Annotated in this window: 45 protein-coding genes; 14 read left to right on the top strand and 31 right to left on the bottom strand. The window is 47.8% G+C overall.

The genetic code is table 11. The features are described from left to right. Positions 1–1,664 (bottom strand): DNA topoisomerase 3 (locus EPO18_RS19655; protein ID WP_292436418.1); only part of this gene is annotated, 1,664 nt, incomplete at its 3' end. Between EPO18_RS19655 and EPO18_RS19650 the strand changes: the two genes are divergently transcribed. Next, positions 1,663–1,953, top strand: a complete 291-nt coding sequence (locus EPO18_RS19650) for a hypothetical protein (RefSeq protein ID WP_292436416.1) — start codon at positions 1,663–1,665, stop codon at positions 1,951–1,953. The two genes, EPO18_RS19655 and EPO18_RS19650, sit on opposite strands and share 2 nt — an antisense overlap. Here the strand turns inward: EPO18_RS19650 and ppnN are convergent, their stop codons facing one another. Next, positions 1,954–3,324, bottom strand: coding sequence for a nucleotide 5'-monophosphate nucleosidase PpnN (ppnN, locus tag EPO18_RS19645; RefSeq protein WP_292436414.1), 1,371 nt, complete (start codon positions 3,322–3,324; stop codon positions 1,954–1,956). Positions 3,325–3,472: 148 nt separating this feature from the next. On the opposite strand from ppnN, the gene EPO18_RS19640 reads away from it, so the two are divergent. The 3 genes from EPO18_RS19640 (at position 3,473) to EPO18_RS19630 (ending at position 4,670) form a co-directional block, all read left to right on the top strand. Continuing rightward, positions 3,473–3,946 carry a hypothetical protein gene (locus EPO18_RS19640; protein WP_292436413.1) on the top strand — a complete coding sequence of 158 codons (474 nt, stop codon included), beginning with the start codon at positions 3,473–3,475 and terminating at the stop codon, positions 3,944–3,946. Between the two features lie 142 nt (positions 3,947–4,088). Next, entirely contained in the window at positions 4,089–4,295 is a 207-nt protein-coding gene (locus EPO18_RS19635) for a cold-shock protein (protein WP_292436411.1), read from the top strand. Between the two features lie 108 nt (positions 4,296–4,403). Beyond that, positions 4,404–4,670, top strand: coding sequence for an RNA recognition motif domain-containing protein (locus tag EPO18_RS19630; RefSeq protein ID WP_292436410.1), 267 nt, complete (start codon positions 4,404–4,406; stop codon positions 4,668–4,670). Between the two features lie 631 nt (positions 4,671–5,301). Here the strand turns inward: EPO18_RS19630 and EPO18_RS19625 are convergent. From EPO18_RS19625 to EPO18_RS19520, 22 genes are all read right to left on the bottom strand, one after another. Then, positions 5,302–5,664, bottom strand: coding sequence for a hypothetical protein (locus EPO18_RS19625; RefSeq protein WP_292436408.1), 363 nt, complete (start codon positions 5,662–5,664; stop codon positions 5,302–5,304). Between the two features lie 26 nt (positions 5,665–5,690). Further along, positions 5,691–6,920 (bottom strand): beta-ketoacyl-ACP synthase, encoded by a 1,230-nt coding sequence (locus EPO18_RS19620; RefSeq protein WP_292436406.1) that lies wholly within the window; start codon positions 6,918–6,920, stop codon positions 5,691–5,693. Next, positions 6,914–7,639, bottom strand: a complete 726-nt coding sequence (gene fabG, locus EPO18_RS19615; RefSeq protein WP_292436404.1) for a 3-oxoacyl-ACP reductase FabG — start codon at positions 7,637–7,639, stop codon at positions 6,914–6,916. Before fabG ends, EPO18_RS19620 begins: the two co-directional genes overlap by 7 nt. A 7-nt stretch (positions 7,640–7,646) precedes the next feature. After that, complete coding sequence (locus EPO18_RS19610; protein ID WP_292436402.1) at positions 7,647–8,186, bottom strand: hotdog family protein; 540 nt, start codon at positions 8,184–8,186, stop codon at positions 7,647–7,649. After that, complete coding sequence (locus EPO18_RS19605) at positions 8,183–9,466, bottom strand: beta-ketoacyl-ACP synthase (RefSeq protein ID WP_292436401.1); 1,284 nt, start codon at positions 9,464–9,466, stop codon at positions 8,183–8,185. The genes EPO18_RS19610 and EPO18_RS19605 overlap by 4 nt, the downstream gene beginning before the upstream one ends. After that, complete coding sequence (locus EPO18_RS19600; RefSeq protein WP_292436399.1) at positions 9,447–10,226, bottom strand: DUF3261 domain-containing protein; 780 nt, start codon at positions 10,224–10,226, stop codon at positions 9,447–9,449. The genes EPO18_RS19605 and EPO18_RS19600 overlap by 20 nt, the downstream gene beginning before the upstream one ends. Then, complete coding sequence (locus tag EPO18_RS19595) at positions 10,214–11,446, bottom strand: NAD(P)/FAD-dependent oxidoreductase (protein WP_292436396.1); 1,233 nt, start codon at positions 11,444–11,446, stop codon at positions 10,214–10,216. Before EPO18_RS19595 ends, EPO18_RS19600 begins: the two co-directional genes overlap by 13 nt. 145 nt (positions 11,447–11,591) lie before the next feature. Continuing rightward, the gene (locus tag EPO18_RS19590; protein ID WP_292436393.1) at positions 11,592–13,943 is read right to left on the bottom strand and encodes an MMPL family transporter; all 2,352 of its coding nucleotides are present in this window, start codon (positions 13,941–13,943) and stop codon (positions 11,592–11,594) included. Beyond that, a complete protein-coding gene (locus EPO18_RS19585; RefSeq protein WP_292436391.1) occupies positions 13,924–14,565 on the bottom strand; it encodes a LolA family protein in 642 nt (213 codons plus the stop codon). Before EPO18_RS19585 ends, EPO18_RS19590 begins: the two co-directional genes overlap by 20 nt. Beyond that, a complete protein-coding gene (gene vapC, locus EPO18_RS19580; RefSeq protein WP_292436389.1) occupies positions 14,558–14,944 on the bottom strand; it encodes a type II toxin-antitoxin system VapC family toxin in 387 nt (128 codons plus the stop codon). The genes EPO18_RS19585 and vapC overlap by 8 nt, the downstream gene beginning before the upstream one ends. After that, a complete protein-coding gene (locus EPO18_RS19575) occupies positions 14,941–15,147 on the bottom strand; it encodes a type II toxin-antitoxin system VapB family antitoxin (protein WP_292436387.1) in 207 nt (68 codons plus the stop codon). The genes vapC and EPO18_RS19575 overlap by 4 nt, the downstream gene beginning before the upstream one ends. Positions 15,148–15,292: 145 nt before the next feature. Then, positions 15,293–15,715 (bottom strand): acyl-CoA thioesterase, encoded by a 423-nt coding sequence (locus tag EPO18_RS19570; RefSeq protein ID WP_292436385.1) that lies wholly within the window; start codon positions 15,713–15,715, stop codon positions 15,293–15,295. Then, a complete protein-coding gene (locus EPO18_RS19565) occupies positions 15,708–17,240 on the bottom strand; it encodes an HAL/PAL/TAL family ammonia-lyase (RefSeq protein ID WP_292436383.1) in 1,533 nt (510 codons plus the stop codon). The genes EPO18_RS19570 and EPO18_RS19565 overlap by 8 nt, the downstream gene beginning before the upstream one ends. Further along, the gene (locus EPO18_RS19560) at positions 17,230–18,162 is read right to left on the bottom strand and encodes an LpxL/LpxP family acyltransferase (protein WP_292436381.1); all 933 of its coding nucleotides are present in this window, start codon (positions 18,160–18,162) and stop codon (positions 17,230–17,232) included. Before EPO18_RS19560 ends, EPO18_RS19565 begins: the two co-directional genes overlap by 11 nt. Continuing rightward, a complete protein-coding gene (locus EPO18_RS19555) occupies positions 18,159–18,893 on the bottom strand; it encodes a glycosyltransferase family 2 protein (RefSeq protein WP_292436379.1) in 735 nt (244 codons plus the stop codon). The genes EPO18_RS19560 and EPO18_RS19555 overlap by 4 nt, the downstream gene beginning before the upstream one ends. After that, positions 18,890–20,932 carry an ApeI family dehydratase gene (locus EPO18_RS19550; protein WP_292436377.1) on the bottom strand — a complete coding sequence of 681 codons (2,043 nt, stop codon included), beginning with the start codon at positions 20,930–20,932 and terminating at the stop codon, positions 18,890–18,892. Before EPO18_RS19550 ends, EPO18_RS19555 begins: the two co-directional genes overlap by 4 nt. Beyond that, positions 20,922–21,473: a COG4648 family protein gene (locus EPO18_RS19545; protein WP_292436374.1), complete on the bottom strand. Its 552-nt coding sequence runs from the start codon at positions 21,471–21,473 to the stop codon at positions 20,922–20,924. Before EPO18_RS19545 ends, EPO18_RS19550 begins: the two co-directional genes overlap by 11 nt. Before the next feature lie 76 nt (positions 21,474–21,549). Further along, a complete protein-coding gene (locus tag EPO18_RS19540) occupies positions 21,550–21,798 on the bottom strand; it encodes an acyl carrier protein (protein ID WP_292436425.1) in 249 nt (82 codons plus the stop codon). A 10-nt stretch (positions 21,799–21,808) separates the two neighbouring features. Further along, positions 21,809–22,057: a phosphopantetheine-binding protein gene (locus EPO18_RS19535; protein WP_363331531.1), complete on the bottom strand. Its 249-nt coding sequence runs from the start codon at positions 22,055–22,057 to the stop codon at positions 21,809–21,811. After that, positions 22,047–22,796, bottom strand: coding sequence for a lysophospholipid acyltransferase family protein (locus EPO18_RS19530; protein WP_363331530.1), 750 nt, complete (start codon positions 22,794–22,796; stop codon positions 22,047–22,049). The genes EPO18_RS19535 and EPO18_RS19530 overlap by 11 nt, the downstream gene beginning before the upstream one ends. A gap of 29 nt (positions 22,797–22,825) precedes the next feature. Beyond that, entirely contained in the window at positions 22,826–23,557 is a 732-nt protein-coding gene (locus EPO18_RS19525) for a beta-ketoacyl synthase chain length factor (RefSeq protein WP_292436370.1), read from the bottom strand. Positions 23,558–23,668: 111 nt separating this feature from the next. Continuing rightward, positions 23,669–24,487 (bottom strand): TOBE domain-containing protein, encoded by an 819-nt coding sequence (locus EPO18_RS19520; RefSeq protein ID WP_292436368.1) that lies wholly within the window; start codon positions 24,485–24,487, stop codon positions 23,669–23,671. A gap of 377 nt (positions 24,488–24,864) precedes the next feature. Here EPO18_RS19520 and EPO18_RS19515 point away from each other — a divergent pair, with 377 nt between their 5' ends. From EPO18_RS19515 to EPO18_RS19475, 9 genes are all read left to right on the top strand, one after another. Next, on the top strand, positions 24,865–26,478 hold the full coding sequence (locus tag EPO18_RS19515; RefSeq protein ID WP_292436365.1) for an alginate export family protein: 1,614 nt from the start codon (positions 24,865–24,867) through the stop codon (positions 26,476–26,478). 242 nt (positions 26,479–26,720) lie between these two features. Next, entirely contained in the window at positions 26,721–27,485 is a 765-nt protein-coding gene (gene modA / locus EPO18_RS19510; protein WP_292436364.1) for a molybdate ABC transporter substrate-binding protein, read from the top strand. Positions 27,486–27,498: 13 nt separating this feature from the next. Further along, positions 27,499–28,185, top strand: coding sequence for a molybdate ABC transporter permease subunit (modB, locus tag EPO18_RS19505; RefSeq protein ID WP_292436363.1), 687 nt, complete (start codon positions 27,499–27,501; stop codon positions 28,183–28,185). 229 nt (positions 28,186–28,414) lie between these two features. After that, complete coding sequence (gene modC, locus EPO18_RS19500; protein ID WP_292436360.1) at positions 28,415–29,491, top strand: molybdenum ABC transporter ATP-binding protein; 1,077 nt, start codon at positions 28,415–28,417, stop codon at positions 29,489–29,491. Between the two features lie 122 nt (positions 29,492–29,613). Next, on the top strand, positions 29,614–30,042 hold the full coding sequence (locus EPO18_RS19495; RefSeq protein WP_292436359.1) for a TOBE domain-containing protein: 429 nt from the start codon (positions 29,614–29,616) through the stop codon (positions 30,040–30,042). 318 nt (positions 30,043–30,360) lie between these two features. Next, positions 30,361–31,368, top strand: coding sequence for a phytanoyl-CoA dioxygenase family protein (locus tag EPO18_RS19490; RefSeq protein WP_292436357.1), 1,008 nt, complete (start codon positions 30,361–30,363; stop codon positions 31,366–31,368). A 111-nt stretch (positions 31,369–31,479) separates the two neighbouring features. After that, positions 31,480–32,370, top strand: a complete 891-nt coding sequence (locus EPO18_RS19485) for a carbohydrate kinase family protein (protein ID WP_292436355.1) — start codon at positions 31,480–31,482, stop codon at positions 32,368–32,370. Positions 32,371–32,530: 160 nt separating this feature from the next. After that, positions 32,531–33,220, top strand: a complete 690-nt coding sequence (locus EPO18_RS19480) for an O-methyltransferase (RefSeq protein WP_292436353.1) — start codon at positions 32,531–32,533, stop codon at positions 33,218–33,220. Positions 33,221–33,290: 70 nt separating this feature from the next. Then, a complete protein-coding gene (locus EPO18_RS19475) occupies positions 33,291–33,527 on the top strand; it encodes a TIGR02647 family protein (protein WP_292436351.1) in 237 nt (78 codons plus the stop codon). An 86-nt stretch (positions 33,528–33,613) separates the two neighbouring features. On the opposite strand, the gene rpoH is transcribed toward EPO18_RS19475, so the two are convergent. The 6 genes from rpoH to EPO18_RS19445 form a co-directional block, all read right to left on the bottom strand. Next, positions 33,614–34,471 (bottom strand): RNA polymerase sigma factor RpoH, encoded by an 858-nt coding sequence (rpoH, locus tag EPO18_RS19470; protein WP_292436350.1) that lies wholly within the window; start codon positions 34,469–34,471, stop codon positions 33,614–33,616. An 81-nt stretch (positions 34,472–34,552) separates the two neighbouring features. Continuing rightward, on the bottom strand, positions 34,553–35,551 hold the full coding sequence (gene ftsX / locus EPO18_RS19465) for a permease-like cell division protein FtsX (RefSeq protein WP_292436349.1): 999 nt from the start codon (positions 35,549–35,551) through the stop codon (positions 34,553–34,555). Continuing rightward, complete coding sequence (ftsE, locus tag EPO18_RS19460) at positions 35,552–36,208, bottom strand: cell division ATP-binding protein FtsE (protein ID WP_292436348.1); 657 nt, start codon at positions 36,206–36,208, stop codon at positions 35,552–35,554. Between the two features lie 8 nt (positions 36,209–36,216). Beyond that, a complete protein-coding gene (gene ftsY / locus EPO18_RS19455; protein WP_292436347.1) occupies positions 36,217–38,232 on the bottom strand; it encodes a signal recognition particle-docking protein FtsY in 2,016 nt (671 codons plus the stop codon). Positions 38,233–38,242: 10 nt separating this feature from the next. Then, a complete protein-coding gene (locus EPO18_RS19450; RefSeq protein WP_292436345.1) occupies positions 38,243–38,839 on the bottom strand; it encodes a hypothetical protein in 597 nt (198 codons plus the stop codon). Continuing rightward, positions 38,820–39,542, bottom strand: a complete 723-nt coding sequence (locus EPO18_RS19445) for an SURF1 family protein (RefSeq protein ID WP_292436344.1) — start codon at positions 39,540–39,542, stop codon at positions 38,820–38,822. Before EPO18_RS19445 ends, EPO18_RS19450 begins: the two co-directional genes overlap by 20 nt. Before the next feature lie 107 nt (positions 39,543–39,649). Here EPO18_RS19445 and EPO18_RS19440 point away from each other — a divergent pair, with 107 nt between their 5' ends. After that, positions 39,650–39,898, top strand: a complete 249-nt coding sequence (locus EPO18_RS19440; RefSeq protein ID WP_292436343.1) for a twin transmembrane helix small protein — start codon at positions 39,650–39,652, stop codon at positions 39,896–39,898. Between the two features lie 74 nt (positions 39,899–39,972). On the opposite strand, the gene EPO18_RS19435 is transcribed toward EPO18_RS19440, so the two are convergent. Beyond that, positions 39,973–40,836, bottom strand: a complete 864-nt coding sequence (locus tag EPO18_RS19435) for a cytochrome c oxidase subunit 3 (protein ID WP_292436420.1) — start codon at positions 40,834–40,836, stop codon at positions 39,973–39,975. Positions 40,837–40,848 lie beyond the last annotated feature (12 nt).

Genomic DNA, 40,848 nt, shown 5'->3' with positions numbered 1-40,848 from the left:
GTCATCGCCGCGGACTTTAAGTTGTCGTCGGCGATAATGGAGATAAGATGCCGTCCCGATTCGGTGCTGACCAGAGTCTTTTTTTGCCGCTGGATGTAGTTGCGCTTAATTAACACCTCAATAATCGAGGCTCGGGTTGCCGGCGTACCGAGACCTTTTTCTTTTAATGCTTCCTTAAGCTGTTCATCGTCGCAGGTTTTACCGGCCGATTCCATGATGCTCAACAAACTCGCTTCGTTAAAAGGCTTGGGCGGCGTAGTTTTGCCTTGATTGATCGACGGCTGTTGCGAACCGGTTTCGCCTTGCACAAAGTTAGGCAGGATTTTCAGTTCTTTATCGGCTTGCTTTAACGCGTCATTTTTATATAAGGCTTGCCAGCCGGGCGATTCGATAATCGTACCGATGGTTTTGAACTTTACTTCGGCTATCGGCGTTTCTGCATTAACGCTGCCCAGAACAGTAGTAATTTGTTTGATGCAAGGCGGATAAAACGCCGCAATAAACCGCTGGACTATCGCTTCGTAGACTTTGGCTTCCTGTCCCGACAAAGTACCGGGCAATGCGGTCGTGGGAATGATCGCATGGTGATCGCTTACTTTGGTGTCGTTGAATATGCGGCTGCTCAGCGCCAGTTTATCGAGATCCAATGGCTCAATCTGCTGCTCAAATTTAGAGCGCAATTTAGTCAACAAAGGCTTCATGTCCGGCTTCATATCATTGGTTAAATAGCGGCTATCGGTACGCGGATAAGTAACGTGCTTTTTCTCGTATAACTGCTGGGCGCAGCTTAAGGTTTGATCGGCAGTCAAGCCGTAGCGGATGCTCATGTCTTTTTGCAGATCGGTCAAATCGTACAATAACGGAGGACTGAGCGTTTCCCGCTTGCCTTTGACTTCGTTAATCCGAAAATCCCGCCCGGAAATTTGATTTAGCAGGGCTTCCGCATCGGCTTTGCTGTCGAACCGTCCGCCGACATATTGAAAATCGGCATCCCGATACAAGGTGTGCAATTCCCAAAAATCCTTGGCCACAAAGCTGCTAATCTCCGAATCTTTTTGCACGATGAGTGCCAATACCGGCGTTTGCACTCGGCCTATCGTCCATAAGCTGCCTTGCTGGCCGAACTTGAGGGTGTAAAGCCGCGTAGCATTCAAGCCGACTATCCAGTCCGATTCGCTACGGCATTTGGCTGCGCGGTAAAGTCCGTCATAGGCATGGCCTTCCTGCAACTCGGCAAAGCCTTTGCGTATCGAGTCGTCGGTTAAGGAGCTGATCCACAAGCGTTTGAACGGTTTATGCACACAGCCGGCCCAGGACAGGATGTACCTGAAAATCAGCTCCCCTTCTCTTCCCGCATCGGTTGCGCAGATGATTTCGTCGGCTGCCTTGAACAAGCGCTTGATGGTGTTTAGCTGTTTTTGCGCTGAGGCGTCGCCCCTCGCTTTTAAGCCGAATCGTTCGGGAATGATCGGCAGGGATTCCAAAGACCAGCGCTTCCAGGCTTGGTTATATTCATCCGGCTCTTTCAATTCAACCAGATGCCCGAACGCCCAGGTAATTTGATAGCCGTTGCCCTCAAAATAACCGTCATGCTTGCTGCTGATATTCAGGCATTTGGCTATGTCGCGGGCGACTGAGGGTTTTTCGGTCAGGATGACTTTCATGATGCCGGGTATACAGGTATCGTTCCCAAGCTCCGGCGCTCGTCGTTATATACAAGTCTGTTCAAGACCGTTATTTTGGTATGAGCGCTGGAATGGCTCGGATGTAGGCCGGAATAAGCCCGCCCGGCGACAGCAAGGGCGGGCGTTTCCGGCAATCGGAACGCCGGAAACGCCGGTCCTGCGCTTAACGCACGGACAGGCTTATTCCGGCCTACGTCGAGATGTGTATAACAACGAGCGCTCTGGCGTGAGAATGAAGCTAGAGACACTCCAGAATGGGAACGATTAATCATTTAATAATCTTATAGCACGGCGAATATTTCTTCCCCGGCAATTTCATACGATGTTGCGCAACAAATGAGTTCAATAACGAATCCATCAATGCCATGATGTTTTCATCCCCGTGAATTTCAAAATGTCCGTATTGCTCAATGGCACGAATACCTTCGTCTTTTACGTTACCTGCAACGATGCCGGAAAACGCACAGCGCAGATTGGCGGCCAGATTATGACTTTCCTGATCTTTATGCAAAGCTAGGCTTCTCATATTGTCATGGGTAGGTATAAACGGCTGTTGGAACACATGATCGATCTTAAGCAGCCAATTGAAATAGTACGCATCTCCTGTTTCTTTACGAAACTGGCGCACCTGTTGAATACCTGCCTGCATTTCCCGAGCGACTTGCACAGGATCATCAATAATAATTTTGTAACGCTGCTGTGCGGATTCACCCAAAGTTCCGGCAATGAACCGATCTATTTCCTTAAAGTAATTTTCCGAACAGTCCGGGCCGGAAAATACCAGTGGAAACGGCATGTCTTTATTTTCAGGATGCAACAGGATACCCAGTATATAAAGTATTTCCTCCGCCGTACCTACACCGCCCGGAAACACCACGATACCATGTCCGACACGGGCAAACGCTTCCAGGCGCTTTTCAATATCCGGCAGAATCACCAGATCGTTGACTATAGGATTAGGTGATTCTGCCGCAATAATACCGGGTTCGGTTATTCCTAAATACTGGCCGTGTTTTATCCGCTGCTTGGCATGACCGATGGTTGCACCTTTCATCGGGCCTTTCATCGCACCTGGCCCACAGCCGGTACAAATATCCAAGCCGCGCAGCCCCATCTCATGGCCGACTATCTTGCTGTAATCGTATTCCTTACGACTGATTGAATGTCCGCCCCAACACACCACCAGGTTTGGATTAGTCATCGGCCGTAGAATTTTGGCATTGCGCAAAATGTGAAATACCGCGCTACTAATACCGTCCGAGGTGTCCAGGTTAAACATCCGATTATTATTGATCTCGTCACTGACGTAGATAATATCTCGCAGCACCGCAAATAAATGCTCATTGATGCCTTTGATCATTTTGCCGTCAACGAAGGCATGGGCAGGGGCAGATTTAACGTCCAGTTTAATACCGCGCTGCTCTTGGACTACACGTATCTCAAAGTCGGGATAGCGTTCCAGCAGTTCCTTGCCGTTATCCATGTTATTGCCGGAATTTAATACAGCGAGCGAGCAATTGCGAAATAGCCGGTACAGTCCGCCTTGGCTGGTATCGAGCAGTTTCGTAACTTCGGTTTTGGACAGTACATCCAATCGTCCTTCAGGAGTAATGCGTGCGTCAACTACTTGATATTCCATAAGCTTCCTTTTAGTTATGTCAGAGTGGTACCAGTTAAACATAATATTTTCGATTCATTCAGCATTCAGCGATCCATAGGTATCTTTAGCACAGGTTAACTATCACGGGCTATGACAATGAATTCGAAAATAAAAGAAATGTTGTTCGTTGGCTTTGCGCTACTATCCACCGCTTGTGCACATTATCCGCAACAGTATTCATATTATCCTGATTACGGCGGTTACAGCAGTGGATATACCATTATGCACAGAAATTATTATGGCGAAAGGCCGAATCATTATGATCATGACTATGGTCATCATCATGGTAGAGCTTATTTTCCACATCATCGCCAACATGATCAATACAATGTCCAACGCCGCTGGGATAATGATTATTCAGCGCATCATCAACGCGGCAGAGATTATGATCATTCCTTTAACTATAGAAATGGTCGCCAACATAACGATAACCATGACAGTCATCGCAATAACTTCGACCATAGAAACCATGATTAATGGTTTACCGCCAATAAACATCTCCTGTAAATTTAAGGCCTTTATCTCTTATGAGAGACTATTTTCTAAATTTTCAATGGCTATACTGGGAATTAGCCCCTATAATGCAGTGCTAAGTAGGTAGCATTCCGCACAAACGCGAGGCTTGTACTTAAGTTTTGCATGTTATTCAGCACTTTTCAGAAATTCTACTCGCTTTTCTCCTTAAAATTGCCCGGCATGATTTGCAATCAAACTTTTTTCATTGATTTTTTATAGGTAATTTTATGGCAACAGGTACTGTTAAGTGGTTTAACGATTCTAAAGGTTTCGGTTTTATTTCACCTAGCGATGGCAGCGCGGACGTATTTGTACACTTTTCTGCAATCACAAGTGAAGGCGGCTTCCGTACATTGGCTGAAGGCCAAGCAGTTAAATACAATGTCGAATCAGGCCCTAAAGGCCCACAAGCGTCACAAGTAAGCGCCGCTTAAAACTGCTTTACTTTCCAACATCCAACCCCGCCTTAGATAATACGCGGGGTTGTGGCATATCCGGTTTACCCGGCCAATCAACTCACCCCCTAATTTAGGACATGTCTTTTGAAACGAATTTTTGTAGGAAACTTACCTAGCGAAGCCACTGAAGAAACTGTACAGGCTTTATTTTCTGAATACGGCAAAGTCCGTTCCATTCAACTTGTTTCCGATATATTTAGCGGAAAATGCCGTGGCTTCGGCTTTATTGGGATGGAAGGCCACGAAGCAAGAGCTGCGATAGCCGCGCTGGACGGCAATTTATACTGCGGAAAATCTTTAAAAGTTAAATTTGAAGAGACGACTCCCGGTAAAAATGGCAGACGCCATTGAAGCATTAACGATACAGCCTCTGCTCCACCTGATTAATCAACTGCCTTAGCGCATATGACAAGGGAATATAGCTGAGCTATCCGGGCGACCTGTTTACCGGTCGCCCCCTAATATCGAAACTGTAGTCATTCTTTTCTCCCCCAAAGAACATCAATGCCTTGTGCATTTGCCGGATATTTATGGAGCTCTATACAGAGTCTTTATCCGAATATCCACGCAAAAAGATGATAAATTCAACCGATTGGTTGAGTGATAAAAATCCGCTATATTTAAAAAAATAAAGCTTGACAGCAAACTTCAAATCCAGCCTTTTCCACAGGCATATACAATATACTTTTGTTTCAGCAGCATAGCCGCAAAACCTCACTATACCTATAGAAAAACTCCGCTAAAATCATCTTCTTACAACCTAAGTGATTGATATTCTATATTATATCCACACCGAGTCGTGCAGTGACTACAATCTAAACAATTTAACAAAAAAGCTTAAGAAGTGAATAGTTAGGACTTATGATTCCAGTTTACACACAGAGTTATCCACAGAAAATGTGGATAACCCTGGTCAAGAAAACGACCTCCCTATTTGTCGGTTCACGTTGTAAAAACCTGACTAATAGGTCATGCCAATATTTTATTCCTGCTTGTCATTTACCAAATCGTAGGTGATGTCCGAGTTAAATCCCATAGGCCAATAGATAGCGGCGGCGGGCGGCCAGAATATTGAAGCAGTGCGGAATTTTGTTCTCAATTTACCCTCTTTAATTACTTTTCCGCCTTTTTCCAAACGGTAAGGAATGCCTCCTTCCGGCGGTACTCCCGCAGCAGTCCAGAAGAACGGCTTGGTGGTTACCTTGCCATCGGCTTTGATGTCTACCGGCTCCGGCCTTTTGTAGACATACAGATCGGAGCCGGGCGGCACTTTGAATGTACCTGTCGTGGTACAGCCTGTGACCAAAATCAGCAAAGCCAAGGCTAAACACATTTTTCTTATCATTGTAGTTCTCCAGGTTTAACGGGACATCAACCATCCCAATGCTTAAAAATCAAAGAGGTATTGATACCGCCGAAAGCAAAATTGTTACTCATCACATAGTCGCAATCGAGCTGGCGGATATCCTCTTTAATATAGTCCAGCCGGGCACATTCAGGGTCAATGTTGTCAAGATTGGCCGTGGCATGAAACCAGCCTTCATTCATCATATTGACCGCCACCCAGGCCTCTAACGCCCCGCAAGCGCCCAGAGTGTGGCCGGTAAAGCTTTTCAGCGCACTGATCGGCGTTTTATCGCCGAATACCGCAGCGGTCGCATGGCTTTCGGCAACATCGCCGTGACTTGTCGCCGTGCCATGCGCACTGATGTAACCGATCGCGGATGCTTCAAGCTTGGCATCCTGCAAAGCCAAGCGCATCGCAACCTGCATACTGTCACTGTTAGGCTGGGTGACATGCAAACCATCCGAATTGGTGCCGAACCCCACCAATTCGGCATGAATATCAGCGCCACGCGCCAAAGCATGTTCCAGCTCTTCCAATATCAACGTTCCCGCGCCTTCACCGATGACCAGCCCGTCCCGGTCGCGATCGAAAGGCCTGGGGCTTTTCTCGGGCATATCATTGCGAAGACTGGTTGCAAACAACGTGTCGAAAACCGCGGACTGGATGGCCGATAGTTCTTCAGCACCGCCCGCCACCATCAGTTTTTGCTGACCGAACTTTATCGCTTCATAAGCATAACCTATGCCTTGACTACTTGAGGTGCAGGCGCTTGAGGTCGTGTAAATCCTTCCGTTTATGCCGAAGAACAGGCTGATATTGACCGGTGCTGTGTGACTCATCATTCTGATATACGAGGTGGCATTCAAACCGCCGGTTGCATGATTAAGGAGCATATTGCCGAACTCGGCGATGGCATCGGGGCTGCCGGATGAACTGCCGTAAGCAATGCCCATCTGCCCGCTTTTAAGGCAATCGTCATGCAACAAACCGGCATCGCTCAGCGCCAATTCGGTTGCGTAAGTCGACATTAAAGCGATACGTCCCATGCAGCGAATTTGCTTGCGCGAATAATGCTCAGGCTTGGTGAAATCGGCCGGCGCTCCCAAACGGGTATTCAAGCCTTGGTATTTGTCCCAGTCCTGCATTGTTTGAATACCGGTAGACTTACTTTTAAGGCGCTCGGCGACTTGCTGCCAATTATTGCCTATCGGCGAAATCCCCGCCATGCCGGTCACTACCACGCGTTTCAACATAAACCACCATTGACGGAAATGACCTGCCGGGTAACGTAGGCAGCATCTTCCGACATTAAAAAAGCCACGACTGCTGCGACTTCTTGGGGGCTTCCTACTCTACGCGCCGGAATCATTTTTTTGATTTCCTCCAGAGGCAATTCGCTGACCATTTCCGTCTCGATAAGCCCTGGCGCCACGCAATTGACGGTGATGTCGCGTTTTGCCAGTTCGAGCGCCAGTGCCTTGGTAGCACCGATAATACCGGCTTTTGCCGCACTGTAATTGACCTGGCCGCGATTGCCCATCAAGCCGGAAACCGAAGATAACGTTACGATGCGCCCAGGCTTGCGCCGCCTGACCATCGGCATCACCACCGGCTGCAAAACATTATAAAAACCGTCAAGATTGCTGTGAATCACGCTGTCCCATTGTTCGCCGGTCAGCGACGGAAAGGCGTTATCGGCCGTAATACCGGCATTGCACACCACTCCGTAATAAGCGCCGTGATTTTCAATATCCTGATCGATTTGTTCGCTACATTGTGCGCGGTCGGCAATGTCGAATTGTAAAATCCGGGCTTGTCGGCCTAGCCGCTCGATTTCAGCAACGACTTCCTCGGCCTGCAAACGTTGGCTGCGGCAATGGATGACCAAATCAAAACCCTGTTTAGCCAGATATAATGCTATGGCTTTACCGATGCCCCGACTGGAACCGGTCACTAAAACAGTTTTATTCATATTATGCTTATGTATTATTTAACGGAAGTTGAAAAACATTGAGGTTGGCCGTGACTTCTACGTCCATCCCCTGAATTAGGCAGTCAAAAACCCCTAGGCCGTCATCCTGCATGATTTTATTCACCCGTATCGTTAGCTTTGAGCCGGCCTTAAAAGCTGCAATATTACTGCTAAAACGCCTGGTTCCCAGCAAAAAACCCAGCCGTATCGGCTCATTAGCCTGTCTTGCCGTAATGCCTGCATACGCGGCTATCGTTTGAGCCATGTATTCAATACCGGCCCAGGCAGGAACGGATTCATTATCGCCTAGTAAACCATCGTCACGTACCACAAGTTCGGCTGTCAAACTCTGATCGTCATAGTTAATAATACGATCCAGCAACACCATGCTGCCGCTGTGCGGAATCAAATCGGTAACTGCTACTGTATCGTTTAATAGACCTACGGTTGCTGTTCTCGATTGCTGCTGCGAACGCGATTTTAACTCTCCCATCATTGTTGGGAGCTTATCTATTGTATCAATGCAGTCGTCGGCCACTTTGTTCATGCTCGCTCCACCACAATAGATAAGTTATTGCCGCCAAAAGCAAACGAGTTGCTTTGACAAGTATTAATTCTACGCCCCAACATGCCGCCTTTTTTTACCAGGTTTAACGCTGGCAATGTTGTATCCGGCTCATCATCGTTGATATTGGGAATCAACGCGCCTTGTTCATTGTCATGGGTCAGCAGCAACCAACAAAACGCCAGTTCCAATGCAGCGGCAGCGCCCAAAGTATGCCCGGTCATGCCCTTGGTGGAACTCGCAGCCACAGCCTGACCAAATAATGCATTAACGGCTTTGCTTTCCATTGCATCGTTCAATACCGTAGCCGTGCCATGCAAATTTAAATAATCAATCTCAGCCGGTGTTTTACCTGCATCGTCCAGCGCATTTTGCATGGCTCGGATTACATCGGTTGCATCCGGATCCGGCGCGGCAAAATGGTACGCATCGCTGGTTGCACCTATGCCTCGCAAGATGACCGGTCCCGGTTTTTTACTCAATACAAAAAGGCTGACTGCTTCGCCGATATTTATGCCGTCACGGTGCAAGCCGAACGGCTTGCACAAGCCGGTACTGATAGACTCCAGCGCCGCAAAGCCATTAACGGTCAAACCGCATAAACTATCTGCTCCGCCCACTATAACCGCATCGCATATGCCCTGCCTGATTAATCGCCGCGCCGATGCAAACGCCTTGCCACTGGAAGAACAGGCCGTAGAGATCGTATAAGCCGGGCCTTGAACGCCCAGAATATCCGCCAAAAAGTCCGCTCCGGCACCCATTTGCTGCTGCTTGTAATGAAACGCACCAGGCAATGCGCCGTGGTCTGCCCAATAAGCCAACGCAAGTTCGGTATTGCGTACCCCCGACGTGCTGGTGCCCAGCACAATGCCGATACGATCAGCGCCGAATCGGACTTTCATATCGCTAACCGTTTGCTCGATCTGGCTTAAGGCTGCTAACAGCAGGCGATTGTTGCGGCAATTGTAAATCCCCCCCTTACCCCCCTTTTTCAAAAGGGGGAGTGAGTGAGCAATTTTCTTCTCCGCACAAGGGAAACTCTCTTTTTTTACCAAGCAGGAATCTCCCCCCTTTGAAAAAGGGGGGCCGGGGGGGATTTCTGGAAGATCAGCATTAACGGCACCGACAAAACAGCGAGTCCCAAACTCATCGCTGGGCACCAATCCCGACCGATCGCCGGCCAGCAAGCGTTTTAATACTTCGGATTTACTAGTGCCTGCCGCACACAGTAAGCCTAAGTCATTCAGGTATAAGTTCATAACTTATGGTTTTAATATGCAGGGAGTAATTGTACTGAAAATTGATCAGTTCCACGGCTTTAGGCCATACAGGATCGGGGGATAAATAGTTAACTTCAACTTGTTTGTTATTCCTGACCGTTAAAATTCGCGTGTTCTGACCGGTTTCCAATCGCCACTCGGCCGGAAGTATTTTTTGCAGCTCGGCAATCGGCCAATACACCAATTGCAGATCGGAAATGATGAACTCCGGGCTGACCGACTCCGGCAATAACAGGCTTTTGTCGGATACAACATGCTTGCCGTCATAAGTTAAATTGAACAGGCTCAAGCCATCATTGCTGAGCCCGGCCATCGCGATATGCCGGGAATCCAACTCCAAAACTGCCAACAAGGATTCCTGCCGATCCCCCCACACGGCGTCAATTTGCTGCACTATCCGTCTGGCCGGGCCTAAAGGCTGCGCAATCGGCATCGATTCCGTTTTAGCGGTAACTTTCTCCGGCTGTATCAGTCCACAGCCGGACAACCATAGTAAAAACATCGCACTTATGACTTTTACGCTGTTTCCCAATTTCCAGCACGGCGTAGCGCATGAGAACGAGACGGTCTCGCCAATTGAAAACGTTGCGAGCCAGACCTTCCAGGTTTTAAAAACCTGGAAGGTCTCCATACCGGTATATTTCCTGCCTATCGCCAGATAAGGAACTATCGGAATAACGTACTTATGTATAACGATGAACACAGCGAGTGGAAACGAAAAAAAAATCAACCCCGGCATAACTCAACCAAAGTATCCAACCTCGACCGGGCATTTTTGACATAAGGATTATTTTCGTCCCAGGCATAACCGGCCAGTATTGAACTGATCATCGCCTTAACTTCGGGTTGCTGCTGCGGGTGAAAGATCACGTCCTGAAAACGGCCATCATACCAAGCATCGACAAATACCCGGAAAGTATTGACGCCGCGCTGCAAAGGCTCGGCGTAATCCTGCTGCCAGTCCACTGTTTCATTGTTAAATTGCCTGACCAGAATATCCGCGGCCAAGCTGGCCGATTTCATCGCAATCGTTACGCCGGATGAAAACACCGGATCCAAGAACTCACCGGCATTGCCCATCAACGCATAACCTTTGCCGTACAAGCTTTTTACATTGGCGGAATAACCGACGATGGTATTGATTTTTTCATCGAACACAGCATTTTGAAGCAATGCGGTCAGGCTGGGGTCCTGATTGATGATGTCCTGCAAGGCCTGGTCGTTATTGTCCCATGACTTAAAAAATTCCGGCTCCGCGACCACACCCACACTGCTGCGTCCGTTGCTGAACGGGATAAGCCAATACCAGACATCTTTATGCTCGGGATGCACGGTGATCCGGATTTTGTTTCTGTCGAACCGGCCCTCCCCGATCCGGTCTTCAATATGCCCGAACAAGGCTTGCCTGACCGGAAACCCGGACGGCGATTCCAAATCCAGCAACTTGGGCAAGATGCGCCCGAAACCGCTGGCGTCCAGCACAAAATCGGCACGGTAGATCATGACCTCGCCGCGGCTGTTACGCACAGTAAGCTCCGGCCGGTCGGAAGCGAAATCGGCCGCCATCACTTCCATTTGCCACTGTATGTCAACACCCATTCGCACCGCTTCATCGGCAAGCAGCTTGTCGAACCGGCCGCGCTGCACCTGAAACGTGGTGCCCATGCCGGGACTGAATTTGTCTTCAAAGGAAAACTCGGTATGCAGATCTCGATAGACAAAAGACGCGCCGTTTTTATACTGAAACCCGGCATCGACCAACGCATCCATCATCCCGGCCTGCTTGATGAATTCCATGCATTGCGGCAACAGGCTTTCTCCGATACTGAATCGTGGAAACAGCTGGCGTTCAAGGATGGTCACTTTAAAGCCCTGGTTTTGCAGCAATGCACCGGCGATACTCCCGGACGGCCCGGCGCCGATAATGATAATTTCGCCTTTATTATTCTTATTTGTCATGATGATTTGTCACTACTCAAATGTTAAAAAATAGAACGCAGATGCCAAAAGTAGGCGCCTCTAGGCGACGCTGATAAATATGATGAACACAGATAATTCAATAAAATCTTATTTAATCATAATTATCAGCGTCGCCTAGAGGCGCCTACTTTTGGCATCTGCGTTCCATTGTATTTGATGACTGAATATCCTTAAGCCCAATCAATGGCGCGCACAGCAGCGCCGTTACAATACCGGCAGTTACCGTAAAACCGAACGCATGCACGATCTCGGTAGAACTTGCCGCCAACAAGCCGAATGCCAGTAAGGTCGTTAATGCCGAAAGCGTAACCCCCAGCGAAGTGCTGGCGCGCCTGTCCCCTGCCATAAAAAAGAACAGCCCGTAATCGACACCGATGCCCAATACCAGTAACAACGCAAACAAGTTGAACAGGCTGAACAATTGGCCGAACCAGCCTGACATGGCTAACGAAACCGCCAACGCAACAACCGGCACCGACATGATGGTCATGCCATTGCGCCAACCGAACTTGTAACCCAAACCTAGCGAAGCCAGGCAAAAAGCAATCGCCAACAAGCCGCTGGCCCTGATCCGATAACGCGCAAACAACGACGATACCGACTCGACCTGATCCACCCAGATTACGCCAGACAAATCCTGTAGCGCCGTCAACGCACTAATATCGTTGATGCCGATTAACGCAACCGTGCTTTGGCAGTGCCCGAAATCACAGCCCAGCCACAACTGTTGCTTGGTTTGATCGGCAGCTGCCAGCCACTCCGGCAAGGTCAATGTGTTGCTTGCTGCCTCGGCAAACTGTTTGTACTCGGCTTTCACTGCCGCCTCGTCAAAGCCAAGATCGGCCATATAGCGTTCAAGCAAGCCTGAATCGTACAGCTTATGTTTTAACAACTGATAATTTTGTTGCTGCTGAGTCGCATCAGGCCAATAATTGCTCAAGCCTTCATAAGCGGTCAGGGCTTTTTGTTGTTTTAACGCTTCCAGGCGTTTAAGCAATTTTTGTTCATTTTGATGCCATTCAGTTTGATCTTTCCCCGACACCAAAAAAAACTGGTTGTCGGGACTCATCGGAAACAACTGACGGATTTTATCGGCGGTGCGGAGCAACTCGGCCGGTGGCGATTGCAGTAAGCGCACATCATCCTGCGGCGTCAGCAGCCACAGGCCGCCCGCGACAAAAACCGACAATATCAAGCCCAGCCAGCGCCGGTTGTTGCTTACCCAAAGCGGCCAGTGCTCCTCCCAATAGGTGGTCAGTTTAAGTATGCCGGGCTGATGGTCGAATCTGAACCCGGTTAACAGCAACGGAAACAGCAGCACCACCGTCAGCCATGCGACCAGCAGACCGACAGCGGAAAATAACGCAACTTCCTGCAAGCCCGGAAACGGCGAAAAGCCCAAGCCTGCATAACTTAGCAGATTGCTTGCTAGCCCTAAAGAAAGTCCCGGAAGAATAAACTTTAGGCCTTTCCGGGGATTCCAGTCCTTCTCGCCGAAGCTGTCGCATAAAAAATGTTGCGCATAGTCATCGGCAACGCCGATTAAACTGGCGCCAAAAACCAGCGTCAGGATATGTATCTTTCCGAAAAACAGTACAGAGATAACCAACGCAGCAATCAGGCCGCTGCCTATCGCGAGACTCGATAACAGCAAAGGCCGCATACTGCGAAAAGTCGCCCACAGCAACACGATAATGCCGAGACTCGAACCTATGCCGACCGTGGAAATTTCCTGTTTGGCCGACTCAGCTCCATGCGCGGTAAATAACGGCATGCCGGAAACCAACAACTCGCCGCCTACCGCTTTGACTTGTTCGGTGGCGCTGTTAACCAGACTCGACAAGGTTTCCAGTTTATCCAGCTGTAACTTCTCATCTTGCAAATCGGTCAATAGCAATGCCCAAAACCGATGCTGATCGGACAGCACGACGATGCCCTGTTCCAAATTCAGCTTGATCGGATTTTGCGCATTAAAATAACGGCTGAATATCAACGACGGATCTCGCTCAAGATCGGCCGCCTGCATCTGCCCGATGGGGCTATTGAGTATCTCCAGATTTTGCTTGATTAAATCCTCAGGATTAGTCGCCAAGATTGATTGGGATTGCGCATCCAACAGCCGATAGCGATAAGGAAACAGTTGCCGGTATTGCTGGATATATTGCTGTTGGGGAAACTCCAGCACCACCTTGCTAAACAGCCGGCTTTGCTCCAATTGCTGTTTAAGTTTTTGTGCATGATTGATGGCTTCTTGAGACGTTGTCGCGCCAGTCAGCCAGATCACTTTCCGGTTCAGCAGCTGATTATGTTGCAGGGTAGCTTTGGCGATTTCCGGCTGCTGTTCGCTGGTCGGCAATAACGCTAAAAAGCCGGTTTCCAGCCAGTCTCTAGTCAATACTTGGCCGCCGAGAATACAGATGGCCAGCATTCCGGCCAGCCAAACTCCTGCGGTCAACTTAGGGTGATAAACGTTCAAAATCGGCTTGTTGCTCGTCGTTTAATTTTGCAGGGTGCGTGATGTTATCGAAGCTAATGCGGGTTATGTTGCCGCCTGCTTCGCGTATTTCAAGATGACGCAGCTCGGTATCGCCTGACAACATCATCGTGCTGATGATTTTTTTCAGCATCTCCTCCTTGGGCGTTAACTCCAATTGCCAGGAAGTTTTTTGATCGGTTCCGGTCACGCTAAAGCCATCGGTCAGCGCCGCTAAATCAGCGCCCAACATGGCCTTGAAAACCTTGCCGAAAGCCGCAGGTACCGCTTGCTCCCCTTGCCCTGTCAACAGCCGCGATTCATTGACCAACAGTAACGAAACAACCGGCGTCAGAGTTTTCCAGATAACGCCTTTGCTTTGGTGATATGTAAACGTGCCCGAGGAAATTAAAGGCTTGTGTAAAGCTTTCAGGTATTTTTGCTGGTAAAAGTCGCCTTGAGTGATCGGCGTTTTTGCCAAGCGTGGGGTAATTTGAATTAACACATCGTCAGCGTAACTTTGACCTAACAACAAAAAAAACAGTAATAACGTTTTTAAGAAAGTAGCCGGAATATAGCAATAGCGTAATCCTGTACAATCTTGGAGCAAGGCAGTGCTAAACATGCAACTCAACCGCTAAATGGTGGAAATGTTTATCAATCGTCAATACTTTTGCCTGAAAACGTTGAGCGATAACAGCGATTAACGCATCTGTTAAAGGTAGGGTTATCCCTCGACTTCTTAGCTCTTGCAATAACAATCCGGCACTTACCCAATCAAACTCCTGCGTAGGAAAAGACGTCACAGAATTTATCAAAAGATTAATTTGTTGTTGCTGTTTTTCAGTTTTAGCGCCTTGCAGCAATTCGGCAATAATTACACCTGTTATAGCGACTTGATTATTTTCTATTAAAAAAGCCACTTGATTTCCTAACTTACCTTCCTGGTAACGTAAAAAATCAATCCACGCGCAAGTATCGACTAAAACCAAACCATCACTCATTTATTGATTTCCAAATCGCGCAATGCTTGCCAGTTATCTTCAATATCGACTTGTCCGCGCAACGCTAATAAATCCTGCTGCCGCTTTGCCTGCTGCAAATAGGTTTGAATAGCTTTATAAATAGCTTCGGATTCATTATTAGAATGGGTGTAAAGCATCAAGCTTTTTAACTGCTGATCATCAATAGTAATGGTTGTTTGCATGGTAAAATCCTAAAATTTATATTTAACTTGAGTGTTCTATACCTGATTTTTCTTAGCTCTGCAAATCCCACAGCATGAGTATTTTTGCCAATCGTACAGCAATTTGAGTCAACATTGCTTCATCTGCGGCACTTTGATTAAATAATTAAGAGACCTCTAGACCGAGTTTTTCAGACAACACAGCAGGCGATGCAAAGCACATTTCTTTAGTGATCAAGTCTACCGCCACTTGAACACTATGACCTTTGGTCAGCCTTAAGCCTGTACCTTTATCAGTGATCAGGTAGTTTATTTTCAGGCGATTTTCCCATTCAACGATTTGAGCTTTTACCGTAATTGTTTGCCCGAATACCGCCGGTTGCACATAACGAATACTCAGATCGATGACCGGCCAGGCATAGCCTGAATCACGCATTTGCGGATAGTTGTAATCTATCTTTTCCAACAAAGCACAGCGGGCGATTTCAAAATACTTGGCGTAATGGCCGTGCCAAACGACTTCCATCATGTCGACATCATGGAAGGGGATTTGCAGATCAATTGATATTTGATGAATAGTTTTAGTCATACAAATCCCAATGCCGCTTGCGAATTAGCTCCAGGCACAGCCGCAACTCTTGTTCCAACGCCCGGTCAGCACTCAAAAACGAACTATGCTCCCGCAATTGCCCAACAGTCTTTTTCAAAGCCGGGCTTAACGCCTCCACATTGCCCCGCAACTCAACACCCTGAATAACTGCAAACAACACCGCCACAGCAACCTGCTCGGTCAACTCCAAAATGCGGATGCAATCTCGTGCAGCTATCGTGCCCATGCTGACCTTGTCCTGATTGTGACATTCGGTGGAGCGGGAAAACACGCTGGCAGGCATCGTCAGTTTAAGGGCTTCCGCTGTCCAGGCGGATACGGCTATTTGCAAAGCTTTAAAGCCATGGCTCAACAAGGCTTGTTCGCCAATAGCGCCGGACAGATTGGCAGGCAGGCCATGATTGAATTTTGGGTCCATCAACTGCGCCATTTGCCGGTCCATTAAATCGGCCAGATTGGCTACGGCGGTTTTAAGAGAATCCATCGCAAAGGCAATATGTCCGCCGTAAAAATGGCCGCCGTGCAAGACGTGTTCGTCTTCAGCATCAATGATCGGGTTGTCGTTGGCGCTGTTTAATTCGTTTTCGATAAACTGCCTAAGCCAAGGCAATGAGTCTTCCAACACCCCGATGATATGCGGCGCGCAACGCAGGGAATAGCGATCCTGCAAGCGGGTATCGTGGCGCGGCGCGCTATGCTGCAACTGTAAATCCGAACGTATCCGCTCGGCGACGCGGTTTTGGCCGGGATGCGGCTTGACCGAAAACAGTTTCTCATCAAAGTGGTAGGCATTGCCGTTCAAGGCGACCGAAGCCAAGCTGGTGATGCGTGTGGTCAACCGGGATAAGTATTCGGCTCGCTGATAGGCCAGACAAGCGATGCCGGTCATGGCCGCCGTGCCGTTCATAATCGCCAAGCCTTCTTTAGGTTTTAAGGTCAACGGTTCGATATTGAGCCCGGCAAAAACCGTTTGCGTGGATTGGCGTTGTTTCTGATAAAGCACGTCCCGCTCACCGGCCAGCACGGCTGCAACATAAGACAAAGGTGTTAAATCGCCGCTGGCGCCGACCGAGCCTTCCTGCGGAATTATCGGCAGAATGTCCTGTTTTAACAATTCAGCCAACTGCTGTAATAGCTTGTAGCGGACACCCGAATAACCGCGAGCCAAGCTGGTCAAACGCACCGCCAGTATGGCTCTTGTTTGCTGGGCATCAAAATGATTGCCCAACCCGCAACCATGGAAAGTATAGAGCTGCTTAGGCAGTTGATCGACCAGATTCAGCGGAATGGAAACCGTGCAAGACTCACCGTAACCGGTAGTTACGCCATAAACAAAACCTTCTTCCTTTAATAAATCATCGATAAACCGGGCGCCTTTGTCTATGCGCTCAATAAATTCAGGTTGCCTGCCTAACTCAACCTGCGCTTGTTGGTTAGCTATCTGATAAACGTCTTCAATAGTCAACGACTGACCATCAAAAACCACGGTATTTTTACTGTTCATCCACCCGCCAAAAATCGAAAAAATTAAACCACTGTAACGGTTCCATTAAGCAATAATGCTCTAGTCGCTGGGCATAACGCTGAATTGTTTGCTGCATGGATTGCTCACGGTTTTTTCTGGGGAAAATCAACATATCGCTGAAATGCTCAAAATAGATCACCTGTTTGCCCAGTTGCTTCAAGCAAAACAAAGTATAAACCGGGCATTTAAGCAATGAAGCGAGGATAAACGGACCTTGCGGAAACGAAGCATCAGCACCCAGAAATCCGGCCCAGCTAACCCGCGGATTCTGATTTACCGACGTTCTGTCTGCGGTAATAATAATCAACTCGCCGTTATCGATTTTATCACTCAACAACATTGCCGTCGCGGCGCTAATGTCGGTAACCTGAATCAGGTTTAAGCTGCTATTCTCGTTGGTTTGCCTTAGCAAACGATTAAATTTTTCAGCATGTTTGGTGTATACCAATACGTTAATGCGAGGTGCATCGTCCATATCCGCAATCACGCGGCAGACTTCAAGATTACCCAAATGAGAACCTAGCAAGATTGCACCTTTATTCGCCTTGATTTGAGCCAGCAATTCGTCGCGTCCTCGATAACTTATGTCGGCACACGACAACGCGCCCGACCAGGCCGCCAATTTATCGATAATGGCATTGGCAAAGCTAATAAAGTGCCGATAGCTGTCCCAGAGATTTCCACTTAAAGTTGATTTAGGCAGCAGCTTCGCAACGCGCTTTAGATAGACCTGACTGGCTTCCCTGCCCGGCTTGTTCGCCAGCCAGTAATAACTCACGACGGGATATAAAAACCACTGCAACACAGTACGCCCGAACACCAGGTAAACGCGCAGCAAAAAGCGCATGCCCCAAATCATGCTCCATTCGCCTACGTCCGACCAATGCGAAGGTTTTTTCATGACTGATGTCTGCTCAGCAACTGCGGAATACGCAGCAACATGCCGAAAAACAGTTTGGCATGGGCTTTTGAAATCCTCATATTATCCTGCCACAACTTGAAATGCGACACGCCGTCATAAGGGTAATGGACAGCAGTCGGAATATTGATCATATCTACGCCTTGCCAATACAAGCGCACCAGAATGTCGATGTCGAAATCCATGCCTCTGGCTATGTGTGTCTCACCGGCTAACTCCGCGACCGCTGCCAGAGGATACAAACGAAAACCGCACATGCTGTCTGCAATCGCAAGCGACAAGGTGTTGATCCATACCCACAGATTGGCAATAATTCGGCCGTAAACCCGGCTCTTCGGCGCTGTTTTATCAAACAGCGGTTGACCTAAAATCAACGCGACAGGATGCTGTCTGCCCGCCTCAATAAATACAGGGATGTCATTAACATCGTGCTGTCCATCGGCATCAATCTGAATCGCATGGCTAAATCCCAAAGCCTGTGCAGTCTTAAAACCGTCCAGCACGGCAGCGCCTTTGCCGCCGTTTTCCGAACGCTTGATTAAGGTAAGCCAATCCGGTTCCCGTTCGACACAATCTGCCAAAATCTGGGAGCACAACGTCGAGCTGCCGTCGTTAACCAGTAAAGTAGGAAGGCCGAAGTTTTTTAATTTTGCAAGCACATGTGGAATAGCGGCTTCATGATTATAAACAGGAATGATGATGCAGATTTTCATCCGTTGCCCTCGTAAACCATACGCCCTGAGCTATGCGCACCGCGCACTGAACTGAAATTAAAATACAGTTTTCCCAGTACTGATTTCCAATCGAGAACCAAAGTTAATTCTTCTCCAGGCTGGATGATTTGCACAAATTTGATGACTTCCATATATGAAAACGGCTTATCAATGACAAAAAACAGTTTACCGAAATGCTCCACCCAAGCCAGCTGCACCACTCCCGGTAATATCGGGAAATCGGAAAAATGATCGGGAAAATAAACCAAATCTTCGGGCACTCTTAGACCAAGCCGGACGCTATCGGGAGCCGTTTCAAGATTAAGTACTTGCGGCAGTTTTCGATTATCAAAATCCAACAGGCTTGTTAACAGCTGCCGATCGATTTTGCCTTGGCTCGTTAACGGTATCGTGTTTACAAACAACCACTTTCGAGGCAGCACGACGGATTCGAACCATTGCCCAAGCGTTTCGCGCAGTTGCCTGATTAGCCGGTTTCTGCCTTGGGTTTTCAATTGTTCCAACCCTTGCCGGCTTAACATCACAACCGCCGCGACGACATCCCTGCTTTTGGTCATCACCAGTGCATGGGCATCATCTATCCACGGCTCTGCCATCAAGTGTTGTTCCAGTTCGACCAAAGATAGGCGTTTTTCTTCTATTTTGACTATGCGATCCGAACGTCCATTCAGCATGAAACGGCCATCGTCCAACAGGGTGATTTGATCGTCCAGTTGAATCCCCCCCCCTGCCCCCCCTTTTTCTAAGGGGGAGAGATATTTCCTTGGCAGCGGTGAGAATTCCTCCTTGCTAAAAATAGGTGATTCTTCTTTTTCCACAAAGGAAAATCGCTCATCTTCCCCCTTTGAAAAAGGGAGGGGAGATTTCCTTAGCAACGGTGAGGATTCCTCTTTGTTAAAAATAGGTGATTCTTCTTTTTCCACAAAGGAAGATCGCTCATCTCCCCCCTTTGAAAAAGGGAGGGGAGATTTCCTTGGCAGCGGTGAGGATTCCTCCTTGCTAAAAACGGGAGAATTCTCTTTTGCCACAACGGAAGGCTTCTCATCTCCCCCCTTTGAAAAAGGGGGGCTGGGGGGGATTTGCAAATAAGGCGAATGTAACAACCACTTGTCATCAATACAACTTAACCTCACCCCGGAAAATAACGTCCAAGCCTTTTCCTGCTGCCGCCAAGCAATACCGCCAGTTTCGGAACTGCCGTAGACTTCAATCACCGCTTGCCCACTGCTGCTAAATATCTGCTGGGCCGCGTTCTCCGGTAATGCGCCTCCGGAACTAAAAATCGCCTTTAAATCACTAATGCCGTCCCAAGGCGACTGCTGATCCAAGCGCTTTAAATGCGCAGGGCTGGCAACCCAGTAAGCCGATCCCTGTTGAATAGCATTAACCAGTATTTCAGGGTTGATATAAGCCTGACTATGAAAGCACCGCCCTGCCGATAACGGCCATAGCACACGAAACAGCAAACCATAAATATGCTGATGACTGACCGTTGCCAATGCCTCCGCATCGCCCAGCTGTTCGCCCCAATGTTCTTCCAGCGTGGCGATTTCAAGCTGAAACTGATTTAAGCATTTGGCTATCGGCTTGGCTTGGCCCGTGGAGCCGGAAGTAAAAATAACCAACTGCTTGCCCAAAGGATTTAACGGCGATAATGATCGGTTGGAACTAGCCGATGCGTCTAAACAATAATCGAAATTCTCGCCACTGTGCCAATCGCCCAGCAACTGACAGTCTTGCGCTAATTGCTCGGCAGTGCCGGGACGATTATTGCCGGGTATCCAGATTTGTTTACCGGCATGCAGCAACGCAAACAACAGCACGGCAAACGGATAGGCGTCTTCGGTGTACAAGGCATAGTGCCGGTACGGTTGCGCTTGCAGTTTGTCTACCCAGAATTTAACCGCGCTTGTAAATTGCCCGGCCGAATAATACTGCCCGGCATGATAGGCAATTAGCGTATCAGTTGACCTTTGGATGCTTAAACAGTGGGACAGCGGCAGCAGCTTATCTGACATGCTTCTGGGTTCTCATCCTGACCAGATACTCTGCGGCGAATAAAACGCCCATCAGCACATAAGCGATCAGGCCATTGTATAAACTCCAGACTTCCAAACTGCACCAAACAGCCGTTACCCATGCCAGAATACCATTAATAATAAAGAAGCCGCACCAGACTTGAGTCACACGGCGAGTGTAAATAACGCCTTCCGGAGGTAAATCAGGGTGTTGTATACGAGCCAAACGTTCAACCAAACTGGGCGGCGAAAATAGGCTCCAACCGAAAATGAGCAGCATCAAGCCATTGACCAGAATCGGGTAAAACAGCAACGTGCCGAATTGATTGCTCCACATCGCAAATAAACAATAGCCGATGCCCGCAATCAATAACGGGGTGCTCCAATGTTTAATCGAATAACTGGCCGCCAGTCTGACCAGCAGCAACACAATCAATATGGCGGCTATTTTCCAGGGCTCGAAATATTCTCTGCCGAAAAAAACCGCCAACGGGTATAACAGGGTGGAAAAACCCATCACGCCGTTTACAAACCAGCGCATATTTAGTTCGTTTCCACGTACTTATCTCGTTCCCACGCAGCGCGTGGGAACGAGAAGAAAACCAGACAACCGCATATCAACCGTTAAGCATTTTATAAACCGCCTCGACCACATCGCCAATGGTGCGTGCCGTTTTGAAATCTTCGGCTTTAATCGCTTTACCGGTCATTTCCTTAAGCCTGACGATCATATCCACCGCATCGATGCTGTCGAAGTCCAGATCTTCGTACAGCCTCGCTTCCAGGGTGATGGACTGTTCGTCCATCTCGAACATCTCGACCATAATCTCTCTAATGGCCGTTAAAATTTCTTCGCGTTCTTTTATCATAATTGCCTCAATCGCGCGCCGCTTGAATGTATTCAGCCAGCGCTGAAACCGAAGCGAAAATCTTCACTACATCTTCTTTTTCGGCATCAATCTTTACGTTGTATTTTTTGCGGATAGCCAAACCCAGTTCCAGGGCATCGATGGAATCCAGTCCTAAACCGTCGTTAAACAACGGTGCGTCACTGTCTATATCCGCTACGCTAATATCTTCCAGATCCAGCGTATCAATAATGAGTTGTTTTAATTCATTTTCCATCGTGCTTATAAAGCTCTCTTTGTTGGGTAAAATAATCTTGCTGATATTGTGTAAAACGACGGACGCCTACTGATTTTGGACTAATCTTCGCAAACTGCTCCAATGGTATATCGTCGCCAACATGCATGGTCAGATGAAAGCGGCGCTCAGGAATTTGATACCACCGCTCGGCTTTGGTTAAAGTGCTGGGAGAACAGGTCAGCGTCACCGGGGTCACAATGGCATTCGCCTGCAACGCAATGGCCGCCGCGCCGCGTTGAAAACGATACGGCTTGCCCGGTATTGATCGAGTTCCTTCAGGAAAAATAATCATCGATCCGCCTGAGCGTAACCAGGCAACGCACTCGGCTATCATTTGCTCGGGATCGCCGTTGCCGATATATCCCGCATTGAGTATAGGGCCGCGCATGAACGGATTATGCCACAGCTTGGCTTTGACAATACAGCTGGCTTGTTTGATTCGGCTGATCAAAAACACAATATCGACCAGCGTTGGATGATTGGCGATAATCAACTGGCCGGAGCGGTTAAGCTTTTCCAGACCCACGATGTCGTAAGTCATCACCCCAAGCCTGTGCATCAAACCAATAAAAACATAAAAACTGTAACACACCGTTTTTTGGCCCCGGCCGACCTTTTCCCGTGAATTACCGGGCAACAAAGACAACACCGGAAACACGAAAAACCATAGCAATAAACCGCCCATGCCAAAACTAAAAAAACTTAATCCTGTTGCCATAAGACGCCAGCCATAGCCTAATTTTACCGCTATTTTTTGTACCATTCCCAGCTATGTCTATGATTACCCAGCACCAACGCTTTATCGTCGGCAACAAGAAACTTTATAAAAGAGAATATCTGCAAAGCATGCTCGTCATCGTCGCGATGCGCGGACGATCTGTTAAGTTGCAAAGATAAGCCAACCCCGGTTAAAGAAATTCTTAAAGCCAATGCACACATGGCAGGCGCATTAAGCGCAAACGGCAACGACGGATAAAAATCCGATAATGGTTCATCATATAAAACTATCAGCACCTCATCGGCATGGCGTTCCTGCAAAAGCCCCAACGCTTCAATAAACGCCGGAGCAATGCCGTCCTGACCGGGCGCAATCACGGTAATTTCCTGATGATTGCCATAGGCCATCGAAAACAATCCCGGTATGGCGTTATGAACCGACAGGCTAAAGGCTGTGGGCGAAACTTCCTCGCCTTTCTGCATACTTTGAAGCATTTCCAATGACTTATTCACTTCGCCATGGGCGGAACTGAAAATAATAGGTAATGACTTATCGTTATCAATACAACCGTCCGCGGCGTTAAAAACCGCCCTGGCTAATGGACTTAACCTGCGTTGCAGTGCCTTAGGCACCGCAGCCGGTATCGCGGCTTTTTCCTGTTGGGCAAAGGTTTGACGGTCACGCCACGTTTGCCAATCCTCTCGACAACTTATCCCCGGCGCCCACGCATTCCATTGCCTTACTATGAAATCAACAGTCATTATATCAATCCGATTGAACCTTTACACTTGACGGACAATAAAAATCCAACGTTCTTGAATTCATATATTAAACGCAATTTCAGACGACTGTTGAGAATGGATTGGCAGTTATCAAAGCGACGGCATAACGCCCAGAACCGGAGCGTTACTTTTAAACATCGCCGATACCTGCATGCCGGGCATAAGCGCCAGACTTTGTGCGCTTTGCTGCGTGATCATCGAGACCAGCGTTTCGCCGCCGGGTAACAAAGCAATTACTTCCGCATTCACCTCGTCTTGCTGGACGCGAATCACGCTGCCGGACAAACGGTTGCGTGCCGAAAAGCGATTAAGATCGGAATCGGTTGTTAGCGTTATGTCAGCGCTGTTGATCAACAAAACTGCGTCGGCGCCAACCTGTAAGCCAAGGCCGCTCAGCGATGCCAGGGTTACTGTAGCAATGACCTGTTCGCCGCCCTTCAATTTCACGCTTACCTCGGCATTCACCGCACCAGCTTGAATCTCAACAATACTGCCAAAAAGTTGGTTGCGGGCGCTGGTTTTAACCACCAGATGCTGCAACAGCAAAACCGTATCGGGATCGTCGGCGAGACCACGGTTGAGCTGCTCAAGAAACTGTTGGTGCTGTTGTTCCAGGCGGGTAAACAGCGTCAGCAAAGAACGTCCGGCCTCGGTTAAACAAGTGCCGCCGCCTTTGCTGCCGCCCGTGGCAGTAGTAACCAATATTTTTGGAGCGCCATTGTTGGCTCTTTCGATAATTTGCCAAGCGCCCTTATAACTCAAACCGACCTGCTTGGCGGCTTGATTGATGGAACCGCTTTGATCTATCTCCCTTAACAAGCCGATTATTCGACTATCCAAGCCGGCTAAACGCAATTCGCCATCGACCCAAGCTGTTGGAGTATTGTTGTAGTTTGAGCTGCCTGTCATAAATGATTGTGTTGCGGCGCAAAAATTGAGTTAAACATTATTTCCCAACCAGAAACAACCTGATTTTCAATTAAATGCTGTGAGGACAGTGTTGAATAACCTTAGTGTTGCTAAACCTACAGAACATAACAAAATGTTTGAAACACAACATTGCTTACTCTTTGGCGAAGCAACAACAAATTAATATAATTCAATAGCATAATAGAAATATTGTTCTATTGGCATACCGTTTGCTGGAGAATTATCATTAACTCGTTATGTACTTTTATACATAACGAGTTAAACTAGAGCTGTTTTTTATTTTTTGGATAAGTTCTATATACATCGACGAACCAACGTCGCTGTGAATTCATAATTACAATTATAGGTCATTGATGATGCGAAGAAAATCTTTTACCGGCGTTACCCCTAACCATACACTCAATTTAATTGTCACTGGCGGCCTTTGCTTAGGATATAGCCTCAATAATGTCCAAGCTGCGGAACCACAGCAAACCTATAGTCGAGCGCCAATGGCCGCTTACAACTTTATGATGCAGGACCCTCTGTTAGGTAACAGCTATGAGAAACCGGTGTGGAATTTGCATGACACACTCGGTTTACCTGAATGGTTATCGGTGGGTCTTGAGCAAAGAACCCGATATGAAACTTTGGCAGATACCTTCAAGGCATCAATGCCTGCTCCCGCACCCACTGCCAGTGGAGGAGACCAACAAATTTCGTTTCAATCCGACCTTTGGTTACAAGCCAGACTGGGTAAATTCCGTTTTGCAACAGAATTTCTGGATGCCAGAACGACCGCTTCGGATAAGGGCACAAACAACACCCCCAATCCCCCAAATAACTCGATGGCTGATACATTGGATTTCGCTCAAGGCTATGTGTCTTGGGCCGATCAAAATGCATTTTTTAGCGGAAAAGGCGTTGAGATTAAGGCAGGGCGTCAAACCATGGATTTGGGTAGCAGAAGGCTGGTAGCAAGGCCTATCTTTAGGACTACCGTCAACAATTTTACCGGCGTCCGGCTGAGAGTCATTGATTACGACCGCTGGCAATTCAACGGTTTCGTGACCATGCCGGTCATTCGATACCCTAACTATAATTCCGTTACGCCCAATGCAAATTTGATTAATCACCAAGACTGGGATAAAGAGGATACCCGTACTTGGTTTTCCGGGGGAATTTTACAAGGTGACAAACTTTATAAAGATATTAATGCCGAAGTCTATCTTTACCATCTCACGGAAGGGGATAACCCGCGTAACCCCACTCGGAACCGCCGTTATTTCACCCCAGGCATTCGATTCTTCCAAAAACCCAGCAAAGGCAATTTTGATTTTACCGCCGAAGGCATGGGGCAATTCGGTACAGTCAACTATGCAGCAACCGGTGCTTTTGCAACCACTCAGCAGCAACATGAAGCATGGTCTTCGCATATCGAAGCAGGTTATAGCTTTGACTTGCCCTGGTCTCCAAGATTTTACTTAGAACACGACTACGCGAGCGGAAATAAAAACTGGAAAGACCACTCGCCCGGTACCGTAGATTCGCGATTCGATTCTCTCTACGGCGCTCAGGATTTTGATTTTGGACCTACCGGTATCTATGGCGCTTTTCAACGCACCAACATCAACTCACCCGGTTATAAACTGGAGTTTTCACCACACAAGGACGTCTCATTCAGATTTCAACAGCGCTTAGTATGGCTGGCATCAGGTGGAGATTGTTGGGGGGGATCTGCCTGTACATCAGCTACCGCTCCCGGTCTTGCCGGAGGCAATGGCAGTTATGTCGGCGATCAAGTAGGCCTTGTTGGGCGTTACAACTTTAACAGTAGCTTGAATTTTGATGCGGGCTGGTATCACTTATTTAAAGGAGATTTTGCTAAAACAGCAAGACGAACAAACGCCACAGGCGCAGCCCAAACGGGACCTGTTACGCCTGGCGCAGACACTGACTACTTCTTTGTCCAAAGTCAGTTGCGATTTTAAAATGTCGATATATAGCGTTTTCGTTCTTGGTTAATCATCGATGGATATGTGCAACGCATCTACTAAAGAAGTAACTAATGCAATATAAAAGCGCTGTAATTGATTTAGCATTCTAAAAAGTCACCGAGGTATTTAAGGCGTTTGTGAGCACACGTAGTGTAAATGAAATCATTCCAAATGCCCTCAATACCCCAGGAGCTCTTTCACTCGTGAGTAATTTTCTTCCATATTCCGGAGTTCACATGTTAAAAAACAATTCTTTCCGTTCCATTTCCTTATTAGCTCTGCTGCTGGTTAGTTCTATCGGTTCGGCCGAAACAACCTTGGTTGCAGTGGCTGCCAACTTCACCAAACCGATGACCGAAATTGCCAGCGAATTTGAAAAGGCCACCGGCCACACCGCCAAACTGTCGTTCGGTTCCTCCGGCAAATTCGTTTCGCAAATGCAAAACGGCGCGCCGTTTGAAGTATTTTTATCAGCCGATGAAAGCGGCCCGCTAAAACTGGAACAAAGCGGTTTTACCGTACCCGGCAGTCGTTTTGTCTACGCGCTGGGCAAGTTGGTGCTGTGGTCGGCAACGCCGGGCTTTGTTGACGATCAAGGCAAGGTGCTCGGCAGCGGCAGTTTTAAACATCTGGCTTTGGCTGATCCCAAGCTGGCGCCTTACGGGGTTGCTGCAATGGAGGTATTGAAAAATCAGGGCTTAGCGGAAAAACTACAGCCGTTAATCGTTCTGGGCGAAAACATTGCCCAAACCCACCAATTTGTCAGCACCGGTAATGCCGAATTGGGCTTTGTCGCCTTATCGCAAGTGATTGATAACGGAAAAATCAGCAGCGGCTCCGGCTGGATCGTTCCTACCGATCGCTATGCCCCCATCAAGCAAGGTGCGGTATTATTGACTTTGGGTGCTGAAAACCCAGCCGCCAAAGCCTTGATCGACTATCTAAAATCTGCGCCCGCTTTGGCGATTATCGAAAAATACGGCTACGACTTGGCCAAGTAACCGGAGCTCACTGATGCTGACAACCGCCGATCTCGACACCCTGTTACTCACCTGCAAAATCGCTGGGATCGCAACTTCGTTAATGTTGTTGATCGGCACGCCGTTGGCATGGTGGCTAACCCGAACCTCCTCTTCCTTGAAAGGCATCGTCAATACCCTGGTCGCGCTGCCATTGGTGTTACCGCCTTCAGTGCTTGGTTTCTATTTGCTGGTTTTGATGGGGCCTGCCGGACCGGTCGGCAAGCTGACCACTTGGTTGGGATTGGGTACGCTGCCGTTTACTTTCGCCGGATTGATCGTGGCTTCGGTGCTGTATTCCATACCGTTCGTGGTGCAACCGTTGCAAGCCTCATTTTCAGGCATAAGTGAACAAGCCTTGGAAGCGGCAGCTACCTTGCGCGCCAGTCCTCTGGATACGTTTTTCAGCGTCGTAGTGCCGTTGGCGAAACCCGGCTTCCTGAGCGCCGGTATTCTAGGCTTTGCGCATACCGTCGGCGAGTTCGGCGTGGTGCTGATGGTCGGCGGCAATATTCCGGACAAGACCCGCGTGGTGTCGGTGCAAATCTACAACCATGTCGAAGCGCTGGAATACAGCGAAGCGCATTGGCTGGCGGGCTGTTTGCTGTTGTTCTCGTTTAGCGTGCTGCTGGTTTTGTATACCGTGCTGAAAACGCAACCCGTCGCGCATCCGCTTAAATAGCTTCGGATATCAGGTTTCTATACAAATTTATACTACACCGTCATCCCGGCAGGGAATGCCGGGATCCAGCAGCCATGGATGGCAATCTCTAATTTCACTATTGTTTTTTAGCATATGGAACGATTTTTTGAGTTACTTTTCACATCCCTGTGTTCTGGATCCCGGCAATCCCTGCCGGGATGACGAGCTACGTTGATAAACCTAATACACATATATAACTAGTGCGTACATGACCACCATCCAAGCCCGCTTCCAGCTCGACTACGGCGACTTTAAATTGGACGTCGACTTAAACCTGCCTGGCACCGGCGTTACCGTCTTGTTCGGCCATTCCGGCTCCGGCAAAACCACCTTGCTGCGCTGTATCGCAGGACTGCAACGCGCGCCACAAGGTTTCCTGGAAATTAACGGCAATGTCTGGCAGGACAGCGAACGCGACCTGTTCCTGCCCACTTATAAACGGCCGCTAGGTTATGTATTTCAGGAAGCCAACCTGTTTCCGCATTTAACGGTACGGGATAACCTGCTCTACGGTTTGAAGCGGATTAAACAAAATCAGGGCTCGGTAAAACTGGATCAAACCCTTGAATTGTTGGGCATCGGCCACTTAATGGAACGCATGCCCGAACACTTATCCGGCGGCGAACGGCAACGCGTCGCTATCGCCCGCGCCTTGGCGCTGAATCCTGAAATCCTGCTGATGGACGAGCCGCTCGCATCGTTGGATTTCAAGCGCAAGCAGGAAATCCTGCCGTTTTTAAGCTGCCTGCATCAGCAACTGGATATTCCGGTGCTGTATGTCACCCACTCTCAGCAGGAAGTCGCGCAATTAGCCGACACGCTGGTGATTCTGGAAGAAGGCCGGGCGCTGGCATCCGGGCCGCTGGCGGAAACGCAAAGCCGTCTCGACGTGCCGCTGGCGCAAGACCGGGAGGCCGCCACTGTGTGGCAGGCAACAGTCGCCGAACATGAAGCCGACTATCATCTGACTCGTGTCGCTTTTGCCGGGGGCTCGCTCAGCCTTCCAGCGGTCGATGCCCCGGTTGGTACACCGTTACGTATACAGATTTACGCCCGCGATGTCAGCATCGCCCTTGAAGCGCCGACCGCCACCAGCATTCTGAATGTATTGTCCGCGACCATCACCGGCATCGCCGATGGCCGCGACGGCCAGAGCGTAGTGCGGTTGCAGATCGGCGATCAGGCGCTGCTGGCGCATATCACCCGCAAATCGGCTCTAATGCTGGGTTTGCAGATCGGCATGGCGATTTACGTGCAGATCAAGGGGACGTCGATACTGAATTAAGAGATCCTTCGACAGGCTCAGGATGAACGGTTTATGTTGATTCCGTTCGTGGTGAGCCTGTTGAACCATGAGCGGAATCAACTTATTCGGAGATTCCTTAACCAACCCCGAGGAGATTCACCATGAAAGCAAGTGCACGTAATCAGTTTACCGGGACCGTCAGCGAAGTACTTATCGGTGCAGTGAATGCCGAAGTTCATGTCGGCTTGAAAGGCGGAGAAACCATTGTCGCCTCTATTACCAAGGAATCCGTCGAAACGTTGGCGATCAAGACTGGCATGGAAGTCATCGCCTTGGTTAAGGCCCCGCAAATCATTATCGTCACCGATTTCGGCGGCTACCGGCTTTCCGCGCGCAACCAACTGCAAGGCACGGTAACTCAAGTTAAACCCGGTGCGGTCAATGCCGAAGTCGATATCGAGTTAAAAGGCGGCGAACAGGTTGCCGCGACCGTGACCAACGACAGCGTTGACACACTGGGCTTACGTAAAGGCCAGCCTGCCACGGCTGTGTTCAAGGCCGGTGCAGTGATTCTGGCTGTTGCCGACTGATAGACAGTAGCCCGTATCCAGCTTGCTTTATACCAGAATACAGGTCAATGCATCCTGAAACCGGGCATAAATTCAACAAGCAGAATTAAAGAATCTCAAACATAGCGCTTCCATGCTCAATGTAGGACGTATCTACTATTTTTAGAATTTCGGGATAACTAATTCTTTCCAATTAGCAGCGACTATCAGTTGGCAAGTACCGGTGATTTGTCTAAACTGCTTCCTAGCGCCTGTTTGAAATTAGGGTAATTCAAAACAAAAGGACAGCATTAAGCCAAAGAACTGATGATTGCCAAATCTGAACTTAGCATTTCCTCGATGGAAACTGGAGAATTAGGTTTGCTCCACTTGCGCCGCTATTGGACCAAGCGATTATTGGAAGTCGAAAATCGGCTTGACCAAGAGAGCGTAACAGCCGAATACAGACTGGATTATGCCCTGATGCACGGCTTGGGATTGGGTATTATCGAACCGCTCGAATACCTGTTCCATCACCGCCCAACCTATACTGAATTCGAACAATGGATCGTGCAGAAACTTGGGGGTTACCCTGACAGCACCTTGCTCGAGCGCCTTAATGAAATGGTCAGGCGTTACCTGGAACAATCGCATCAAACATATCCGATTGAAGGAAAAAATATTGAAGATCCTGTTTTATCGGCAGATGACTTGGCGTTCTGGCAAGAGTACGGTTATGTAGTGCTGCGCAATGCAGTTTCTATAGAAGACTGCCGAGAAGCAGAAAAGGCCATTTGGAACTTCCTAGGTATGAATCCGCAAACTCCCGATAGTTGGTACAACGGAACGCATCAATTTTGGGTGTCGCTATTCCAACATCCCGCGCTGAATAAAAACCGCGCATCGCGACGCATCCGCAAAGCTTTCGAGCAGCTCTGGGGAACCGATGACTTATGGGCCACTGTGGACCGTTCCAGCCTAAACCGACCGGAGCGCGACGGCATCGATATATCCGGCCCCAGCCGGCTGCATTGGGATGTCAGTCTTGCTTTGCCGATGCCTTTCGGCATCCAGGGCTTGCTTTATTTGAGCGATACCAGCGCCGAACAGGGCGCTTTCCGGTGTATACCGGGATTTCATCGTCGCATAGATCAATGGTTAAAAGAACTTGGGCCTGAGCAAAACCCACGCGAACAGGATTTGGAAAGCCTGGGACCGTTGGCGGTCACCGGCTCTGCAGGGGATCTCGTCCTCTGGCACCACGCCTTACCGCACGGTAGCGGCCGTAATTTGGCGAATTATCCGCGGGTAGTACAATACATTACACTATTTCCCCACGATTATGGCGTCCATCCGATTTGGAAATAGAACCGCTATTGGAATAAGCCCAACATTTCGTATATCAAACCATATTAGGTTGCTACGCCAATATCCAAAACTGATTGGAAAATCCGAAATATCTATTAAACAGGTTGTTTCATGACAGTTAATATCGATGTACTGTGCGTAGGGCACGCTTCTTATGATTTAATTTTTTCGGTAAGCCGCCATCCGGGCGCCGATGAAAAGATTGTGGCCGACGACTTGCTCAGTTGCGGCGGCGGACCGGCTGCCAACGCTGCCGTTTGCGTTGCCAAGCTGGGTTTGACATCGGCATTTGCCGGTTACTTGGGACACGATCTTTACGGCGACCGGCATTTTCAAGAACTGAACGATTCAAAAGTCAACACGCAGCTGATCGTTCGCGGCCCATCCCCTACCCCGCTGTCGACCATATTGGTAAGCCCGGACGGCAAACGCTGCTTGATCAATTACAAAGGCGATACCAAAGCATTGCCTGCCGATGCGCTGGATTTTAGCGGCGTTTCGGCAAAAGTCATGCTATTCGACGGCCATGAGCCTTTTATCTCATTGCCGCTTGCCGAACAAGCCCGGCAAGCCAATATCCCGACCGTATTGGATGGGGGCTCTGTGCATGACGGCACGTTGGCGTTGATGAACCGCGTCGATTATCTGGTTTGTTCGGAAAAATTTGCACGCCAATACGCCGGCGATGAACGCAAGGCCTTAAGCCAACTGGCTGAACTAGCACCTGCTGTGGTTATCACACTGGGCGAAAAAGGGCTGATTTGGCAACGCGGTCATGAACAAGGCGTAGTACCTGCGTATCCTGTCACCCCGATTGATACCACCGGCGCCGGTGACGCTTTTCATGGCGCTTTTACCGCCGCACTTGCTCTCGGCATGGATTGGCAATCGCTGCTTCGATACGCCAGCGCCGCAGGTACTTTGTGCTGTATGAAAATGGGGGCTCGCTTGGGTCTGCCCAGCCAGAAAGAACATGCGCGGTTATTTCGCCAAGACCTATAAAAGACGGCGGCAGAAACTAAATAGTTTTGTATGAAAATATGTCCGTTCTTGCACGGAATAACGGCATCACTGAAATTGAACTGTTTTAAAAAAGCCGCACCGTACTTGGTCTTATCAAGCTAGAATAGCTAACATTTTAATCATCCGTGAGGAACAGCTAATGGCCGATCTAGAATCTCCAACCGTTTTAAATCCCGGCATATTGAATCCGGTTAATCCGATCATTGAAAATTACATGCACGGCTTACTACGCCGTACTGATCATCCGGTGTTAACCGATATGGAAGAGCTGGCGCAAAAAAACAACTTTCCTATTATTGGCCGTTTGGTCGGCGCTTTTATTGAATCGCAGGCCAAAATGATCAATGCTGAACGGGTATTTGAATTTGGCAGCGGTTACGGTTATTCAGCCTATTGGTTTGCCAAGGCTGTGGGCCCCAAAGGCCAAGTAATCTGCACCGATGCCGACTTTCTGAATCAAGAGAAAGCCGAACAATATCTCGGTGCCGCCAATTTATGGGATCGAATCAATTTTCGGGTAGGCATGGCCCAGGAAGTTTTTGCCCGGACCGAAGGCTTTTTCGATATCTGCTATAACGATGTCGATAAGGGAGACTATCCGGAAATATGGCTTATGGCTAAAAACAGAATTCGCCCCGGCGGGCTTTACATTGCCGATAATGTGCTTTGGCGCGGACGGGTAGCCGTGGAAAACTATACTGATATTTTTCCCGGCTGGACTGAGGCGATTATTAAACACAATGAGTTAATTTTTAATGACCCTGAATTCGACGCTTTTATCAATCCGACGCGTGACGGAGTGATCGTCGCTAGAAAAAAGACAGCGTAAAAAAAGATACTCCTTCTGTATAAATAGCATTATGCTAATATTTTAAACCAATGAGTCATGAGGATTTACTATGCCCTATACCCAAGATATTGTGGAAGAACTGAACGTTCTGGTTCGCTACAATTTGACCACTACTCAAGAAGGAATCAAGGTACATAAAACGGCTTCGCCGGAAACAATTGCCGCTACGCATCGACTATTCGAAAAAGGTTTGATTTCACTGGATGACGGGGGGTATCTGACCAATCTCGGCTTGGAAACTGCAAAACAGGCTCAGGCAGTTCTGGATATACTCAGGCCAATCTAAAGTTTTTACGGCTACGCTAAACCGTAAAACAATAAAAAAGGCTTAACGATTAGATCGTTAAGCCTTTTTTGTAGTACAACTATCGATCAAGCAGCAAGTTCAACCGCTGCTCTTAATTTTTTCATCGCATTTTGTTCCAGTTGCCTGATTCTTTCTGCAGAAACATTGTAGCGTTCGGCAAGCTCATGCAATGTAGCTTTTTTCTCCACCAGCCAACGGCTTGAAAGAATATCCTGACTCCGCTCGTCCAACTCCGCCATCGCATCGGCCAACAAATCCTGCTCATGGCCTACCCAATCCGAGTTTTCAATCAATACCGCAGGATCGGCACCGTGTTGATGAAGATAGCTGGCCGGAGCGACATAGCTGTCCTCTGCCGATTCATCGGCCGACATATCAAAAGACATGTCCTTGCTACCCAGACGTTTTTCCATTTCGTAAACGGCGCTCACATCGACATCAAGATCGTTGGCAATCGCCACTGCTTCATCATTGGATAACCAGCCTAAGTCCTGCTTGGATTTACGCAAGTTGAAGAACAGCTTACGCTGGGCTTTAGTGGTAGCAATTTTTACGATGCCCCAGTTTTTAATCACATACTCGTGAATTTCGGCCTTAATCCAATGTACGGCAAAAGAAACCAAACGAACGCCGATATCGGGATCGAAACGTTTAACGGCTTTCATCAAGCCTATATTGCCTTCCTGAATAATATCGGGCATGGATAAGCCATAACCGCTGTAGCCTCTGGCAACGTGAATTACAAAACGCAAATTGGTCATTACCAACTCGCGTGCAGCTTCCAAATCGCCATTATCTCTGAACTTTATAGCTAACTCGCGCTCCTGTTCTACCGTCAATTTAGGCATTTGCCTGACGACATTTAGATAAGCGTCAAATGTTCCAACCGATAAATTTACAGGTAAAGCTAGTGCATTACTCATTGAAACCCCCATGTAAGAAATTTTTTTCGAATTCTAGCACTCTGCAACAAAGAGTGCTAATAATTTTATCGATTCACATTTTTACTCGGGTTTTAATTGCTGAAGCTGGAAATGAAGCACTATCCATGAACCTACCACGCCCAGCAAAGATGAAATGAATAATAATGCCAGTGTTTCAGCAAAGCCCAAAAACAACATATGGAAAGCATTATCATAAAGCCTGGAAAGTGTTTCAATGGGTTGTTTTAAAATCAGCATGATCGTTGTGACTATGAACCATGCGGTCACACCGGAAAAAAAACCTATCCAAAAACCACTATATAAAAATGGCCTATGAATGAACCCGTTGGTCGCTCCCACCAGTTTAGCGATCACGACTTCATCGCGGCGATTATATAACTCCAGGCGTATGGTATTGGCTGTAATAAACAGCACCCCAGCACCCAGTAGTAAACTTAATAGGGTAACGCCTCGCCGCGCCACTTCCATAATGGACTGCAACCGCTTAACCCATTGCATATCCATCTGAGCGAAATCAACTTCTGCCGATCGCTTAAAATCATCAAGCAAAGCCTCAAGCGCCTGCTCATTTTCCAATGAGTTTTTAGGTAACACCTGAATGACAACCGGTAGCGGATTTTTGTCCAGTGCTTTTATTGCTTCACCGAACCCGCTATATGACTGAAACTCTTCCAGCGCTTGCTCTTTGGTAATTAATTTAACTTCCTGAATGTCCGAATTTTGCCTGATACTATTGGCGAATTTATTGACTCTTGCCTCTGAAATTTCATCTTTAATAAACAGTGAGATTTGATTGCTGGCTTCCAAATTGCCGGCCAACTGCTGAAGATTCGCTACCAGAATATAAAAGCCGCTGGCTAGCGAAATGGCAATCGCCAAAACAATTATCGTCATTGCAGAGGAGAATCGTGATGCGACTAATCGTCCAAGGCTTGAAAATAACGCTTGCGCATGATGGTTCCGATAAGCATGGAATTTATCGACAAAATTGCCGCCGGAAATTTTAGTTTGCCAACGCGGCTCCTGTTTAACCGACTTTTTATTAATGTGTTTCATCATTTAGCTCGCCACCAGCTGGCCGTGATCCAACTTTAAAATCCGATGATTCATTTGGGCAATCAATGAAATATCATGCGAGGCAATCAATATTGTGACACCGACTTGTTGAAACTGTTCGAACAGATGCATTATCTCGGCGGACAACTCAGGATCGAGATTTCCGGTCGGCTCATCGGCCAAAATCATCGGCGGCTTATTGACCACCGCCCTGGCGATGCCGACCCGTTGCTGCTCTCCACCAGACAAGACAGCGGGATATTTTCTTTCTTTGCCTAATAGGCCGACTTTGTCCAATGAAGCTCTGACTCTCCGGGAAACTTCGTGATGGCCGTAACCCGCTATTATTAATGGCAAGGCCACATTATCAAAAACCGTCCTGTCCTGTAGCAGTTTATAATCCTGAAAGATCAAACCCACTTTCCTGCGTAAATAAGGAACTTGTCTGTCTTTAGCCAAGTTGAGACTTTCGCCGTCCAGCAAAACCTGCCCCCTACTGCAACGCTCGATCAGCGCAATTAATTTCAATAATGTACTTTTTCCAGCCCCGGAATGTCCTGTCAAAAATGCCATTTCACCGCGCTGCAAATGAAAACTGACATTACGCAGTACATCGCCTGCGCCAGGGTACCTCATACTGACATTATCAAACTTTAACATAAGCTTCTTTAGTCTTTGACAAACAATGCATTTACAAAAGCATCCGCATCGAAATCCTGCAGATCATCAATACCTTCGCCAATTCCTATAAAACGAATCGGAATTCCAAATTGTTTGGCGAGCGCGAAAATCACCCCGCCTTTTGCCGTACCATCGAGTTTGGTCAAAGCCAGTCCTGTCAATTCGACAGCTTCATTAAACAATTTTGCTTGCGACAAGGCATTTTGTCCGGTGCCGGCATCCAATACCAACAGCACTTCATGAGGCGCCGTTTCATCCAGTTTGCTGATAATCCGTTTTACTTTTTTCAATTCATCCATCAGATTGGATTTGGTATGCAAACGTCCCGCAGTATCGGCAATTAACACATCAACGCCTTTTGCCTGCGCAGATTGCACTGCGTCATAAATAACGGATGCCGAATCGGCGCCGGTATGCTGGGCGACCACATGAATATTATTACGTTCGCCCCAGGTCTGTAATTGCTCGACCGCTGCGGCTCTGAACGTATCTCCGGCGGCTAACATAACGCTATGACCTTGTATCTGCAAACGTTTGGCCAATTTACCGATGGTTGTGGTTTTTCCCGCGCCATTAACGCCGACAACCAGGATAACAAAAGGTTTATCCTGTTTTGGAATCCGCAAATTTTTGCTGCAAGGCCTGAGCATGCTCAGCAGTTCCTGCTTTAATGCGGCTGATAACGCTTCACCATCATTAAGCTGGTGGCGTTCAACGCTTTCAGTCAAACGCTTGATTATTTCTGTGGTCGCATCAACACCTATATCAGCCATTAACAAACTAGCTTCAATCTCTTCCAGCAAATCCTTGTCAATTTCTTGCCGGCCGATAGGTATATGCGCCAAAACTCCACTTAGGCCTGAACGGGTCCGCTTTAACTGCGTTCTAAGACGTAAATATAACGGCTCGGGTTCCGCTACCGGATAAGCTTCTTCCGCTGTGGGTACAACTACGCCTTCCCGTTGCGGCTCGGCTTTGGGACGCTTTAGCTCTTCAACATAGCCGTATCGACTGTAAAAACTGATGGCAATCAACGGCAACATTAACAATGCTGCAAAAGCATTATGGGCTACCGCTACCCATAAAGGTTCCCCGAGTTTAACACCAATAATACCCGAACCGATTTGCATCAACAGCAGCACACTCAGCCATAGGCCGGCTCTTCTTACCGGTTTCGGATGATGTGCTGATGTTGCATTCAACATCAGCAGGGTGAGTACGACAAAACTGATTAGCGCTCCAACCCGGTGCAGCCAGTTTGCGGCAACCTGCGCATCGAATGCTATGACACCGGTATAACCTGTGTCTAATCCGCGAAACAAATCCAGTGCCGTTTGATAATCGGCTTGGGGCCACCATGAGCCATTACACTGAGGAAAGCCGGAACAGGCTAAAGCGGCATAATTAGCGCTAACCCATCCGCCTAAAACAATCTCTAATAACAAGACCGGCATTGCGAATCGGGCAAACAGTACTAAGCCCTTGTTGCGAACGGTTAACAGCGAAACTTCTGGATTAACCCGCAAATACAGCCAAAACAACAGCCAAAAAGTCATCATACCCAACAACAAATGGCCGGTTACAACAATAGGCATAACATGCAATTTCACGGCCCACATGCCTAAAAACGCTTGCAAGACTATCAAAACTACCAGGCCGAATGTGGCCGTAACAACTGTTAGGCGGTTTTGTTTTTGACGCCATGAGAGCAACGCCAACACCAAAACAGTCAGACCTAAGACTGCCGCCAGATAACGATGCGTCATTTCCTTCCAAGCTTTTGCAATATCCGGAGTTTGACCGGGAAATGCTTCCGCAGCATGCGCTTTAAAATCGGCTTGATCGCTAACCCCGCCCTGAGCGAAGTCGAAGGGAATGGCTTGTCCATAACACCCAGGCCAATCAGGGCAACCCAAACCTGCCCCGGATAGCCGGACATATGCGCCTACTATGACAACTATTAAAGCTAAAACAACGCTAAACAGAGCTATTTTTCTAAACATTTTATTTCCACTATCCGATTTGTGAGATTCGCAAAAGATGCATAAGATCGCTTTTTACATTGTAAGGATCGAACCCCGGCTCATACTGCATCATTAAATTACCTAACGGGTCCATTAACAGCAGCATACCGTCCGGAATATTGCCTTGTCTGATCTCGGCAATTTTCTTGATAATGGCGTCATTGGCTTTAACTCGTAATAAGGTATTGTCATCTTCCCACCATTTGCTTGCTGTTTCCGGCGCAACGTCTTTTAAGACCATAACAATCCGACGGGTACGGGTCAGCTCCTTATTTAACATTAACCGAATCTGCTTGGTTTTATGAATAGCTTCAATACAAGCCTCATTACAATCGCTATTTGGAATAATATTTACCAACAGCCAGTGTCCGGAAAGTTCGGACATATTGTCCTTTGAAAACTGGTCAAAGCCACCTAGGTCGGCGCGTTCGGTTGTCAGTGGCGGCGTTATTAACTGCCCATGATTTGTTTGCCCTTTTAAGAACTGCGGATGTTCTTTTAAGCCCCAAGCGATTAAAAATGGAATAACCGACATTCCAAATATAACCAGAATTAATATATGATTTTTATTCTTTTGATTTTGCATCGTTCTTTTTAAAACTGTACCAAATAAATAAGATCGTTAGTGTCAATGCCAATGCAAACCACTGAACTGCATAGGCTGTATGTTGCTCGGGCTGCATAATGGTCGATGTATGCCATTCCCGCTTATATCCATCAGGTAACTCTTTAGCCAATTCAATCTGGAATTGAAATAATGGATAGCCTAATTTCTCAGCTAAGACGTTACTATCAACCACCTGAACGATTGATGGCCAACCTTCGCTTGGAATTTCCGCTCCGGCTAATTTTATACCAACGCTTGGAAAATTATTAATCCGCCCAGTAATAATCGCTTCTGCCTTTTTAATCTGCAAATCAGGAAGAATCGATCGATCCGGATTTAAAGGAACCCAGCCCCGGTTTACTAAAACAGCCTTGGTTTCCCCGGCCAATATAAATGGCGTCAACACAAAGTACCCTGCCTTCCCGTCGCTGATTTGATTATCTATTAAAAACTGATGCGTTACATCGTAACGGCCGGCAACTTCGACATTTCTATATCTCAGTGCTTCTGTATTGTTTTCAATAACCGCCGACAAATGCAGCGTTTCTGCTATGACCGCTTGTTCTTGCGCTTCAAGAAATGCTCGTTTCTGCTCTGAGCGGTCTAATTGCCACATTCCCAGCGCAATCAATACCGGTAACAGACACAAATAAACTAATGTTGGGATGAGTTTGAACTTCATTGGCTAGTATCCGGGAAATTATGCTTTTTTGTTTATCCTATTGGCACAGACAGCTAAATAACCGAGAATACAAAAAACCTTATCCATTAACGGACATAACAGTACTCATGATTATAAAAAGCATCGTTATTATCGCCTTTATTCTAATAATTATCAGCCTGGGCTCAGCACTATTCCATCTGGTTAAACATCAGACTCAGGAACAATCCGAAAAAACAGCCAAAGCGCTGACTTTTCGCATTGCACTCTCAATCATATTATTTATTTTTATTTTCATTGCTTTTGCAACCGGGTTGTTCACGCCTCACGGTCTGGGCGCTCGAATGCACCAAACACCAGCCGTTCCTGTTAAATAAAAACGACTCAATCATTCCGGCAAAAAAAAAGCGCTGTCTGTTAGGCAGCGCTTTTATTAGTATGGCTGTTTAAATTAAATTACATAAACAAATATAAATAATCCTAACCATACCACGTCAACAAAATGCCAATACCAAGCTGCTGCTTCAAAAGCAAAATGGTTTTCCGGCTTGAAGTGACCTTTCCAGCTACGAAACAGTACCACACTAAGAATAATAGCGCCTACGCAAACATGAAAACCGTGAAAACCGGTCAACATGAAAAAAGTAGTTCCGTAAATACCCGATCCCAAAGTCAAACCCATTTCGGTATATGCTTCATGATACTCGGATGCCTGGAATGCGACAAACAAAAGCCCCAAACCTACAGTAACCGCTAGTCCTTTAATTAACTGGTCACGGTTTTTTGCAAGCAGTCCGTGATGAGCCCAAGTACAGGATACGCCACTAGTTAACAATATTAAGGTATTCAAAAAAGGCAAGCCCCATGCTCCCATGGGCTCAAAGTCGCCACCGACTTTGCCGGGACCATTGGTAGGCCAGACTGCTTCAAAAGAAGGCCACAATAGTTCTTTAGTTGCCGCTCTAGCGCCTTCTCCACCTAGCCATGGTACCGATAAATTACGTGTATACCAAAGTGCGCCGAAGAACACGGCAAAAAACATGATCTCTGAAAAAATAAACCACATCATGCCCATGCGATAGGAAATGCCTACCTGTGAACTATACATGCCTGATTCGCTTTCACCGGACTGCAATGTGAACCATCCGGCCAGCATAATAATAAACACAACCAGACCCAACGCCATCCAGGCCGTACCGGCTGTTGAACCGTTTAAATAATTTGCAAATCCAGCCAGCATCATCACCAAACCGCCAGTTCCAACGACCGGCCAAGTGGCTTTATGCGGAATGTAATAATCGTTATTTGTAGACATGACCTTCCTCTC

This window comes from Methylobacter sp., from assembly GCF_004322395.1.
In the GTDB taxonomy this organism is placed as follows: Bacteria; Pseudomonadota; Gammaproteobacteria; order Methylococcales; family Methylomonadaceae; genus Methylobacter_A.
The sequence above is the reverse complement of the archived record's forward strand: the minus strand, read 5'-3'. Positions and strand labels throughout refer to the sequence as shown.

Bases quoted from the DNA above. Each gene is read 5' to 3' on its own strand.
- ftsY (WP_292436347.1), bottom strand. From the start codon at position 38,232: ATGTTTAGAAAAATAGCTCTGTTTAGCGTTGTTTTAGCTTTAATAGTT.
- ftsE (WP_292436348.1), bottom strand. From the start codon at position 36,208: ATGTTAAAGTTTGATAATGTCAGTATGAGGTACCCTGGCGCAGGCGAT.
- EPO18_RS19595 (WP_292436396.1), bottom strand. From the start codon at position 11,446: ATGACAAATAAGAATAATAAAGGCGAAATTATCATTATCGGCGCCGGG.
- rpoH (WP_292436350.1), bottom strand. From the start codon at position 34,471: ATGAGTAATGCACTAGCTTTACCTGTAAATTTATCGGTTGGAACATTT.
- EPO18_RS19565 (WP_292436383.1), bottom strand. From the start codon at position 17,240: ATGAACAGTAAAAATACCGTGGTTTTTGATGGTCAGTCGTTGACTATT.
- EPO18_RS19585 (WP_292436391.1), bottom strand. From the start codon at position 14,565: ATGTTTAGCACTGCCTTGCTCCAAGATTGTACAGGATTACGCTATTGC.
- modA (WP_292436364.1), top strand. From the start codon at position 26,721: ATGTTAAAAAACAATTCTTTCCGTTCCATTTCCTTATTAGCTCTGCTG.
- fabG (WP_292436404.1), bottom strand. From the start codon at position 7,639: ATGAATAAAACTGTTTTAGTGACCGGTTCCAGTCGGGGCATCGGTAAA.
- EPO18_RS19480 (WP_292436353.1), top strand. From the start codon at position 32,531: ATGGCCGATCTAGAATCTCCAACCGTTTTAAATCCCGGCATATTGAAT.
- ftsX (WP_292436349.1), bottom strand. From the start codon at position 35,551: ATGATGAAACACATTAATAAAAAGTCGGTTAAACAGGAGCCGCGTTGG.
- EPO18_RS19525 (WP_292436370.1), bottom strand. From the start codon at position 23,557: ATGACTGTTGATTTCATAGTAAGGCAATGGAATGCGTGGGCGCCGGGG.
- vapC (WP_292436389.1), bottom strand. From the start codon at position 14,944: ATGAGTGATGGTTTGGTTTTAGTCGATACTTGCGCGTGGATTGATTTT.
- modC (WP_292436360.1), top strand. From the start codon at position 28,415: ATGACCACCATCCAAGCCCGCTTCCAGCTCGACTACGGCGACTTTAAA.
- EPO18_RS19620 (WP_292436406.1), bottom strand. From the start codon at position 6,920: ATGTTGAAACGCGTGGTAGTGACCGGCATGGCGGGGATTTCGCCGATA.
- EPO18_RS19520 (WP_292436368.1), bottom strand. From the start codon at position 24,487: ATGACAGGCAGCTCAAACTACAACAATACTCCAACAGCTTGGGTCGAT.
- EPO18_RS19550 (WP_292436377.1), bottom strand. From the start codon at position 20,932: ATGTCAGATAAGCTGCTGCCGCTGTCCCACTGTTTAAGCATCCAAAGG.
- EPO18_RS19445 (WP_292436344.1), bottom strand. From the start codon at position 39,542: ATGAAGTTCAAACTCATCCCAACATTAGTTTATTTGTGTCTGTTACCG.
- EPO18_RS19475 (WP_292436351.1), top strand. From the start codon at position 33,291: ATGCCCTATACCCAAGATATTGTGGAAGAACTGAACGTTCTGGTTCGC.
- EPO18_RS19485 (WP_292436355.1), top strand. From the start codon at position 31,480: ATGACAGTTAATATCGATGTACTGTGCGTAGGGCACGCTTCTTATGAT.
- EPO18_RS19495 (WP_292436359.1), top strand. From the start codon at position 29,614: ATGAAAGCAAGTGCACGTAATCAGTTTACCGGGACCGTCAGCGAAGTA.
- EPO18_RS19435 (WP_292436420.1), bottom strand. From the start codon at position 40,836: ATGTCTACAAATAACGATTATTACATTCCGCATAAAGCCACTTGGCCG.
- EPO18_RS19440 (WP_292436343.1), top strand. From the start codon at position 39,650: ATGATTATAAAAAGCATCGTTATTATCGCCTTTATTCTAATAATTATC.
- EPO18_RS19450 (WP_292436345.1), bottom strand. From the start codon at position 38,839: ATGCAAAATCAAAAGAATAAAAATCATATATTAATTCTGGTTATATTT.
- EPO18_RS19515 (WP_292436365.1), top strand. From the start codon at position 24,865: ATGCGAAGAAAATCTTTTACCGGCGTTACCCCTAACCATACACTCAAT.
- EPO18_RS19610 (WP_292436402.1), bottom strand. From the start codon at position 8,186: ATGAACAAAGTGGCCGACGACTGCATTGATACAATAGATAAGCTCCCA.
- EPO18_RS19535 (WP_363331531.1), bottom strand. From the start codon at position 22,057: ATGGAAAATGAATTAAAACAACTCATTATTGATACGCTGGATCTGGAA.
- EPO18_RS19650 (WP_292436416.1), top strand. From the start codon at position 1,663: ATGATGCCGGGTATACAGGTATCGTTCCCAAGCTCCGGCGCTCGTCGT.
- EPO18_RS19605 (WP_292436401.1), bottom strand. From the start codon at position 9,466: ATGAACTTATACCTGAATGACTTAGGCTTACTGTGTGCGGCAGGCACT.
- EPO18_RS19555 (WP_292436379.1), bottom strand. From the start codon at position 18,893: ATGAAAATCTGCATCATCATTCCTGTTTATAATCATGAAGCCGCTATT.
- ppnN (WP_292436414.1), bottom strand. From the start codon at position 3,324: ATGGAATATCAAGTAGTTGACGCACGCATTACTCCTGAAGGACGATTG.
- modB (WP_292436363.1), top strand. From the start codon at position 27,499: ATGCTGACAACCGCCGATCTCGACACCCTGTTACTCACCTGCAAAATC.
- EPO18_RS19560 (WP_292436381.1), bottom strand. From the start codon at position 18,162: ATGAAAAAACCTTCGCATTGGTCGGACGTAGGCGAATGGAGCATGATT.
- EPO18_RS19600 (WP_292436399.1), bottom strand. From the start codon at position 10,226: ATGCCGGGGTTGATTTTTTTTTCGTTTCCACTCGCTGTGTTCATCGTT.
- EPO18_RS19570 (WP_292436385.1), bottom strand. From the start codon at position 15,715: ATGACTAAAACTATTCATCAAATATCAATTGATCTGCAAATCCCCTTC.
- EPO18_RS19530 (WP_363331530.1), bottom strand. From the start codon at position 22,796: ATGGCAACAGGATTAAGTTTTTTTAGTTTTGGCATGGGCGGTTTATTG.
- EPO18_RS19625 (WP_292436408.1), bottom strand. From the start codon at position 5,664: ATGATAAGAAAAATGTGTTTAGCCTTGGCTTTGCTGATTTTGGTCACA.
- EPO18_RS19490 (WP_292436357.1), top strand. From the start codon at position 30,361: ATGGAAACTGGAGAATTAGGTTTGCTCCACTTGCGCCGCTATTGGACC.
- EPO18_RS19575 (WP_292436387.1), bottom strand. From the start codon at position 15,147: ATGCAAACAACCATTACTATTGATGATCAGCAGTTAAAAAGCTTGATG.
- EPO18_RS19545 (WP_292436374.1), bottom strand. From the start codon at position 21,473: ATGCGCTGGTTTGTAAACGGCGTGATGGGTTTTTCCACCCTGTTATAC.
- EPO18_RS19635 (WP_292436411.1), top strand. From the start codon at position 4,089: ATGGCAACAGGTACTGTTAAGTGGTTTAACGATTCTAAAGGTTTCGGT.